General features: G+C 69.0%; 64 protein-coding genes (2 of these 64 cut by a window edge). 8 read left to right on the top strand and 56 right to left on the bottom strand.

Annotated features, from left to right (window positions below):
* The 3 genes from glmS to ABIA32_RS07160 all read right to left on the bottom strand — a co-directional run.
* Nucleotides 1-524: the 5' portion of a glutamine--fructose-6-phosphate transaminase (isomerizing) gene (gene glmS, locus ABIA32_RS07150; protein ID WP_370093013.1), read on the bottom strand. It extends 1,336 nt beyond the left edge of the window; the window shows 524 of its 1,860 coding nt (coding positions 1-524); the start codon lies at nt 522-524; its stop codon lies off the left edge, out of view.
* A 358-nt stretch (nt 525-882) separates the two neighbouring features.
* Nucleotides 883-1,644 carry an SDR family NAD(P)-dependent oxidoreductase gene (locus ABIA32_RS07155; RefSeq protein ID WP_370093014.1) on the bottom strand — a complete coding sequence of 254 codons (762 nt, stop codon included), beginning with the start codon at nt 1,642-1,644 and terminating at the stop codon, nt 883-885.
* Between the two features lie 28 nt (nt 1,645-1,672).
* Nucleotides 1,673-2,830 (bottom strand): acyl-CoA dehydrogenase family protein, encoded by a 1,158-nt coding sequence (locus ABIA32_RS07160; protein ID WP_370093015.1) that lies wholly within the window; start codon nt 2,828-2,830, stop codon nt 1,673-1,675.
* 81 nt (nt 2,831-2,911) lie between these two features.
* Here ABIA32_RS07160 and ABIA32_RS07165 point away from each other — a divergent pair, with 81 nt between their 5' ends.
* Nucleotides 2,912-3,532 (top strand): TetR/AcrR family transcriptional regulator, encoded by a 621-nt coding sequence (locus ABIA32_RS07165; RefSeq protein WP_370093016.1) that lies wholly within the window; start codon nt 2,912-2,914, stop codon nt 3,530-3,532.
* A 227-nt stretch (nt 3,533-3,759) separates the two neighbouring features.
* Here ABIA32_RS07165 and ABIA32_RS07170 read toward each other — a convergent pair whose 3' ends face one another.
* The gene (locus ABIA32_RS07170; RefSeq protein WP_370093017.1) at nt 3,760-4,323 is read right to left on the bottom strand and encodes a TetR/AcrR family transcriptional regulator; all 564 of its coding nucleotides are present in this window, start codon (nt 4,321-4,323) and stop codon (nt 3,760-3,762) included.
* A 70-nt stretch (nt 4,324-4,393) separates the two neighbouring features.
* Here ABIA32_RS07170 and ABIA32_RS07175 point away from each other — a divergent pair, with 70 nt between their 5' ends.
* Nucleotides 4,394-4,906, top strand: coding sequence for an FBP domain-containing protein (locus ABIA32_RS07175; protein WP_370093018.1), 513 nt, complete (start codon nt 4,394-4,396; stop codon nt 4,904-4,906).
* Between the two features lie 49 nt (nt 4,907-4,955).
* Nucleotides 4,956-5,936, top strand: a complete 981-nt coding sequence (gene coaA / locus ABIA32_RS07180; RefSeq protein ID WP_370093019.1) for a type I pantothenate kinase — start codon at nt 4,956-4,958, stop codon at nt 5,934-5,936.
* On the opposite strand, the gene ABIA32_RS07185 is transcribed toward coaA, so the two are convergent.
* From ABIA32_RS07185 to ABIA32_RS07210, 6 genes are all read right to left on the bottom strand, one after another.
* Nucleotides 5,933-6,370, bottom strand: a complete 438-nt coding sequence (locus ABIA32_RS07185; RefSeq protein WP_370093020.1) for a hypothetical protein — start codon at nt 6,368-6,370, stop codon at nt 5,933-5,935. The genes coaA and ABIA32_RS07185 overlap by 4 nt on opposite strands.
* 88 nt (nt 6,371-6,458) lie before the next feature.
* Nucleotides 6,459-7,691, bottom strand: a complete 1,233-nt coding sequence (locus ABIA32_RS07190) for an aminotransferase class I/II-fold pyridoxal phosphate-dependent enzyme (protein ID WP_370093021.1) — start codon at nt 7,689-7,691, stop codon at nt 6,459-6,461.
* 141 nt (nt 7,692-7,832) lie between these two features.
* Nucleotides 7,833-9,191 carry a phosphoglucosamine mutase gene (gene glmM, locus ABIA32_RS07195; protein ID WP_370093022.1) on the bottom strand — a complete coding sequence of 453 codons (1,359 nt, stop codon included), beginning with the start codon at nt 9,189-9,191 and terminating at the stop codon, nt 7,833-7,835.
* A 113-nt stretch (nt 9,192-9,304) separates the two neighbouring features.
* Complete coding sequence (gene rpsI, locus ABIA32_RS07200; protein ID WP_370093023.1) at nt 9,305-9,796, bottom strand: 30S ribosomal protein S9; 492 nt, start codon at nt 9,794-9,796, stop codon at nt 9,305-9,307.
* A gap of 43 nt (nt 9,797-9,839) precedes the next feature.
* Nucleotides 9,840-10,283, bottom strand: coding sequence for a 50S ribosomal protein L13 (gene rplM, locus ABIA32_RS07205; protein WP_370093024.1), 444 nt, complete (start codon nt 10,281-10,283; stop codon nt 9,840-9,842).
* A gap of 269 nt (nt 10,284-10,552) precedes the next feature.
* On the bottom strand, nt 10,553-12,190 hold the full coding sequence (locus ABIA32_RS07210) for an ABC-F family ATP-binding cassette domain-containing protein (RefSeq protein ID WP_370093025.1): 1,638 nt from the start codon (nt 12,188-12,190) through the stop codon (nt 10,553-10,555).
* A 108-nt stretch (nt 12,191-12,298) separates the two neighbouring features.
* Between ABIA32_RS07210 and ABIA32_RS07215 the strand changes: the two genes are divergently transcribed.
* Nucleotides 12,299-13,393, top strand: coding sequence for a hypothetical protein (locus ABIA32_RS07215; RefSeq protein WP_370093026.1), 1,095 nt, complete (start codon nt 12,299-12,301; stop codon nt 13,391-13,393).
* A 7-nt stretch (nt 13,394-13,400) separates the two neighbouring features.
* On the opposite strand, the gene truA is transcribed toward ABIA32_RS07215, so the two are convergent.
* The 10 genes from truA to secY all read right to left on the bottom strand — a co-directional run bounded on the left by truA (nt 13,401) and on the right by secY (nt 20,874).
* Nucleotides 13,401-14,303 carry a tRNA pseudouridine(38-40) synthase TruA gene (gene truA / locus ABIA32_RS07220; RefSeq protein WP_370093027.1) on the bottom strand — a complete coding sequence of 301 codons (903 nt, stop codon included), beginning with the start codon at nt 14,301-14,303 and terminating at the stop codon, nt 13,401-13,403.
* A 166-nt stretch (nt 14,304-14,469) separates the two neighbouring features.
* The gene (gene rplQ / locus ABIA32_RS07225) at nt 14,470-14,907 is read right to left on the bottom strand and encodes a 50S ribosomal protein L17 (protein ID WP_370093028.1); all 438 of its coding nucleotides are present in this window, start codon (nt 14,905-14,907) and stop codon (nt 14,470-14,472) included.
* A gap of 148 nt (nt 14,908-15,055) precedes the next feature.
* On the bottom strand, nt 15,056-16,075 hold the full coding sequence (locus ABIA32_RS07230; RefSeq protein ID WP_370093029.1) for a DNA-directed RNA polymerase subunit alpha: 1,020 nt from the start codon (nt 16,073-16,075) through the stop codon (nt 15,056-15,058).
* A 222-nt stretch (nt 16,076-16,297) separates the two neighbouring features.
* Entirely contained in the window at nt 16,298-16,705 is a 408-nt protein-coding gene (gene rpsK / locus ABIA32_RS07235; protein WP_030251538.1) for a 30S ribosomal protein S11, read from the bottom strand.
* A gap of 75 nt (nt 16,706-16,780) precedes the next feature.
* A complete protein-coding gene (rpsM, locus tag ABIA32_RS07240) occupies nt 16,781-17,161 on the bottom strand; it encodes a 30S ribosomal protein S13 (RefSeq protein ID WP_370093030.1) in 381 nt (126 codons plus the stop codon).
* 192 nt (nt 17,162-17,353) lie between these two features.
* On the bottom strand, nt 17,354-17,467 hold the full coding sequence (gene rpmJ, locus ABIA32_RS07245; RefSeq protein ID WP_009740505.1) for a 50S ribosomal protein L36: 114 nt from the start codon (nt 17,465-17,467) through the stop codon (nt 17,354-17,356).
* Between the two features lie 33 nt (nt 17,468-17,500).
* Nucleotides 17,501-17,722, bottom strand: a complete 222-nt coding sequence (gene infA / locus ABIA32_RS07250; RefSeq protein WP_003956442.1) for a translation initiation factor IF-1 — start codon at nt 17,720-17,722, stop codon at nt 17,501-17,503.
* 243 nt (nt 17,723-17,965) lie between these two features.
* On the bottom strand, nt 17,966-18,799 hold the full coding sequence (gene map / locus ABIA32_RS07255) for a type I methionyl aminopeptidase (RefSeq protein WP_370093031.1): 834 nt from the start codon (nt 18,797-18,799) through the stop codon (nt 17,966-17,968).
* A gap of 105 nt (nt 18,800-18,904) precedes the next feature.
* The gene (locus tag ABIA32_RS07260) at nt 18,905-19,564 is read right to left on the bottom strand and encodes an adenylate kinase (protein ID WP_370093032.1); all 660 of its coding nucleotides are present in this window, start codon (nt 19,562-19,564) and stop codon (nt 18,905-18,907) included.
* The gene (gene secY / locus ABIA32_RS07265; protein WP_370093033.1) at nt 19,564-20,874 is read right to left on the bottom strand and encodes a preprotein translocase subunit SecY; all 1,311 of its coding nucleotides are present in this window, start codon (nt 20,872-20,874) and stop codon (nt 19,564-19,566) included. The genes ABIA32_RS07260 and secY overlap by 1 nt, the downstream gene beginning before the upstream one ends.
* 355 nt (nt 20,875-21,229) lie before the next feature.
* Here secY and ABIA32_RS07270 point away from each other — a divergent pair, with 355 nt between their 5' ends.
* Nucleotides 21,230-22,660, top strand: coding sequence for a glycosyltransferase family 39 protein (locus ABIA32_RS07270; protein ID WP_370093034.1), 1,431 nt, complete (start codon nt 21,230-21,232; stop codon nt 22,658-22,660).
* 103 nt (nt 22,661-22,763) lie between these two features.
* On the opposite strand, the gene rplO is transcribed toward ABIA32_RS07270, so the two are convergent.
* The 21 genes from rplO to rpsJ all read right to left on the bottom strand — a co-directional run bounded on the left by rplO (nt 22,764) and on the right by rpsJ (nt 32,471).
* Nucleotides 22,764-23,219 carry a 50S ribosomal protein L15 gene (rplO, locus tag ABIA32_RS07275; protein WP_370093035.1) on the bottom strand — a complete coding sequence of 152 codons (456 nt, stop codon included), beginning with the start codon at nt 23,217-23,219 and terminating at the stop codon, nt 22,764-22,766.
* 1 nt (nt 23,220) lies between these two features.
* Nucleotides 23,221-23,403 carry a 50S ribosomal protein L30 gene (rpmD, locus tag ABIA32_RS07280; RefSeq protein ID WP_042367653.1) on the bottom strand — a complete coding sequence of 61 codons (183 nt, stop codon included), beginning with the start codon at nt 23,401-23,403 and terminating at the stop codon, nt 23,221-23,223.
* On the bottom strand, nt 23,403-24,029 hold the full coding sequence (rpsE, locus tag ABIA32_RS07285) for a 30S ribosomal protein S5 (RefSeq protein ID WP_042451769.1): 627 nt from the start codon (nt 24,027-24,029) through the stop codon (nt 23,403-23,405). Before rpsE ends, rpmD begins: the two co-directional genes overlap by 1 nt.
* A gap of 46 nt (nt 24,030-24,075) precedes the next feature.
* Nucleotides 24,076-24,459 (bottom strand): 50S ribosomal protein L18, encoded by a 384-nt coding sequence (gene rplR / locus ABIA32_RS07290; protein ID WP_037605700.1) that lies wholly within the window; start codon nt 24,457-24,459, stop codon nt 24,076-24,078.
* Nucleotides 24,460-24,462: 3 nt separating this feature from the next.
* A complete protein-coding gene (rplF, locus tag ABIA32_RS07295; RefSeq protein ID WP_370093036.1) occupies nt 24,463-25,002 on the bottom strand; it encodes a 50S ribosomal protein L6 in 540 nt (179 codons plus the stop codon).
* A 23-nt stretch (nt 25,003-25,025) separates the two neighbouring features.
* Nucleotides 25,026-25,433, bottom strand: coding sequence for a 30S ribosomal protein S8 (rpsH, locus tag ABIA32_RS07300; RefSeq protein WP_370093037.1), 408 nt, complete (start codon nt 25,431-25,433; stop codon nt 25,026-25,028).
* 175 nt (nt 25,434-25,608) lie between these two features.
* Entirely contained in the window at nt 25,609-25,794 is a 186-nt protein-coding gene (locus ABIA32_RS07305) for a type Z 30S ribosomal protein S14 (protein WP_037575347.1), read from the bottom strand.
* 3 nt (nt 25,795-25,797) lie between these two features.
* Entirely contained in the window at nt 25,798-26,367 is a 570-nt protein-coding gene (gene rplE / locus ABIA32_RS07310; RefSeq protein WP_370093038.1) for a 50S ribosomal protein L5, read from the bottom strand.
* A complete protein-coding gene (gene rplX / locus ABIA32_RS07315; protein ID WP_037605708.1) occupies nt 26,367-26,690 on the bottom strand; it encodes a 50S ribosomal protein L24 in 324 nt (107 codons plus the stop codon). Before rplX ends, rplE begins: the two co-directional genes overlap by 1 nt.
* A gap of 15 nt (nt 26,691-26,705) precedes the next feature.
* The gene (gene rplN / locus ABIA32_RS07320; protein WP_042451761.1) at nt 26,706-27,077 is read right to left on the bottom strand and encodes a 50S ribosomal protein L14; all 372 of its coding nucleotides are present in this window, start codon (nt 27,075-27,077) and stop codon (nt 26,706-26,708) included.
* A 115-nt stretch (nt 27,078-27,192) separates the two neighbouring features.
* Nucleotides 27,193-27,465 carry a 30S ribosomal protein S17 gene (rpsQ, locus tag ABIA32_RS07325; protein WP_037605711.1) on the bottom strand — a complete coding sequence of 91 codons (273 nt, stop codon included), beginning with the start codon at nt 27,463-27,465 and terminating at the stop codon, nt 27,193-27,195.
* Entirely contained in the window at nt 27,465-27,689 is a 225-nt protein-coding gene (gene rpmC, locus ABIA32_RS07330; protein WP_370093164.1) for a 50S ribosomal protein L29, read from the bottom strand. Before rpmC ends, rpsQ begins: the two co-directional genes overlap by 1 nt.
* Nucleotides 27,686-28,105, bottom strand: a complete 420-nt coding sequence (rplP, locus tag ABIA32_RS07335; protein ID WP_037605715.1) for a 50S ribosomal protein L16 — start codon at nt 28,103-28,105, stop codon at nt 27,686-27,688. Before rplP ends, rpmC begins: the two co-directional genes overlap by 4 nt.
* A 2-nt stretch (nt 28,106-28,107) precedes the next feature.
* Entirely contained in the window at nt 28,108-28,935 is an 828-nt protein-coding gene (gene rpsC / locus ABIA32_RS07340) for a 30S ribosomal protein S3 (protein WP_370093039.1), read from the bottom strand.
* Nucleotides 28,935-29,282, bottom strand: coding sequence for a 50S ribosomal protein L22 (rplV, locus tag ABIA32_RS07345; protein WP_370068825.1), 348 nt, complete (start codon nt 29,280-29,282; stop codon nt 28,935-28,937). The genes rpsC and rplV overlap by 1 nt, the downstream gene beginning before the upstream one ends.
* A gap of 46 nt (nt 29,283-29,328) precedes the next feature.
* Entirely contained in the window at nt 29,329-29,610 is a 282-nt protein-coding gene (gene rpsS / locus ABIA32_RS07350) for a 30S ribosomal protein S19 (protein ID WP_111504504.1), read from the bottom strand.
* Nucleotides 29,611-29,621: 11 nt separating this feature from the next.
* Nucleotides 29,622-30,458 carry a 50S ribosomal protein L2 gene (rplB, locus tag ABIA32_RS07355; protein ID WP_370093040.1) on the bottom strand — a complete coding sequence of 279 codons (837 nt, stop codon included), beginning with the start codon at nt 30,456-30,458 and terminating at the stop codon, nt 29,622-29,624.
* A gap of 41 nt (nt 30,459-30,499) precedes the next feature.
* Complete coding sequence (gene rplW, locus ABIA32_RS07360) at nt 30,500-30,820, bottom strand: 50S ribosomal protein L23 (RefSeq protein ID WP_370093041.1); 321 nt, start codon at nt 30,818-30,820, stop codon at nt 30,500-30,502.
* Nucleotides 30,820-31,497, bottom strand: a complete 678-nt coding sequence (gene rplD / locus ABIA32_RS07365; protein WP_370093042.1) for a 50S ribosomal protein L4 — start codon at nt 31,495-31,497, stop codon at nt 30,820-30,822. Before rplD ends, rplW begins: the two co-directional genes overlap by 1 nt.
* 4 nt (nt 31,498-31,501) lie before the next feature.
* On the bottom strand, nt 31,502-32,146 hold the full coding sequence (gene rplC, locus ABIA32_RS07370; protein WP_370093043.1) for a 50S ribosomal protein L3: 645 nt from the start codon (nt 32,144-32,146) through the stop codon (nt 31,502-31,504).
* 16 nt (nt 32,147-32,162) lie between these two features.
* On the bottom strand, nt 32,163-32,471 hold the full coding sequence (rpsJ, locus tag ABIA32_RS07375) for a 30S ribosomal protein S10 (RefSeq protein ID WP_020549238.1): 309 nt from the start codon (nt 32,469-32,471) through the stop codon (nt 32,163-32,165).
* A 560-nt stretch (nt 32,472-33,031) separates the two neighbouring features.
* On the opposite strand from rpsJ, the gene ABIA32_RS07380 reads away from it, so the two are divergent.
* A complete protein-coding gene (locus tag ABIA32_RS07380; RefSeq protein WP_370093044.1) occupies nt 33,032-33,640 on the top strand; it encodes a class I SAM-dependent methyltransferase in 609 nt (202 codons plus the stop codon).
* Nucleotides 33,641-33,681: 41 nt separating this feature from the next.
* Here ABIA32_RS07380 and ABIA32_RS07385 read toward each other — a convergent pair whose 3' ends face one another.
* The 6 genes from ABIA32_RS07385 to rfbB are packed head-to-tail and all read right to left on the bottom strand — an operon-like array spanning nt 33,682 to nt 39,020.
* Entirely contained in the window at nt 33,682-34,608 is a 927-nt protein-coding gene (locus ABIA32_RS07385; protein ID WP_370093045.1) for a glycosyltransferase family 2 protein, read from the bottom strand.
* A complete protein-coding gene (locus ABIA32_RS07390) occupies nt 34,605-35,366 on the bottom strand; it encodes a glycosyltransferase family 2 protein (protein ID WP_370093046.1) in 762 nt (253 codons plus the stop codon). Before ABIA32_RS07390 ends, ABIA32_RS07385 begins: the two co-directional genes overlap by 4 nt.
* A complete protein-coding gene (locus ABIA32_RS07395) occupies nt 35,366-35,758 on the bottom strand; it encodes a DUF2304 domain-containing protein (protein WP_370093047.1) in 393 nt (130 codons plus the stop codon). Before ABIA32_RS07395 ends, ABIA32_RS07390 begins: the two co-directional genes overlap by 1 nt.
* Nucleotides 35,759-35,803: 45 nt before the next feature.
* Nucleotides 35,804-37,135 carry a lipopolysaccharide biosynthesis protein gene (locus ABIA32_RS07400; RefSeq protein ID WP_370093048.1) on the bottom strand — a complete coding sequence of 444 codons (1,332 nt, stop codon included), beginning with the start codon at nt 37,133-37,135 and terminating at the stop codon, nt 35,804-35,806.
* The gene (rfbD, locus tag ABIA32_RS07405; protein ID WP_370093049.1) at nt 37,132-38,043 is read right to left on the bottom strand and encodes a dTDP-4-dehydrorhamnose reductase; all 912 of its coding nucleotides are present in this window, start codon (nt 38,041-38,043) and stop codon (nt 37,132-37,134) included. The genes ABIA32_RS07400 and rfbD overlap by 4 nt, the downstream gene beginning before the upstream one ends.
* Nucleotides 38,040-39,020 (bottom strand): dTDP-glucose 4,6-dehydratase, encoded by a 981-nt coding sequence (rfbB, locus tag ABIA32_RS07410; RefSeq protein WP_370093050.1) that lies wholly within the window; start codon nt 39,018-39,020, stop codon nt 38,040-38,042. The genes rfbD and rfbB overlap by 4 nt, the downstream gene beginning before the upstream one ends.
* Before the next feature lie 67 nt (nt 39,021-39,087).
* Here rfbB and rfbA point away from each other — a divergent pair, with 67 nt between their 5' ends.
* Both rfbA and rfbC read left to right on the top strand, forming a co-directional pair.
* Nucleotides 39,088-39,963 carry a glucose-1-phosphate thymidylyltransferase RfbA gene (gene rfbA / locus ABIA32_RS07415; RefSeq protein ID WP_370093051.1) on the top strand — a complete coding sequence of 292 codons (876 nt, stop codon included), beginning with the start codon at nt 39,088-39,090 and terminating at the stop codon, nt 39,961-39,963.
* Nucleotides 39,960-40,556 (top strand): dTDP-4-dehydrorhamnose 3,5-epimerase, encoded by a 597-nt coding sequence (gene rfbC, locus ABIA32_RS07420; RefSeq protein WP_370093052.1) that lies wholly within the window; start codon nt 39,960-39,962, stop codon nt 40,554-40,556. Before rfbA ends, rfbC begins: the two co-directional genes overlap by 4 nt.
* A 65-nt stretch (nt 40,557-40,621) precedes the next feature.
* On the opposite strand, the gene ABIA32_RS07425 is transcribed toward rfbC, so the two are convergent.
* The 9 genes from ABIA32_RS07425 to ABIA32_RS07465 form a co-directional block, all read right to left on the bottom strand.
* Nucleotides 40,622-42,751 carry a hypothetical protein gene (locus ABIA32_RS07425; RefSeq protein WP_370093053.1) on the bottom strand — a complete coding sequence of 710 codons (2,130 nt, stop codon included), beginning with the start codon at nt 42,749-42,751 and terminating at the stop codon, nt 40,622-40,624.
* Between the two features lie 36 nt (nt 42,752-42,787).
* Nucleotides 42,788-44,803 (bottom strand): hypothetical protein, encoded by a 2,016-nt coding sequence (locus tag ABIA32_RS07430; protein ID WP_370093054.1) that lies wholly within the window; start codon nt 44,801-44,803, stop codon nt 42,788-42,790.
* 151 nt (nt 44,804-44,954) lie between these two features.
* Entirely contained in the window at nt 44,955-48,005 is a 3,051-nt protein-coding gene (locus ABIA32_RS07435) for a protease pro-enzyme activation domain-containing protein (protein ID WP_370093055.1), read from the bottom strand.
* 351 nt (nt 48,006-48,356) lie between these two features.
* Nucleotides 48,357-49,550, bottom strand: coding sequence for an elongation factor Tu (gene tuf / locus ABIA32_RS07440; protein WP_370093056.1), 1,194 nt, complete (start codon nt 49,548-49,550; stop codon nt 48,357-48,359).
* A gap of 153 nt (nt 49,551-49,703) precedes the next feature.
* Nucleotides 49,704-51,809: an elongation factor G gene (gene fusA, locus ABIA32_RS07445; RefSeq protein ID WP_370093057.1), complete on the bottom strand. Its 2,106-nt coding sequence runs from the start codon at nt 51,807-51,809 to the stop codon at nt 49,704-49,706.
* A 42-nt stretch (nt 51,810-51,851) separates the two neighbouring features.
* Nucleotides 51,852-52,322 (bottom strand): 30S ribosomal protein S7, encoded by a 471-nt coding sequence (gene rpsG / locus ABIA32_RS07450; protein ID WP_042451736.1) that lies wholly within the window; start codon nt 52,320-52,322, stop codon nt 51,852-51,854.
* Nucleotides 52,323-52,325: 3 nt separating this feature from the next.
* Entirely contained in the window at nt 52,326-52,697 is a 372-nt protein-coding gene (gene rpsL / locus ABIA32_RS07455; protein WP_014144289.1) for a 30S ribosomal protein S12, read from the bottom strand.
* A gap of 316 nt (nt 52,698-53,013) precedes the next feature.
* The gene (locus ABIA32_RS07460) at nt 53,014-53,643 is read right to left on the bottom strand and encodes a DUF1707 and DUF4190 domain-containing protein (RefSeq protein WP_370093165.1); all 630 of its coding nucleotides are present in this window, start codon (nt 53,641-53,643) and stop codon (nt 53,014-53,016) included.
* 142 nt (nt 53,644-53,785) lie between these two features.
* On the bottom strand, nt 53,786-54,601 hold the 3' portion of the coding sequence (locus ABIA32_RS07465; protein ID WP_370093058.1) for a DUF2637 domain-containing protein. 468 nt of this gene lie beyond the right edge of the window; only the last 816 of its 1,284 coding nucleotides appear in the window; its start codon lies off the right edge, out of view; it ends in the stop codon at nt 53,786-53,788.

The following is a 54,601-nucleotide window of genomic DNA, read 5'->3' on the forward strand; positions in this document are numbered from 1 at the left end:
ACGTCCGGCGCGTCCGCGTGCACGGCGACCAGGGTGAACGCGCCGTCCAGCTGACGGCAGACGGCGCGCATGGCCTCGGCGAGGTCCACGGCTCCGCCCTGCGCGTCCACCGCTTCGCCGAGCAGGTGCGCGACGACCTCGGTGTCGGTCTCGGAGGCGAGCACGTGACCGCGCTCGGAGAGCTCCAGCCGCAGCCGGGCGAAGTTCTCGATGATCCCGTTGTGCACGACCGCGACCTTGCCCGCGCCGCCCACGTGGGGGTGCGCGTTGGCATCGGTCGGACCGCCGTGGGTGGCCCAACGGGTGTGACCGATCCCGACTGTGCCCTCAGCCAGGGGGGTCTCGGCCAGCAGCGCCTCGAGGTTGGCGAGCTTGCCTGCCTTCTTCGCGACCGCGAGGTCGCCTTCGGGGGTCTGAACGGCGACACCGGCCGAGTCATATCCCCGGTATTCCAGACGACGCAGCCCGGACAGCACAACGTCCAGGGCGGGCTGCGCGCCCACGTAACCAACAATTCCGCACATCGCCCCAGCTTAGAGCTCCGGCTCGGACACGTGCGCGAGGTGCAACCCTCGTCACACGTTTATAAGGTGCATATGGATCAGACCATATGAAAGAGGGCACAGCCTGAAGGCCGACCTCGTGCTGGCGAAGGTCCGCCACGACCAGTACCTGAAGTTCGTCTGGCCGCTGCTGGCCATCCTCTTCATCCTGATCTGCGCGTTCGTCGGCCTCGGCGCCACGATGAGCTAGTTCTGCGCAGCGGGCGAGTTGCAACACCTCAGGGGCGCGAGGAACTGCGCGACAAGCCACCCTGTGCGGGTGTGTCCCCGAACGCGCAGGGCCATCCGCACAGGGTGGTCTCTCGCGCCCCCAACGGCCCTACCGGGCCGTCATGCGGAGGGCACCGTCCATGCGGATGGTCTCGCCGTTGAGGTAGTCGTGCTCGGTGATCATCGTGACCAGGCGGGCGAACTCCTCCGGCCGGGCCAGCCGCTGCGGGAACGTGACGCTCGCGCCGAGCCCCGCGCGGACCTCGTCGCTGAAGCCCGCCATCATCGGGGTGTCCACGATCCCCGGCGCAACGGTCACCACGCGGATGCCGTACTGCGCCAGGTCCCGCGCGGCCGTGATGGTCATGCCCGCCACACCGGCCTTCGACGCCGCGTAAGCGATCTGCCCGACCTGGGCCTCGAACGCCGCGATGGACGCGGTGTTGACGATCAGTCCGCGCTGGCCGTTCGCGTCCGGCTCGTGCCGGGCGATCGCCTCGGCGGCCAGCCGCATCACGTTGAAGGTGCCGAGCAGGTTGACCTTGAGAACCGTGTGGAAGAGGTCCAGGTCGTGCGGGCCGCCACGGCCGAGCACGCGGGCGGAGGGGGCGATCCCCGCGCAGTTGACGGCCAGCCGCAGCTCCGCGCCGTCGTCGTCGATGCGGGCGAGCGCCTCGCGCACCGGCGCGTCCTCGGTGACGTCGGCGGCGAGCAGGGTGACGCCGTCCGGCTGGACCCCCGCCGCGGCCACGGCCTTGTCCAGGTCCAGGCCGTAGACGGTGGCGCCGCGCGCGGCGAGAGCCGCTGCCGTCGCCGCGCCCAGGCCTGACGCGGCACCGGTGACCAGCGCGGCGGATCCGGCGATGTCCATGGGTCTCCTCGAAGAGTGCTGTCGGATGTCAGTGGGCCAGCTGACGGCTGATCACCAGCCGCTGGATCTGATTGGTCCCCTCGAAGATCTGCATGATCTTCGCCTCGCGCATGTAGCGCTCGACCGGGAAGTCGCGGGTGTAGCCGTAGCCGCCCAGCACCTGAACGGCGTCCGTGGTGACCTTCATCGCGGCGTCCGTGGCGATCAGCTTGGCGACGCTGGCCTGACGGCTGAACGGGCGGCCGAGATCGCGGCGGCGGGCGGCGTCGAGGTAGGTGGCGCGGGCCGAGTCGACCGCGGCCGCCATGTCGGCGAGCAGAAAGCCGAGACCCTGGTGGTCGACGATCTTCCGGCCGAAGGTGGAGCGCTCGTTGGCGTAGGCGACCGCGGCGTCCAGCGCGGCCTGGGCGAGCCCGGTGGCGCAGGCCGCGATGCCCAGTCGGCCGCTGTCGAGGGCGCTGAACGCGATCTGCAGGCCCTGGCCCTCCGTGCCGATCAGGCGGTCCGCGTCGATCACCGCGCCGTCCCACATGGCCGAGGTGGTCGGGACCGCCTGGAGCCCCATCTTCTCCTCCGGCTTGCCGAAGCTCAGGCCCTCGACGGCGCCCGGGGCCAGGAAGCAGGAGATGCCGCGGCTTCCCGGAGCGGTCCGCGCGAAGAGGGCGTAGAAGTCGGCCTTGCCGCCGTGCGTGATCCACGCCTTGTTGCCGGTGATCCGGTAGCCGGTCAGCTCGCCGCCGGCGTCCGTGACCTGCTCCGCCTTGCAGGTCAGGGCCGCGGCGTCGGAGCCTGCCTGCGGCTCGGAGAGGCTGTAGCCGCCGATGAGCTCGCCGCCGAGCATGGCGGGCAGCCAGCGCTCCTTCTGCGCGTCGGTGCCGAAGGCGTTGACCGGGTGGCAGGCGAGGGTGTGCACGCTGGTGGCCACCGCGACGGCGGCCCACCTGCTCGCCAGCTCCTCCAGGACCTGCAGGTAGACCTCGTACGGCTGCTCGCCGCCGCCGAACTCCTCCGCGTAGGGGAGCCCCAGCAGGCCGGCCCGGCCGAGGGTGGCGAAGAGGCCCTCCGGATAGATCTCGCCGCGCTCGTGTTCATCGGCCTTGGGCGCGAGCTCCTTGTCGGCGAGCTCCCGGGTCAGCGCGATCAGGTCCTCCGCCTCCGAGGTGGGCAGCAGACGGTCAACGGGCATCGGGGCTCCCAAAGCGGTACTCAGAGCGGTACGTCAGTACCGAATAGCGTAGCGCCAAAGCCGCCCTGGGATAATGCCCAGGTGATCGAGACTTCCGACAAGGTCGGACCGAAGCAGACCGGCCGTGGCGCCGCCCGCCGGTCCGAGTTGTTCGAGTCCCTGGTGGCCCTGCTCACCCAAGAGGGTTTCGCCCACCTCACCCTCGACGACCTGGCCGCGCGGCTGCACTGCTCCAAGCGCACCCTCTACGGGCTCGCGGGCAGCAAGGAGCAGCTCGTCCGGGCCGTGGTGGTGCACTTCTTCCGGCACGCGACCGTGCGGGTGGAGGCGGCGCTCGCCGCCGAGACCGGCACCGCCGACCGGCTGGCCGCGTATCTGCGCGCCGTCGCGGCGGAGCTCGCCCCACTGTCGCCCCGGTTCTTCGAGGACGTGGCCGGGTTCGAGCCGGCGGCGGAGGTCTACTCGCGCAACACGCGGGCCGCCGCGCACCGGGTCGAGCAGCTGATCGAGGAGGGGGTGGCCGCCGGGGAGTTCCGCGACGTGCACATCGCCTTCGCGGCGGACGTCATCGCCTCGGTGATGGTCCGCATCCAGCAGCGCCAGGTCGCTGCCGCGACGGGCCTCGCCGACGCGGAGGCCTACGCCCACCTGGCGGAACTCCTGCTGCACGGCTTGAGCAGAGGGGAAGTTGCAGCACGCTAGGGGCGCGAGGCTCTGCTCGATTCACTGCGTGCGCGACAAGCCACCCTGCGAGGTAGAGCACCGAACGCGCAGGGCCATCCGCACGCCGGTGGTTTCTCGCGCACGCAGTTGATCGAACAGAGCCCCGCGCCCCTGGATGGTGCAACTGACGGTCCTTCGGAAAACGGCCACGTCGACATCCTCCGCGAACTCGCCGACGGGCACGGGCTCCTGACAGCGCGCGGCCGTCAGCCCCCTGCGGCGGGCCGACCCCAGGAGCGAAGCGCAGCGTCGAGCGCGGAGAGCGCCGCGTGCCAGGAGTCGTCGATCGGGCGCTCCGCGCGGAAGCCCCAGCTTGCCTCGAAGACCGCCCAGCCGTGGAACGTACTGCGCAGCAGCCGCGCCGCGTCGATCGCGGCCGCCTGGTTCAGGTCGTAGCCGCGGAAGAGCGCGGCGCACGCCGCGACGATCCCGGTCGCTCCCTCGGAGGGCACCGGCAACTGCGTGGCCGCGTAGCGGCCCGGGTGGGCGAGGGCGAAGCGCCGGTACGCGTCGCCGAAGGCGAACAGCGCGTCCTTGCCCGCGCGGCCGGCGATCGCGTCCGAGAGCAGCGCGGCGAACTCCCCCGCCGACAGCGCGGCGACCCGCTCGCGCAGCGCGGCCAGGCTGCGGACGTGCGCGTAGAGGCTCGCGTCGGCGACGCCGAAGCTCCGTGCCACCGCCGCGACGGTGATCTTCTCCAGTCCGACCTCGTCCGCGAGGTCCGCAGCCGCCCGTGTCACCCGGTCGGCGGTCAAGCCCGCCCGAGCCATCGCCGCCACCTCCAACCTAGTCTGCTAATTGATTTGCCTAGGGCTCCTAGGAAACCTTAGCGTCAAGCGCATGGAGAAGCTCACCGAAAACGACATCCGCGCCTCGTTCGTCAACTGCACCAAGGGCGAGGCCACGCGCCTCCACATCCCGCACGACCTGGACGAACGCCCCTGGGCCCAGCTCGACTTCCTCGGCTGGCGCGATCCCGGCGCGCCGGACCGCTGCGCGCTGGTCGCCCCGCGCCCGGACGGCGCGCTCGTCGGCATCACGCTGCGCTTCCCGCCGCCGCAGCGCGGCTTTCTGGCCCGCAGCCTCTGCTCGCTCTGCCTGACCACGCACCCGCGCAACGGCGTCTCCCTGCTGACCGCCCGCCGCGCGGGCAGGGCCGGACGCGAGGGCAACACCGTCGGCCTCTACATGTGCACGGACCTGGCCTGCTCGCTCTATGTGCGCGGCCTCAAGAAGGCCGAGCCCGGCGCCCGGCTGGACGAGACGCTCGGCCTGGAGCAGCAGATCGAGCGGCTCGACACCAAGCTGCACGCCTTCCTGGACCTGGTTCTCGACCCGGCCGGCGCCCGCTGAGACGAATCTCTCGCCGCGGATCCCCCGGATCTCGGCAGAGAATAGGACCGTGCCAACCACGCTGGAAGCCCACCGCCGCGCTGACGCGTCCCCCTTCGTCGACCTCGACCGTGCCGACTGGAGCGCGCTCCACGAGCGCACGCCGCTCCCGCTGACCGCCGCCGAGCTGGAGCGGCTGCGCGGTCTGGGCGACGTGATCGACCTCCAGGAGGTCCAGGACGTCTACCTGCCGCTCTCCCGTCTGCTCAACCTCTACGTCACGGCGACGGGCCGGCTGCGCGGGGCGCTGAACGACTTCCTGGACAGCAACGAGCACACCCACACCCAGGCGGGCACGCCCTTCGTCATCGGCGTGGCCGGCTCGGTCGCGGTCGGCAAGTCGACCACCGCCCGCCTGCTCCAGGCCATGCTGGCCCGCTGGCCCGAGCACCCCCGGGTGGAGCTGGTCACCACGGACGGCTTCCTGCTGCCCAACGCGGAGCTGCGCCGCCGCGGCCTGATGTCCCGCAAGGGCTTTCCCGAGTCCTACGACCGCCGGGCGCTGACGCGCTTCGTCGCGGACATCAAGTCGGGCAAGCCCGAGGTCAGCGCGCCGGTCTACTCGCACCTGGTCTACGACATCGTCCCCGACGAGCGGCTGACGGTCCGCCGCCCCGACATCCTGATCGTCGAGGGCCTGAACGTGCTGCAACCCGCCCTGCCGGGGCAGGACGGGCGCACGCGAGTCGCGGTGGCGGACTTCTTCGACTTCTCCATCTACGTCGACGCCCGCGCGGACGACATCGAGAGCTGGTACCTCCAGCGCTTCCGCAAGCTGCGTGAGACGGCGTTCCAGAACCCCGACTCCTACTTCCGCCGCTACGCGGAGGTCTCCGAGCCGGAGGCGCTCGACTACGCCCGCCACCTCTGGCGCACGATCAACCGCCCCAACCTCGTCGAGAACGTCGCTCCCACCCGCGGCCGCGCGGACCTCATCCTCCGCAAGGGCGTCGACCACAAGGTCCAGCGCGTCCGCCTCCGCAAGCTCTAGCCCTGTGCGGGGGCCTGCGGGGCGGGCGCCTGCGGCACGGGCGGGAACTGGTCGTACGGCTGCGCCACCGGCTGCGCGGCGTACGGCGCGTCGGGCTGCGGCATCGGCTGCTGGGGCATGTACGCCTGCGGCGCGGTCAGGCGGGCGGCATCGGTCTGGCGTCGCGAGTTCATCGACTTGAAGAAGTTGGCGATCAGCACGACCGGCAGGATGAACACCTTGAAGATGATCCAGTAGGTGCCGCCAGTGAAGATGAAGCCCAAATAGAAGCCGTAGCCGACGAAGGCCAGGCCGACCAGCACGTTGAAGATCCGCCAGCCGACGCTCTGGCCGCCCGCGTTGATCGCGCTGATGACCAGCATCGCGATTCCGCTGATCAGCAGGAGGACGACGTAGCTGGAGAAGCCTGGCGAGTTGCTGAAGTCGATGTTCACGGCGGGAACCCCCGTATAAAGATCGGATAAGCGTCTCCGGTGAGACGATCGGGGACGCTATCCGATCCCGTTCCCTCGTGTCATCCCTTTACTGCGCGGCCTTCGCCTCTTCCGCCGCCAGGCGCACGCAGAGGGCCACGGCCTCCATCGCCTCACGCAGCTCCGGCAGCGACGGGTAGCTCGGCGCGAGCCGGATGTGGTGGTCGCGCGCGTCGTGCCCGTACGGGAATGCCGCACCGGCCGGAGTCAGCGCGACGCCGGCCTCCTTGGCCAGCCGGACGACCTCCGCCGCGCAGCCGTCCGGCACCTCCAGGGTGATGAAGTACCCGCCCTGCGGCCGCGTCCAGCGGGCGATGCCGCGCCCGCCCAACTCGCGCTCCAGCACGTGCTCGACCGCGGCGAAGCGCGGCGCGAGCAGCGCGCGGTGCTTGGCCATGTGGGTGAGGACGCCGTCGGAGTCACCGAAGAAGCGCACGTGGCGCAGCTGGTTGACCTTGTCCGGCCCGATCGTCTGCTTGGCCATCAGGCCCTTGAGCCACTCGACGTTGGCCGTCGAAGAACCGAAGAAGGCGACGCCCGCACCGGCAAGGGTGATCTTCGAGGTCGACGCGAAGACGAAGGCCCGGTCCGCGTGGCCGGCCATCGTGCAGGCGTCGAGGATCGACGCGAGCTCGACCCGCTCCTCGGTGAGGTCGTGCAGGGCGTAGGCGTTGTCCCAGAAGATCCGGAAGTCCGGCGCGGCCGTCGGCATGGCCGCGAGGCGGCGGACGGTCTCGGCGCTGTAGACCTCGCCGCTAGGGTTGCTGTAGGCCGGGACGCACCAGATGCCCTTGATCCGCGGGTCCTCGGCGACCAGGCGCTCGACCTCGTCCATGTCCGGACCCTCGCCGGTCAGCGCGACGGGCACCATCCGGATGCCGAAACGCTCGCACAGTGCGAAGTGCCGGTCGTAGCCGGGCACGGGACAGAGGAAGACGACCTCCGGCTCCTCCACCCACCGGCGCGGGGCGCCGGGCACGGGCGAGAGCAGCGCGTTGGCGATGACGTCGTGCATGATCTGCAGGCTCGCGTTGCCGAGCGCCAGCAGCGAGCCCTGCGGGATGCCGAGCAGCGGCGAGAAGATCTCGACCAGCTCGGGCAGGCCGGTGAGCCCACCGTAGTTGCGGGTGTCGCTGCCATCGGCGGCGAGATAGTCCCCCGCGCCCGGGAGTTCGAGCAGCGCGGCCGACAGGTCCAACTGCTCGGGCGAGGGCTTGCCCCGCGTCAGATCCAGCTTCAGCCCCCGGGCCTGGAGGGCTGCGTATTCCTCACGAAGCGTCACTTCTCTGCTCTCCCGAATGAGTTGCACTACCTCAGGGGCGCGAGGAACTGCGCGACAAGCCACCCGGCGAGGTAGAGCCCCGAACGCGCAGGGCCATCCGCACAAGGTGGTTGCTCGCGCAGTTCCTCGCGCCCCCCAGCGTCAGCTGAGGCGCTGCCGAACAACTTCCGCCAGACGCTCGCAAACGCTGTGCGCCTGCTCGGTGTCCGCGGCTTCCACCATCACCCTAACGAGCGGCTCCGTCCCCGAGGGACGCAGGAGTACCCGACCGGTGTCGCCCAGTTCCGCCTCGGCCTCGGCCACGGCCTCCAGCAGAACTTCGTCCTGCGCGGCCCGCGCCTTGTCCACGCCCTTGACGTTGATCATCACCTGCGGCAGCCGCGTCATCACCGCGGCCAGCTCCGCCAGCGTCTGCTTGGTCGCGGCGACCCTCGCCGCCAGCATCAGGCCGGTCAGCGTGCCGTCGCCGGTCGTCGCGTGGTCGAGCAGGATCACGTGGCCCGACTGCTCGCCGCCCAGCGTGTAGCCGTGCTCCTTCATCGACTCCAGCACGTAGCGGTCGCCGACCGCCGTCTGGATCAGGTCGATGCCCTCGCGCTGCATCGCCAGCTTGAAGCCCAGGTTGGACATGACGGTCGCCACGACCGTGTCCTTCGCCAGGACGCCCGCCTCGCGCAGCGCCAGCGCCAGAATCGCCAGGATCTGGTCGCCGTCGATCTCGTTGCCCTCGTGGTCCACGGCCAGGCAGCGGTCCGCGTCGCCGTCGTGGGCGAGGCCCAGGTCCGCGCCGTGCTCGACGACCGCCGCGCGCAGCGGGTCGAGGTGGGTGGAGCCGACGCCGTCGTTGATGTTCAGGCCGTCCGGCTCGGCGCCGATCACGTGGACGATCTCCGCGCCCGCACGGCGGAACGCCTCGGGTGAGGCGGTCGACGCCGCACCGTGCGCGGTGTCCAGGACGACCCGCAGCCCGTCCAGCCGGTTCGGCAGCACGCTGACCAGGTGGGCGACGTACTGGTCGAGCCCGGCCTCGTGGTCGCGGACGCGACCCACCGCCGCGCCCGTCGGGCGCGAAGGCTCCTCGCCGCCGAAGCGCTCGTAGTGCGCCTCGATGGCGTCCTCGATCGCGTCGTCGAGCTTGAAGCCGCCCTTGGCCAGGAACTTGATGCCGTTGTCGGGCATGGGGTTGTGACTCGCCGACAGCATGACGCCGAAGTCGACGCCCAGCGCCTCCGTGAGGTACGCGACCGCCGGGGTCGGCAGCACGCCGAGCCGAAGCACGTCGACGCCGGAGCTCGCGAGACCGGCGACGACCGCCGCCTCCAGGAACTCTCCCGAGGCCCGCGGGTCGCGGCCCACCACGGCCACCGGCCGGTGACCCTCGAACGCGCCCAGGTCACCGAGCACGTGCGCGGCGGCGACCGACAGCCCCAGCGCCATTTCGGCGGTCAGATCCACGTTCGCGAGCCCGCGGACGCCGTCGGTGCCAAAGAGTCGTCCCACTGCCAAAACCTCCGGGTGTCCGGGTATGAACGAACCACGCCCCGGGAACACAAGGTGCTCCCAGGGCGTGGTGAATACCAGCTCCCCCATCTGAACGGCGGAGCGGGGTGCGACTAGCGCTTGCTGTACTGCGGCGCCTTGCGGGCCTTCTTGAGACCGGCCTTCTTGCGCTCGACGGCACGGGCGTCACGCGTCAGGAAGCCGGCCTTCTTGAGCGCCGGGCGGTTGGCGTCGATGTCGGCCTCGTTCAGGGCGCGGGCGACACCGAGGCGCAGGGCGTAGGCCTGGCCGGAGATGCCGCCACCGTTGATACGGGCGACGACGTCGTAACGACCGTCCAGCTCAAGGATCTTGAACGGGTCGTTCACGGTCTGCTGGTGCACCTTGTTGGGGAAGTACTCCTCCAGGGTGCGACCGTTGATCTTCCACTGGCCGGTGCCGGGGACGATGCGGACGCGGGCGATCGCCTCCTTGCGGCGACCCAGACCGGCGCCCGGAAGGGCCTCGCCGAAACGGGAGGGAAGGGACTCGCTGGTGTACTCGGTCTCCTCGACCTCAAAGGTCTCCTCGACCTCGAGGGGGAGCTCGGCAGTGGTCTCGGCCACGATTCTCCTCAGCTACTTCTTGTCAGATTCGGGGTGGCCGGTATTACTGCGCGACCTGGGTGATCTCGAACGGCACCGGCTGCTGCGCAGCGTGGGGGTGCTGGTCGCCCGAGTAGACCTTCAGCTTCGAGAGCATCTGACGGCCCAGGGTGTTCTTCGGGAGCATGCCCTTGATGGCCTTCTCGACGGCCTTCTCGGGGTTCTTGTCGAGCAGCTCGTCGTAGCGGACGGACCGCAGACCACCCGGGAAGCCAGAGTGGCGGTAGGCCAGCTTCTGGGTCTTCTTGTTGCCGGAGAGGTGCACCTTGTCGGCGTTGATGATGACGACGAAGTCACCCATGTCGAGGTGCGGCGCGTACACCGGCTTGTGCTTTCCCCGGAGGAGGATGGCGGCCTGAGAGGCCAGACGGCCGAGGACAACGTCCTGGGCGTCGATGACGAGCCACTGACGCTGGACGTCGCCGGGCTTGGGGCTGTACGTACGCACGGTCGTAGCCTTCGCTTTTCAGTGAGTGTGTGCCTGACAGGGCCACCGGACGATCGGAGCAGCCTGAGCACTGGACCCGGACGCAATCGGGTGATCAGTGCCGCTACTCATCGGCCTGGCGGACCGGCGTACCGACCTCTCACGTGAGATAGAGCGAGCCAATACGCACAACGAACTCGCAGAATACCGGCACGGTGGCGGGCGGGTCAAAACGCGCACCACGAACCGTGCTGGTTATCCACAAGCTGTCGACAAGTCTACGTCGCCGTTCAGCGTTCCCGAACCACCCGCGCGACGTCCCACACCGGCTCGGGCGCCTCGTAGACCCGGCCGTCCTCCCCGAAGACCAGGAAGCGGTCGAACGAGCGGGCGAACCAGCGGTCGTGGGTGACCGACAGGACGGTGCCCTCGAAGGCTTCCAGGCCCTCCTGCAGCGCCTCCGCGCTCTCCAGGTCGAGGTTGTCCGTCGGCTCGTCCAGCAGCAGCGCGGTGGCCCCGGAGAGCTCCAGCCGAAGGATCATCAACCGGGCCTGCTGGCCGCCGGAGAGGCTCTCGAAGCGAATGTCCTCCTGGTGATGCAGCTCATACCGGCGCAGCGAGCTCATGGCCGCCTTGCGGTCCAGCGCGTGCTCGGTCTCCAGGATCTCGCGGGTGGTCCGGCCGTAGAGCTCGGGGTGCGCGTGCGTCTGCGCGAAGTGGCCGGGGACGACGCGCGCGCCCAGCTTCCAGACGCCGGTGTGCGCGACGTCCTGCCCCGCGACCAGCCGCAGGAAATGCGACTTGCCCGAGCCGTTCGAGCCCAGCACCGCGACCCGCTCGCCGTAGTAGACCTCCAGGTCGAACGGCTGCATGAGCCCGGTGAGCTCCAGCTTCTCGAAGGCGAAGGAACGCACGCCGGTGCGGCCGCCCTTGAGCCGCATGGTGATCTCCTGCTTGCGGGGCGGCTCCGGCGGCGGGCCGGCCTCCTCGAACTTGCGCAGCCTGGTCGTGGCCGCCTGGTAGCGGGAGGCCATCTCGTGCGAGCGGGCCGCGTACTGGCGCATGTCCAGGACCAGCTTCATCAGCTGCGCGTGCTTCTCGTCCCAGCGGCGGCGCAGCTCCTCGAAGCGCGCGAAGCGCTCCTCACGGGCCGCGTGATAGGTCGCGAAGCCGCTGCCGTGCACCCAGACCTCGCTGCCGTCGATGCCCGGCTCGACGCTGACGATCTTCTCGGCGGCGTTGGCCAGCAGCTCCCGGTCGTGCGAGACGAAGAGCACAGTCTTGCGGGTCTGCCGGATCTGCTCCTCCAGCCAGCGCTTGCCGGGGACGTCCAGGTAGTTGTCCGGCTCGTCCAGCAGCAGCACCTCGTCGGTGCCGCGCAGCAGCGCCTCCAGCACCAGCCGCTTCTGCTCTCCGCCGGAGAGGGTGGCCAGCGAGCGCCACTGCGCCCGCTCGTAGGGAGTGCCCAGCGCGGCGACGGTGCAGACGTCCCACGTGGTCTCGTATTCGTAGCCGCCCGCGTCGGCCCAGTCGGCCAGCGCCTGCGCGTAGGCCAGCTGCGTCTTCTCGTCCTCCTCCGCCATCATCGCCAGCTCGGCGGCGTCGACGGCCAGCGCGGCGGTCTTGACCTTCGGCGGCGCGACGGCGACCAGCAGGTCCCGTACCGAGGCGTCCTCCGCCAGCGGCGACCCCCGGCCCGTCGTCCCGACGAACTGGCGCATCACGCCCAGGCCACCGCTCACCGTCACTGTGCCGCCGTGCGGCTGCAGATCGCCCGCGATCAGGCGCAGCAGCGTCGTCTTGCCGGCTCCGTTGGCCCCGACCAGCGCGACGGCCGCGCCCTCGCCGACCCGGAAGGACGCGTCGTCGAACAGCACCCGCCCGTCCGGCAGGTAGTACTCCAGGTGCGAGATCTCGACATGTCCCATGGTCAGCGATTCTCGCCGCCCGCGGTCGCAGGGCAAAACGGGTTTTCCACAGGCCCCTCACCTCGGCGATGGCGGAACACATGGAATGACCTACTACGATTCCGGCGCATGACGACAGGGTCTGGGCAGGACCGTCAGCAGCCACCCCTCCCCCGGCGCGGCGAACAGCCGCACGGCCAGATCCCGACGCGCTACGCGCCGGGCAGCGGCAGGCTGCGCGCCCGCGCGCGGCACGTGGCCCGCAGCGCGGCCCGCAGCGCCGCCGTCCGGATCAGACCGGGCGCGCCGATCCCGCCGATGCCCGAACCGCAGCAGGGCACGGCACCGTCGAGCGGCGCCGCCCGGACCGCGACCACCTTCGCGATACGCCCCGGCCTGCCGACCGACCCGAAGCCCGAGGGCGCCCCTGCGGCCGCCGACTGGGACGGCCCCTCCGCAGACAACCCCGCCCCGCCGCGCCGCCGACGCGTGCGCCGCCTGGCGCTGGTCCTGGTTCTCCTGGGCGCGGCCGGCACCGCCGTCGCCGTGGCCCTGAGCCCGCACCCGCACGCCACAGCGACCCCGGCACCGGCTCACAGCCCCGCCGCGAGCGCGTCGTCCGCCACACCCTCGGCCCCGCCGTCATCCGCTCCTGCCGCTCCCCCCGCGCAGCCGACGCCGAGCCCGACCCTGCTCGACCCGCTCGCGCTGCTCTCCAGCGCCGCCACCGACAAGGCGCCGCTCAGCGCGGCGACGCTCTTCCCCGGCACACGCATCACTGTCGGCAACCATGTCTACACCCAGGCGCTGACAGCCACATCCAACTGCGCGGCCGCGACCTCCGCGCCGCTGGCCGCGGTGCTGGCGAAGAACGGCTGCCAGGGCGTCTTCCGGGCCACCTACGGCAACGGCGCGGCCGAGGTCACCGTCGGCATCGCCGTCTTCGACTCCGCAGCCCAGGCGACCGCGGTGAAGCAGCAGGCCACGGCGGGGAACCTGCAGTCGCTCTTCGGCGGCGCGGTGAAGCCGTTCTGCCGCGGCGAGGTCTGCCGGCTCTCGGCGAACGCGATCGGCCGCTACGCGTACTTCACGGTCGCCGGCTACCCGACCGGCAAGCCCGTCCCTGCCAACGACAAGGCGGCGCTGGCGGCGAGCAACGACCTCGCCGCCCTGGCCTTCCAGACCCTCGCCGACCGGGGCCGTGCGGAGGCAGGCGTCCACTGAGACGCGCTCACGCGCTTACGCGCGCCCCGAGGACGCGCAGCCGGCGCGCGGCGCGGTTTCGCTCCGCGAGCAGCTCGTCGGCCGGGTAGCCGACCTCCTCCAGGGTCAGCCCGTAGGGCCGTACCACGTTGACGGCGGAGTTCCGCACGCCCCCGGCGAGCACCTGGCCCGGGAAGTCCACCGCCCGCTGCCCGCCACCGACCAGCAGCATGGAGCCGACCAGCGCCCGCACCATGTTGTGGCAGAACGCGTCGGCCCTCACGGTCCCGATCACGAGTCCGGGCACGTCAGGCCCGAGCAGCGAGTCGCCTTCGGCGCGCTCCCAGGAGAACTCCAGCAGCTCGCGGATGGTCGTCGCGCCCTCGCGCTTCTTGCAGTAGGCGGCGAAGTCGTGCTCGCCGATGAGCAGCCGGGCGGCCTCGTTCATCAGCGGGACGTCGAGGGGCCGATCGTGCCAGAGCACGTGGCCGCGCCGCAGGGGATCGACACCGCCCTGGGTGTCACAGATCCGGTAGGCGTACCGCCGCCAGATCGCACTGAACCGCGCGTCGAACCCGTCCGGAGCGACCGACAGCCGCCACACCCGAATGTCCCCGGGCAAGCGCCCGGCGAGGCGACGCATCAGCTTGTCGCCTTCGGCTGCCCATACCGTCCCGGGCAGATCCACGTGCGCGACCTGCCCTCGGGCGTGCACGCCCGCGTCGGTGCGGCCGGCGACGGTCAGCGGGAAGACGGCGGGCTGCCGGGTGACGACCTTGATCGCCTCCTCCAGCTCCTCCTGCACGGTCCGCCGACCGCTCTTCTGCCGCGCCCACCCGGAGAACTCCGCGCCGTCGTAGGCCAGGTCCAGCCGGATGCGGACGTAGCCGCCGGCCGGGCCGTCCCGACGGGGTTCTTCTTCGCAGGTCACAGCGGGATTCTCCATGCACAGGGGACGTTGCGAACACCTAGGGGCGCGAGGAACTGCGCGACAAGCCACCGTGTGTGGTGACTCGCCGAACGAGCAGGGCCATCCGCACTGGGTGGTTGCTCGCGCAGTTCCTCGCGCCCCTGAGGGTGGATCACGCGGGGGAGACTTACTCCGCCGCGGTCTCCTCCGTCTTCGCGGCGACCTTGGTCGCAGCCTCGGCCTCGCCGACGGCCGTCTGGGCCACGGTCAGGGCCTCGACCAGCTCGATGACGGCCATGGGCGCGTTGTCGCCACGGCGCGAGCCGATCTTGGTGATGCGGGTGTAGCCACCGGGACGGTTCGCGTAGCGCGGGCCGATCTCGGTGAACAGGGTGTGCAGCACCGCGACGTCGGTGATGACCTTGCGCGCCTCGCGGCGGTTGTGCAGGTCACCCTTCTTGGCCTTGGTGATCAGCTTCTCCGCGTACGGACGCAGGCGGCGGGCCTTGGCCTCCGTCGTGGTGATGCGGCCGTACTGGAACAGCTCGCGAGCCAGACCAGCGAGCAGCAGACGCTCGTGGGACGGGCCGCCGCCGAGGCGGGCACCCTTGGCGGGACGAGGCATGGTGTCTCCTTCAATATCCGGAGTCGGCCGTATGAGGAACCGAACCGGGCGTACGGACAGATGCGTCCGCACGACTTAGACATACAGCTCACAAGAATACGGGACCGCCGAAGCGGTCCCGTACCCAGGAGAGTCAGAGACCGGAGTCTCAGTACTGCTCGGTCTCCGCGAAGCCCGTGTCGTCGTCGTCGGCGCCGAAGGCGTCCGCCGCGGCGGTCGGGTCGAATCCGGGCGGGCTGTCCTTGAGGGCCAGGCCCATGCCGGCCAGCTTCGCCTTGACCTCGTCGATCGACTTCGCACCAAAGTTGCGAATGTCGAGCAGGTCGGCCTCGGAGCGGGCGACGAGCTCACCCACGGAGTGGATGCCCTCGCGCTTGAGGCAGTTGTAGGAGCGGACCGTGAGCTCGAGCTCCTCGATCGGCAGCGCCAGGTCAGCGGCAAGGGCGGCGTCCGTCGGGGACGGGCCCATGTCGATGCCCTCGGCGTCGATGTTCAGCTCGCGGGCGAGACCGAACAGCTCGACCAGGGTCTTACCGGCCGACGCCATCGCGTCGCGCGGACGCATGGCCGGCTTGGTCTCGACGTCGACGATCAGCTTGTCGAAGTCGGTGCGCTGCTCGACACGCGTGGCCTCGACCTTGTAGGTGACCTTCAGCACGGGGCTGTAGATCGAGTCGACCGGGATACGGCCGATCTCCTGGCCGGACTGCTTGTTCTGCACGGCGGAGACGTAGCCGCGACCGCGCTCGACGGTCAGCTCCATCTCCAGCTTGCCCTTGCCGTTCAGCGTGGCCAGGACGAGCTCGGGGTTGTGGACCTCGACACCGGCCGGGGGCGCGATGTCAGCGGCGGTGACCAGACCCGGGCCCTGCTTGCGCAGGTACATCACGACCGGCTCGTCGTGCTCCGAGGAGACGACCAGCTGCTTGATGTTGAGGATCAGGTCGGTGACGTCCTCCTTGACGCCCGGCACGGTGGTGAACTCGTGCAGCACGCCATCGATCCGGATGCTGGTGACAGCGGCGCCCGGGATCGAGGAGAGGAGGGTACGACGGAGCGAGTTGCCGAGGGTGTAGCCGAAGCCCGGCTCCAGCGGCTCGATGACGAACCGGGAGCGGAACTCGTCGACAACCTCTTCGGTCAGCGACGGACGCTGAGCGATCAGCATGAGGGAAATCCTCCAGTTAGATCTTCGGCACCCACTATTTGATGCCGACGAAAGCAAGGATACGGCCTCCGGGCGAACCCGAGACCGTATCCCAAGGTGCTACGCGTGTCGCGAAGCGCGTGCGTCAGACGCGACGGTTGCTCGCTTCGACGAAGCGAGCAAACGGCGAACCGTCAGACGCGACGGTTGCTCGCTTCGACGAAGCGAGCAAACGGCGAACCGTCAGACGCGACGGCGCTTCGGCGGGCGGCAGCCGTTGTGCGGGGTGGGGGTGACGTCCTGGATGGAGCCGACCTCCAGGCCCGTGGCCTGGATGGAGCGGATCGCGGTCTCACGACCGGAACCCGGGCCCTTGACGAAGACGTCGACCTTGCGCATGCCGTGCTCCTGCGCGCGGCGGGCAGCGGCCTCGGCGGCCATCTGCGCGGCGAACGGAGTCGACTTGCGGGAGCCCTTGAAGCCGACGTGGCCCGAGGACGCCCACGCGATCACGTTGCCGGACGGGTCCGTGATCGAGACGATCGTGTTGTTGAACGTGCTCTTGATGTGGGCGTGCCCGTGAGCGACGTTCTTCTTCTCCTTGCGGCGGATCTTCTTCGCGCCGGCAGCCTGACGGCCCTTGGGAGGCATAAGCTGAAATCTCCTGATGAGGTGGTCGGTCCGCTAGCCCAGCGGGCCGGATGGAAGTCCGGTGTGTGGGGCGGACTACTTCTTGCCGGGCTTCTTCTTGCCGGCAATCGCGCGACGCGGGCCCTTGCGGGTACGCGCGTTGGTGTGGGTGCGCTGACCGCGGACCGGAAGGCCACGGCGGTGACGCAGGCCCTCGTAGCAGCCGATCTCGACCTTGCGGCGGATGTCGGCCGCGACCTCACGGCGGAGGTCACCCTCGACCTTGAAGTTGGCGTCCACGTACTCGCGGAGCTTGATCATGTCGTCTTCGGTGATGTCGCGAACACGGATGTTCGCGTCCACACCGGTCTCGGCCAGGGCCAGCTGGGCCCGGGTGCGGCCGATGCCGTACACGTAGGTGAGGGCGATCTCGATCCGCTTTTCGCGGGGGAGATCAACGCCGGCGAGGCGTGCCATCGATTGGCTCCTGTTGTTTCTTCGGAGGTCTGACGAGACGCCTACTCGTTCAGCTCCCGCTGATCGAGCCCCGGCCTCCGACCGGGGGTGGCAGTCCACCCGTTCCATCAAAGAGAACGAGCGGATCGGGCATCCCGCTTCATGTTGTTTTTCGCGTCGCGCGAAGAGTTACGACCCGTACAGGGGGTGAAATCAGCCCTGGCGCTGCTTGTGGCGCAGGTTCTCGCAGATCACCATGACCCGACCGTGACGGCGGATCACCTTGCACTTGTCGCAGATCTTCTTGACGCTCGGCTTGACCTTCATCTGACTCAGGTTCTCCGGGTCTGGATCTGCTGGTTACTTGTACCGGTAGACGATGCGACCACGGGTCAGGTCGTACGGGCTGAGCTCGACGACGACCCGGTCGTCCGGGAGGATGCGGATGTAGTGCATGCGCATCTTGCCGCTGATGTGCGCGAGAACCTTGTGACCGTTCTGCAGCTCTACCTTGAACATCGCGTTCGGCAGAGACTCGATCACGGTGCCCTCGATCTCGATGGCGCCTTGCTTCTTGGCCATAATCCTGCGGAATTCGCCTTCCGGAATCGACTACCGTAGTCGGCACTCACGCATGAACCCTGACCGGGTTCACCTCGGCCCTGCCGGGCGAGGACGTGCGAAAGCAAGCTACGAGTGAGCCGACACAGCAGTCTACGTCAGTGGGCAAGTGAACGCGAAATCGTCCGGAGGGCAGCACGCCAGGGGCGCGGGGAACTGCGCGACAAGCCACCCCGGGCCTCGCGCCCCTAGAGATCGTGCAACTCACCCAAGCGGGTCAGGTGCGGCAACGATCCCCAGCTCGGCGAGCTTTCCGCGGCCGCCGTCGAACGCCGTCAGCACCAACGGGCCGTCCTCCGTCAGGGCGATCGAGTGCTCCCAGTGGGAGGCCCAGGTCCCGTCGTTGGTCTTGACGGTCCACTCGTCCTCGAGCGTGTGCGTCTTCGGCGTGCCCAGCGAGACCATCGGCTCGATCGCGATGCAGAAGCCCGGCACGAGCTTCATGCCCCGACCCCGCCGACGGTCCACGTAGTTGAGCAGGTGGGGATCCATGTGCATCGCGGTGCCGATGCCGTGGCCGCCGAAGTCCTCGATGATGCCGTACTTGCCCTTGGGCGGCAGCGGCTGACGGCGGATGTACGACTCGATCCCCCGGCTGATGTCGGAGAGCCGGTTGCCCTTCTTGACCGCCGCGATCCCGGCCCACATCGACTCCTCGGTCGTGCGGCTCAGGTCGTGCAGCTCGGGCGCGTGGCCACCGCCGACGAAGACGGTGATCGCGGCGTCGCCGTGCCAGCCGTCGACGATCGCGCCGCAGTCGATGGAGATGATGTCGCCGTCATTCAGCACCCGGTCGCCGGGGATGCCATGGACCACCTCGTCATTGACGGAGGCGCAGATCACACCGGGGAAGCCGTGGTAGCCGAGGAAGTTGGACTTCGCGCCGGCGCCTTCGATGACCTTCTTGGCGACCGCGTCCAGCTCGCCGGTCGTCACGCCGGGCACCACCGCCTCGCGGGCGGCCTTGAGCGCCTCGGCGACGACCAGCCCGGCCTCGCGCATCTTCGCGATCTGCTCGGGGGTCTTGATCTCAACCATGCGCTCTTCTCGCCTCTCCACCAGCAACGTAGGGCCGGACACAGGAAAACGCTCCGGCCGTGACAACCCCTCCAAGGGTGTCACGGCCGGAGCGTGAGTAGGAACTCAGCCGTTCGCGTTGGCCTTCAGCGCGGCGATCGCGCGCTCGGTGACCTCGCTGACCTTGCCGAGCGCCGGGATGGTGGTGACCAGACCCTGCTTCTCGTAGTACTCGATGATCGGCTCGGTCTCCGTGTGGTAGACCTCGAGCCGGGTGCGCACCGTCTCCTCGGTGTCGTCCCCGCGCTGGTACAGCTCGCCGCCGCAGACGTCGCAGACGCCCTCGACCGCCGGAGCGTTGTACAGCACGTGGAAGACGTGCGCGCTGTCGTTGCGGCAGATGCGGCGGCCGGCGATGCGACGCACGACCTCGTCCTCGGGGACCTCCAGGTCCAGCACGCCGTCGAGGGCGATGCCGAAGTCCTTGAGGATCGCGTCCAGTGCCACGGCCTGAGCCGTGTTCCGCGGGAAGCCGTCGAGCAGGAAACCGGGGGCGGCGTCCGACTGCTGGAGCCGGTCCTTCACCATCGCGATGGTGACCTCGTCAGGTACGAGCTTGCCGGTGTCCATGATGCTCTTGGCGAGGAGACCCAGCTCCGTGCCCTGGCTGATATTCGCGCGGAACAGGTCACCGGTGGACACGTGCGGGATGGACAGGGTCTTGGCCAGCAGCGCGGCCTGAGTACCCTTCCCGGCCCCGGGCGGCCCGACGAGGACGATACGCATCAGCGGAGGAACCCTTCGTAGTTGCGCTGCTGGAGCTGGCTCTCGATCTGCTTGACAGTTTCAAGGCCGACACCCACAACGATGAGGATGCTCGTACCGCCGAACGGGAAATTCGAAGACGACTTGAACAGCCCGAGTGCGATCAGGGGTACCAGAGCGATCAGGCCCAGGTAGAGAGAGCCCGGCCAGGTGATCCTGGTCAGCACGTAGTTCAGGTATTCCGCCGTCGGGCGGCCGGCCCGGATGCCCGGGATGAAACCACCATACTTCTTCATGTTGTCGGCCACTTCCTCGGGGTTGAAGGAGATGGCGACGTAGAAGAAGGCAAAGAAGACAATAAGGACGAAGTACAGGACCATGTACAGCCAGTGATCGCTCTTCGTCAGGTTGTTCGTGACCCAAAGACCCCAGCCGGAGTTGGTCTTGCCACTGAGCTGGACCACCAGGGCCGGGATGTAGAGCAGCGAGCTGGCGAAGATGACGGGAATCACACCCGCCTGGTTCACCTTGAGCGGGATATAGGTCGAGGTGCCGCCGTAGGCCCGGCGTCCGATCATGCGCTTCGCGTACTGGACCGGGATCCGGCGCTGCGCCTGCTCGACGAAGACCACCAGGCCGACCATGGCCAGACCCATGAGGATGACGAACCCGAAGGTCAGCCAGCCCTTGCTCGCCTTGATGCTCCACAGCTGCGAGGGGAACTGCGCGGCGACCGAGGTGAAGATCAGGATCGACATGCCGTTGCCGATGCCGCGGTCGGTGACGAGCTCACCCAGCCACATGATCACGGTGGTGCCGGCCGTCATGGTGATGACCATCGTCGCGACGGTGAAGACCGACTGGTCGGGGACCACGGTGGTGCCGGGGCAGGCGTTGCCGAAGAGGGCGCCGGTCTGCGCGGTGGCGGAGATCGCGGTCGCCTGCAGGATCGCCAGGGCGATGGTCAGGTACCGGGTGTACTGCGTGATCTTCGTCTGCCCGGCCTGGCCCTCCTTCTTCAGGGCGTCCAGGCGCGGGATCACCACCGTCAGCAGCTGCAGGATGATGCTCGACGTGATGTAGGGCATGATCCCCAGCGCGAAGATGGTGATCTGCAGCAGCGCACCGCCACTGAACAGGTTCACCAGGCCCAACAGCTGGTTGCCGCCACCCTTGTTCATGGTGGCGAGGCAGGACTGCACGCCCGCGTAGTTCACGCCCGGGACGGGGATGTGCGCACCCATCCGGAACACGACCATGATGGCCAGCGTGAACAGCAGCTTCTTGCGCAGGTCAGGCGTCTTGAACGCCCGGGCGAACGCGGTGAGCACGGGGCCTCCTGCTGCTCCCGGCCGAGGCGGCGGGAGGGACGGTGGATCGGGGGGCTCCGCCTGGGTCGTCTGCCGAGACGGGGGGCCAACCTACAACTGGACTCCACGGACTCTAACAGCCTGTGGCCACACGAATGAAGCAGTGAACCCGGCCGAGCTAAGGCCGGCTTCAGGCTGACGGCCCTTCGGGGAGCATCTGCCCGATTTGGGCAGCCGTCAACGCGCCGCGTCCCCCTGACGGAGTAATCGAGCCGTGAACTGCCCATGAATACCGCCACATGCCGCCCGGCGGCCGTTCCGGGCCTGGTAGACAGGGATTCCGCTGTGGGGACGAATTTCTACGACTGAGGCTCGCTTGCTGCTCCGACGACTGCCCGTGTGGGCTCCGCCCGCACTGCTGGCACTCCTCCTGGGCGCCTGGCAGCTCGGCCGCCCGCTGCTCTGGCGCGACGAGCTCGCCAGCTGGAGCGCCGCGCGCCGCAGTCTCGGCCAGCTCTGGGGGCTGCTGGACCACGTGGACGCGGTCTCCGGCTTCTACTACTTCTTCCTGCACTTCTGGATGCAGCTCTTCGGGGACTCCCCCGTCAGCCTCAGGCTGCCCAGCGTGCTGATGACCGGCGTCACGGCGGGGCTGACCGCCGTCGTCGGCAAGCGGCTGTTCGGGACGCGCGTCGGGATCTGGGCCGGTCTGCTCTTCGCCGTCGTTCCGCTGACCTCCCGGTACGCGCAGGAGGCGCGCGCCTACGCGATGGTCTCGGCCGCGGTGCTGCTCTCCACCTGGCTGCTGCTGCGCATCCTCGACTGCCAGGAGGATCCCGGCCGGCGCCGGACGGTGCTCCGATGGCTCGGCTACGCGGGCTCGGTGGTCCTGGTCGGGATGCTGCACCTGGTCGCCCTGAGCGTGCTGACCGCCCACCTCTGGCTGCTGATCACCCACCGCAGGCGCGCCTGGCGGGGCTTCCTCCCGGCGACGCTGCTGGCGCTGCTGGCGCTGACGCCGCTGCTGGCCATGGGACGCGACCAGGCGGAGCGCCAGATCAGCTGGGTCACCCGGCCGAACCCGTTCGCCTTCCCCGGCCTGCTGCACGAACTGGTCGGCTCCTGGGCGGTGCTGGTCGTGCTGCTGGCCCTCTCCGCCGTGGCCTGCCTGCGACGTCCGGGTCTGCGGTACCTGCCGGTGCCGGTCCTGCCGGTGGTGACGGTCTGGATCGTCTCGCAGGGGTCGAGCTCGTACTGGGTGGAGCGCTACCTGCTCTTCGTCCTTCCGCTCTGGACGATCCTCGCGGCCGTGGGGGTGGACCGGCTGCCGTGGGGGCGCTGGACCGCGCCGGCGGCGCTCGTCCTGGTGGCGGCGCTGGCCGTGCCGGCCCAGTTGCACTCCCGGACGCCCTGGGCGCACACCTCGACGGACTGGCCCAGCGCCGCGAAGATCATCGCCTCCGGCTACGAGCACGGCGACGCCATAGTCCCGGAGCGGGGCGGCGCGGCCCGGTACATGGACGATCTCGGGATCGCCTACTACCTGCCCAGCTCGGTGAAGCCGCACGACCTCTTCGCCGCCGTTCCCGCGGCCGAGAGGGACGACCTGCTGACGCAGGAGTGCGCGGCCCCGGCGACCTGCCTGACCGGCGCCCCGCGGGTCTGGGTGGTGACCTTCGACCGCAGCAGCAACCCGCTGAGCCCCCTCCCCGTGGCGCAGCGCGCCGCGCTGACCAAGGCCTACAAGGTCTCCCAGGTCGACTACGTCAACGGCCTCACCATCGGGCTGCTGACCCTGCGGCGCTGAGGGGCTGGGACGCTGGGACGCGAAACAAGAAGACGCGGCACCATACGACAAGGCCCGGTTCCCCTGAGGGGAACCGGGCCTTGTCTACGCGTCAGCGTCGAGCTCAGATGAGCTCGGTCACCGTGCCGCCGGCGGCGGTGATCTTCTCGGCAGCGGAGCCGGAGACGGCGTCAACCGAAACCTGCAGCGCAACCGCGATCTCACCGGTGCCGAGCACCTTGACGAGCGAGTTCTTGCGAACCGCGCCCTTCGCGACCAGGTCCTCGACCGTGACCTCTCCACCCTGCGGGTAGAGCGCGGCCAGCTTGTCGAGGTTCACGACCTGGAACTCGACACGGAACGGGTTCTTGAAACCCTTCAGCTTCGGCAGGCGCATGTGAAGGGGCATCTGGCCACCCTCGAAGCGCTGCGGAACCTGGTAACGGGCCTTCGTACCCTTGGTACCACGACCAGCGGTCTTACCCTTGGATGCCTCACCACGACCGACACGGGTCTTGGCGGTCTTGGCACCCGGGGCGGGACGCAGGTTGTGGATCTTCAGCGGGTTCTGCTCCGCCATCTCAGTCCACCTCCTCGACCGTGACGAGGTGGCGGACGGTCTGGGCCATCCCGCGAATCTCGGGACGGTCCTCCTTCACGACCACATCGTGCATGCGCTTGAGACCAAGCGAACGCAGGGTGTCACGGTGGTTCTGCTTGCTACCGATGTAGGACTTGACCTGGGTGATCTTCAGGCGAGCCATTACGCAGCCCCCTGCCCAGCGGCCCGGGCGCGCAGCAGCGCGGCCGGAGCGACGTCCTCGAGCGGCAGACCACGACGGGCGGCGATCTCCTCGGGGCGCGAAAGGCCCTTCAGCGCGGCCACGGTCGCGTGGACGATGTTGATCGCGTTGTCGGAGCCCAGGGACTTCGACAGGATGTCGTGCACGCCGGCGCACTCGAGCACGGCACGCACCGGACCACCGGCGATGACGCCGGTACCCGGGGAAGCCGGCTTGAGCAGGACGACGCCCGCGGCCTTCTCGCCCTGGATGGGGTGAGGAATGGTGCCCTGGATACGGGGGACCTTGAAGAAGTGCTTCTTGGCCTCCTCAACACCCTTGGCGATGGCGGCCGGCACCTCCTTGGCCTTGCCGTAACCGACACCCACGGTGCCGTCACCGTCGCCCACCACGACCAGCGCGGTGAAGCTGAAACGACGACCACCCTTGACAACCTTGGCGACACGGTTGATCGCTACGACGCGCTCGACGTAGGCGGTCTTCTCGACGACGGCGTTGCCGTCACGACCATCGCGCTTACGGTCCCGCCGCTCGCCACCGCCGGTGCCGCCGCCGGCGCCGCTACCGCGGCGCTGGGGTCCAGCCATTGGATTTACCTCTCTCGTTTACGTCCGTCAGCCTGTGGCGGGCGGGTCAGAAGTCCAGACCGGCCTCACGGGCAGCGTCCGCGAGAGCCGCAATGCGGCCTGCGTACTGGTTGCCCGCGCGGTCGAACACGACCTGCTCGATGCCGGCAGCCTTGGCGCGCTCAGCGACCAGGGCCCCGACCTTCTTCGCCTGCTCGGTCTTGTCTGCCTCGTTGCCCTTGATGGACACGTCGAGGGTGGACGCCGAAGCCAGCGTGTGGCCCGCGAGGTCGTCGATCACCTGCGCCACGATGTGGCGGTTGGACCGAGAGACCACGAGGCGCGGACGAACCGGAGTTCCGGAGACGCGCTTGCGGACGCGGATGGCGCGGCGCTTACGGGCGGCGGCCTTGTAGCCGTTGCCCTTGCCGATCTTCACACCGACAGTCATGGGTTACTTACCACTCTTTCCGACCTTGCGGCGGATGACCTCGCCCGCGTACTTAACGCCCTTGGCCTTGTACGGGTCAGGCTTACGCAGCTTGCGGATCTTCGCGGCGACCTCGCCGACCTTCTGCTTGTCGATGCCGTCCACGTGGAACTTGGTCGGCGACTCGACCACGAAGGAGATGCCCTCCGGGGCCGGGACCAGGATCGGGTGGCTGTAGCCGAGCTGGAACTCCATGTCGGAGCCCTTCGCCGCGACACGGTAACCAACGCCGCTGATCTCGAGCGACTTGCGGTAGCCCGCGGTCACGCCGGTGATCATGTTCGCCACCAGCGTGCGGGTCAGGCCGTGCAGGGCCTTCGACATACGCTCGTCGTTCGGGCGCGAGACGAGCAGAGTGCCGTCCTCAGCCTTGGCGATGTCGATCGGCGCGGCGACGGTGTGGGCGAGGGAACCCTTGGGGCCCTTCACCGAGACCGTCCGGCCATCGATGGTGACGTCCACGCCGGCGGGAACCGGGATGGGCAGCCGTCCAATGCGAGACATTGCTGTACCTCCGTTTCCCTGAATTACCAGACGTAGGCGAGGACTTCCCCACCCACGCCCTTCTTGGCTGCCTGCTGTCCGGTGAGCAGACCTGCAGACGTGGAGATGATCGCCACGCCCAGGCCGCCGAGCACCTTCGGCATAGCGGTGGACTTGGTGTAGACCCGCAGACCCGGCTTGCTGATGCGCTTGATGCCAGCGATCGAGCGCTCACGGTTCGGGCCGAACTTCAGGTCGATGGTCAGCTTCTTGCCGACCTCGCCCTCCTTCGGCTCCTCAACCTTCCAGCCGGTGATGTAACCCTCCTGCTGGAGGATCTCGGCGATGTGAGTCTTGATCTTGCTGTGCGGCATCGCGACGGTGTCGTGGTAGGCCGAGTTCGCGTTTCGCAGACGCGTCAGCATGTCTGCGATCGGGTCGGTCATGGTCATGATGGCCTGTGGCCTCTCTCACCGCGGTTTCCGCGCGCCTCATTTGCAGAAGGGGCACGGGACCTACGGTGTAGTAAGACGAATTCGGGGCAGCACGGGCCCCGACCTCCCTAGGTTACAGGAGGCCGGGAGCCCGGCTGACGCGAGGTTGCTTACCTTCGAGCTTTCTGGAGGATTACCAGGAGCTCTTGGTCACGCCCGGCAGCTCGCCGCGGTGCGCCATCTCACGAAGGCAGACACGGCAGAGGCCGAACTTGCGGTACACGGAGTGCGGACGGCCGCAGCGCTGGCACCGGGTGTAACCCCGGACGCCGAACTTCGGCTTGCGCTCCGCCTTGGCGATCAGTGCCTTCTTCGCCATGGGTCAGCTCTCCTTGAACGGGAAGCCGAGAGCCCGCAGCAGCGCCCGGCCCTCGTCGTCGGTCTGGGCGGTGGTCACCACGGTGATGTCCATACCACGCTGGCGGTCGACCTTGTCCTGGTCGATCTCGTGGAACATCACCTGCTCGGTCAGACCGAAGGTGTAGTTGCCCTTGCCGTCGAACTGCTTCGGCGACAGGCCGCGGAAGTCGCGGATGCGCGGGAGCGCAAGCGAGACCAGGCGGTCAAGGAACTCCCACATGCGGTCACCACGAAGGGTGACGTGGGCGCCGATCGGCTGACCCTCACGCAGCTTGAACTGCGCGATGCTCTTGCGAGCCTTGGTCACGGTCGGCTTCTGGCCGGTGATCGCGGTGAGGTCCTTGACCGCACCGTCGATCAGCTTCGAGTCGCGAGCGGCCTCGCCCACACCCATGTTGACCACGACCTTGACCAGGCCGGGGATCAGCATGACGTTCTCGTAGCTGAACTGCTCCTGCAGCTGACCCTTGACCTCGGAGCGGTAACGCTCCTTGAGGCGGGGGCTGACCTTCTCAATCGAGGTGTCGGTCATCAGATGTCCTCACCGGTGCGCTTGGCAACACGGATCTTGTTGCCCTCGTCGTCGAAGCGGTAACCGACGCGGGTGACGACCTTCTTGCCGTCCTTCTCCACAACCAGCTGAACATTGCTGACGTGGATCGGGGCCTCGACGGTCACGATGCCGCCGGCCTTGGAGCCGTTGGCGGTGGGCGTGGCCTTGGTGTGCTTCTTGACCCGGTTGACACCCTCGACCAGGACCTTGGACGTCGTCGGGAAGGCCTGAATGACCTTGCCCTGCTTGCCCTTGTCCTTGCCGGTGATGACCTGGACCAGGTCACCCTTCTTGATCTTCATGCTGTTAGCCATCGGTTACAGCACCTCCGGCGCCAGCGAGATGATCTTCATGAACTTCTTCTCGCGCAGCTCACGGCCCACCGGGCCGAAGATGCGGGTACCGCGCGGGTCACCGTCGGTGTTCTTGAGGATGACGGCGGCGTTCTCGTCGAACCGGATGTAGGAACCGTCGGGACGACGGCGCTCCTTCACGGTCCGGACGATGACGGCCTTGACCACGTCGCCCTTCTTCACATTGCCACCGGGGATCGCGTCCTTGACGGTCGCCACGATGACGTCGCCGATGCCCGCGTAGCGCCGGCCGGAGCCACCGAGAACGCGGATGCAAAGGATTTCCTTCGCGCCCGTGTTGTCGGCGACTCGCAGTCGCGACTCCTGCTGGATCACGTCTTTCTCCTGATCGTCAACGATCGGGACCGGGCCCGCCGCTGCTCACCCGAGCATCCCCATCCGCATGCGGACGTGGACCTCAGGCACATACGACGGCGCCCAATCGCGTTCGTTACTTGGCCTTCTCGAGGATCTCGACGACGCGCCAGCGCTTCGTCGCGGACAGCGGACGCGTCTCCATGAGGAGAACGCGGTCGCCGATGCCACAGGCGTTGGCCTCGTCGTGCGCCTTCAGCTTGTTGGTACGGCGGATGACCTTGCCGTACAGCGCGTGCTTGACGCGGTCCTCGACGGCGACGACGACGGTCTTGTCCATCTTGTCGCTGACGACGAGACCCTCACGGGTCTTGCGGAAACCGCGCGTCTCGTTGGTGTTCTCAGTCATCAGGCGTCCTTCACCGTCTCGATGCCCAGCTCGCGCTCGCGCATCAGGGTGTAAATACGCGCGATGTCCTTCTTGACGAGCTTGAGGCGCCCGTGGTTGTCGAGCTGCCCGGTCGCCGCCTGGAAGCGGAGGTTGAACAGCTCCTCCTTGCGCTCACGCAGCTGCGCAACGAGACCCTCGTTGTCCAGCTCGCGCAGCTCAGCAGCCTTCGTGCCGGCCATCAGCTCTCACCTGCCTCGCGCCGGACAATCCGGCACTTCATCGGAAGCTTGTGAGCAGCGCGGGTGAGCGCCTCACGAGCAACCTTCTCGTTCGGGTAGGACAGCTCGAACATGACCCGACCCGGGTGCACGTTCGCGATCCACCACTCCGGCGAACCCTTACCGGAACCCATGCGGGTCTCGGCAGGCTTCTTGGTCAGCGGACGGTCGGGGTAGATGTTGATCCACACCTTGCCACCACGCTTGATGTGACGAGTGATGGAGATACGAGCGGACTCGATCTGCCGGTTCGTCACGTACGCCGGGGTGACGGCCTGCAGGCCGTACTCGCCGAACGTCACCTCGGTACCGCCCTTGGCGGCGCCGCGGCGCTTGGGGTGGTGCTGCTTGCGGTGCTTGACCCTGCGAGGGATCAGCATGGTCAGGCCTCCGTAACAGTGGTCTCAGCCGCAGCCGGAGCCTCCGTCGCGGCAGCAGCCGCGGGAGCCTCGGTGTTCTGCGGACGGCGGCCGCGGCCACCGGCGGGACGCTCGCCACCACGACGGGGGCGCTCGCCCGGACCACCCGCACGAGGCGGACGGTTGCCGGCCTTGGCGGCAGCGTTGTCGGCGCGGACCTCGGCGATGTTCTTGACATCACCCTTGTAGATCCACACCTTGACGCCGATGCGACCGAAGGTGGTCTTGGCCTCGAAGAAGCCGTAGTCCACGTTGGCGCGCAGCGTGTGCAGGGGCACACGGCCCTCGCGGTAGAACTCGCTGCGGGACATCTCAGCGCCGCCCAGACGGCCGGAGCACTGGATCTTGATGCCCTTGGCGCCGGACTTCATCGTGCCCTGCATGCTCTTACGCATGGCGCGACGGAAGGAGACGCGCGAGGACAGCTGCTCCGCGACGCCCTGAGCCACGAGCTGGGCGTCCAGCTCGGGGTTCTTGACCTCGAGGATGTTCAGCTGAACCTGCTTGCCCGTCAGCTTCTCGAGGTCGCCGCGGATGCGGTCGGCCTCGGTGCCGCGACGGCCGATGACGATGCCCGGACGTGCGGTGTGGATGTCCACCCGCACGCGGTCACGGGTGCGCTCGATCTCAACCTTCGAGATACCGGCGCGCTCCATGCCGGACGTCATCATGCGACGGATCGCGACGTCTTCCTTGACGTAGTCCTTGTACAGCTTGTCGGCGTACCACCGGGACTTGAAGTCCGTGGTGATGCCGAGGCGGAACCCGTGCGGGTTAACCTTCTGGCCCATTACCGGGTCCCTTCCTTCGACGCGACGACCACTGTGATGTGGCTCGTCCGCTTGCGGATCCGGTACGCGCGGCCCTGGGCCCGCGGACGGAAACGCTTCAGGGTCGGGCCCTCGTCGACGTAAGCCTCAGAGATGTAGAGGCTCTCGACGTCGTTGTGGTTGTAGTTGTGGTCCGCGTTCGCAATGGCGCTGTTGAGCACCTTGAGAACGGGCACAGACGCGGCCTGCGGAGCGAATCGCAGGACCGCCTGGGCCTCCGTGGCACTCATGCCACGGACAAGGTCCACCACGCGGCGGGCCTTCATGGGCGTTACGCGGATGTACCGCGCCGCTGCCCTGGCTTCCATGGTTGTCCCCTTGATGGTGATTGTCATCGTGTCTTCGCTTCGCAGGTCAGCGACGCTTGGACTTACGGTCGTCCTTGACGTGACCCTTGAACGTGCGGGTCGGCGCGAACTCGCCGAGCTTGTGGCCGACCATCGACTCGGTGACGAACACCGGGATGTGCTTGCGGCCGTCGTGCACCGCGAGGGTGTGCCCCAGCATCGCCGGAACGATCATGGAGCGACGGGACCAGGTCTTGATGACGTTCTGGGTACCGGCCTCGTTCTGGACATCCACCTTCTTCATGAGGTGGTCGTCGACGAAGGGCCCCTTCTTGAGACTGCGCGGCATCGAGACTGCTCCTAGCGCTTCTTGTTCGTCTTGCGGCGGCGGACGATCATCTTGTCGCTGGCCTTCTTAGGCTTGCGAGTACGACCCTCCTTCTGACCCCACGGCGAAACCGGGTGGCGACCACCGGAGGTCTTGCCCTCACCACCACCGTGCGGGTGGTCGATCGGGTTCATGGCGACACCACGCACGGTCGGGCGGACGCCCTTCCAGCGCATACGGCCGGCCTTACCCCAGTTGATGTTGGACTGCTCGGCGTTGCCGACCTCTCCAACAGTCGCGCGGCAGCGCGCGTCCACGAGGCGGACCTCGCCGGACGGCATGCGCAGGTGGGCGTGAGTGCCCTCCTTCGCCAGCAGCTGCACCGAGGAGCCCGCGGAGCGGGCGATCTTCGCGCCGCCACCGGGACGGAGCTCGATGGCGTGGATGACCGTACCGACCGGGATGTTCCGGAGCGGGAGGTTGTTGCCCGGCTTGATGTCGGCCGTGGGGCCGTTCTCAACCCGGTCGCCCTGGCCGAGCTTGGCCGGAGCGATGATGTAGCGCTTCTCGCCGTCTGCGTAGTGCAGCAGCGCGATGCGCGCGGTGCGGTTGGGGTCGTACTCGATGTGAGCGACCTTGGCCGGGACGCCGTCCTTGTCGTGACGACGGAAGTCGATGACACGGTACGCGCGCTTGTGGCCGCCACCCTGGTGGCGAACAGTCACACGACCGGTGTTGTTACGACCGCCCTTGCTGTGCAGCGGGCGGACCAGCGACTTCTCCGGCTCGGACCGCGTGATCTCGACAAAGTCGGCAACGCTGGAGCCGCGACGGCCCGGCGTTGTCGGCTTGTACTTGCGGATGCCCATGGCTTCTTCTGTCCTTAACCGTTACGGGATACCCGCCGCCCTCAGGCGGCCGGGGCGTTCCCGAAGATGTCGATGCGGTTGCCCTCTGCCAGCGTCACGATGGCGCGCTTGGTGTCCTTGCGCTTGCCGAAACCGGTCTTGGACCGCTTGCGCTTGCCCTTGCGGTTGATCGTGTTCACGTCGGCGACCTTGACCGAGAAGACCGCCTCGACGGCCTGCTTGATCTGAGTCTTGTTGGCGTCCGGCGACACGATGAACGTGTACTTGTTCTCGTCGAGGAGCGCGTAGCTCTTCTCCGAGATGACCGGCTTGACCAGGACGTCACGGGGGTCCGTGTACGTCTTGCTGGTGATCTCGCTCATCAGGCGGCGCTCCCATCGAGCTCGCCCTCAGCGGCGACAGCCTTGGCGGACGCGACCGGACCGGCCACGAGACGCTCGAAGGCAGCCTGAGTGAAGACCACGTCGTCGGAGACGAGCACGTCGTAGGTGTTCAGCTGGCCGGCGTCCAGGATGTGCACGGACGGCAGGTTGCGGGCGCTCAGAATCGAGAGCTCGTCGTCACGCTCGACGACCAGCAGCACGTTCTTGCGCTCGCTGATCTTGCCGAGCAGCGTGCGGGCAGCCTTGGTGGACGGCGCCTCGGTCGCGGTCACGCCGGTGACGACGTGGATGCGAGCGTTGCGGGCCCGGTCGGTCAGGGCGCCACGCAGAGCGGCGGCCTTCATCTTCTTGGGGGTCCGCTGCGAGTAGTCACGCGGCACGGGACCGTGCACGACGCCACCACCGGCGAACTGAGGCGCGCGGGTCGAGCCCTGACGGGCGCGGCCGGTGCCCTTCTGGCGGTACGGCTTGCGGCCACCACCACGGACCTCGCCACGGCTCTTCACCTTGTGCGTGCCCTGGCGAGCGGCGGCGAGCTGAGCCACGACGACCTGGTGCAGCAGCGGAACGCTGACGCGCGCGTCGAAGATCTCAGCCGGCAGCTCGACGGTGCCGACGGTCTCACCCGCGGGGGAGAGAACGTTGATGGTGCTCATTGTTTCAGGCCCCCTTCGCCGCAGTGCGGACCAGGATGAGGCCGCCGTTCGGACCGGGGACCGCGCCCTTGATGAGCAGCAGACCCTTCTCCGCGTCAACGGCGTGGATGGTCAGGTTCTGCGTGGTGACACGCTCGTGGCCCATACGACCGGCCATCTTCATACCCTTGAAGACACGACCCGGGGTGGCGCAGCCACCGATCGAGCCGGGAGAGCGGTGCTTGCGCTGCACGCCGTGGCCGGCGCCGAGACCCTTGAAGTTGTGACGCTTCATGACACCGGCGAAGCCCTTGCCCTTGCTGGTACCGGTCACGTCGACCTTGATACCGGCCTCGAACACCTCAGCGGTGATCTCCTGGCCCAGGGTGTACTCGGAGGCGTCGGTCGTGCGCAGCTCGACCAGGTGGCGGCGCGGGGTCACGCCGGCCTTGGCGAAGTGACCCGCGAGGGGCTTGTTCACCTTGCGCGGGTCGATGTCGCCGAAAGCGATCTGCACGGCGTTGTAGCCGGTGCCATCGGCGGTGTGGACCTGGGTGACGACGTTCGGGCCGGCCTTGACGACGGTCACCGGGACGATGCGGTTGTTCTCGTCCCAGACCTGCGTCATGCCGAGCTTCTCGCCCAGGATGCCCTTGATCTGCTTAGCCATCTTCAGCTCACGCCCCTCAGAGCTTGATCTCGATGTCGACACCGGCCGGGAGGTCGAGTCGCATCAGAGAGTCAACGGTCTTGGGCGTCGGGTCGAGGATGTCGATCAGGCGCTTGTGCGTGCGCATCTCGAAGTGCTCGCGCGAGTCCTTGTACTTGTGCGGCGAGCGGATGACGCAGTACACGTTCTTCTCAGTGGGCAGCGGCACCGGGCCCGCGACCTGCGCACCAGTACGCGTCACCGTCTCCACGATCTTCTTCGCGGAGGAGTCGATGACCTCGTGGTCGTAGGCCTTGAGCCGGATGCGGATCTTCTGTCCCGCCATGGCTACTTCGTAGTCCTTCGTTTGTCGACTGCTGCCTCTGCGCCCCAGTAGCTCCGGGTGGAGTCCTGGGTGGTGTTCCGTTTGCTGACTTCGCCGACCCACGCGGTCGGGCGTGTCGCGCCTGCCCTAATGAAAAAGCCTTGGCCGAAACACCGGATCGGCACCTCTGCACACGCTTCCCGAAAGATTCCCGTACTTTCGCGCCGCAGGTTCCGCGCCTCGTCCACGCAGGGTGGATCACAGGCAAACGGCCATCACGGGCACGACGAGTACTGTGGGACTCGCTTTCGGTCCATCCGCCAGCCACCGACCCCAAGGGGCGGAGCGAAGCGGAGGCGCGCAGCATCGGCGCTCAACCGAGCAACTTGGCCAGTGTGCCATACCAGACAGCAACCACGCCAATTCGGGCAGGAGACGCTACCCGGAGGCGTCCCCTCGGCAAACATCCGTGGTCCGTCCGACTCAATCGTGCGAATGGAACAGGTTCCACTGGCCACTCCCAGACGCGCGCCTTAACCTTCAGCGAACTACCGTCACTGCGCGACCGGGAGCTCCACACAATGAGCGAGACGCCGCCCGCACAACCGAGCACCATCGGTGAGGACTACACCGAGAGGCTCGTGACGCTCGAACAGGCAGGTCTGAAGCGCTTCCTGCCGACTCAAGCCCCGTACCACTGGAACCTGCGCCGCCTGCAGCCCGGCAGGGCGCTGGACGTGGGGTGCGGCGTGGGCCGCAACCTCGCGGCGCTCAGCCCCGAAAGCGTGGGAGTCGACCACAACGCGACGTCCATCGAGACCGCGCGGGCCCGGGGGCTGACTGCCTACACCGACACCGAGTTCTTCGAGGAGGACCGGTTCAAGCCCGGCGAGTTCGACTCGATGCTCTGCGCGCACGTCCTCGAGCACCTCGAGGCGGATCTGGCCGGTGAGATCCTCAAGAGCTATCTGCCCTACGTCCGTCCGGGCGGGCTGGTGATCCTGATCTGTCCGCAGGAGGCCGGTTACGCCAGCGACGCCACGCACGTGCGCTTCGTGGACTTCGACGGGCTGCGTGCCCACGCCGAGGCGCTGGGCGTCACCGAGGTGAAGTCCTACTCGTTCCCCTTCTCGCGTGGCCTGGGGAAGAGCTTCAAGTACAACGAGTTCGTCTTCGTCGGCCGCTGCTGACGCAGGCGGCCGACGAATGACGGTCGGTCAAAGGCTCTGGGTCAGGCGCGGCGCGCCGGGCCCAGAGCGAAACCCGCCAGTGTGCGGGCGCCGTCGCGGTGACCGAGGCGGAGCGCGGCCGGAACAAGCGTGAGGGCGTGCAGCCGGGTCGAGAAGTGGTGCCGGGCGGCCTTGGCGGCCTGGGACCAGCCGAGGCCGTCCAGGCGGTCAGCGGTCTCCAGGAAGAAGCGCCTGGCCTCCGCGAAGCGCGCTCCGGTGAAGGCCTTGGCGGAGGACTCGCTCTCCGCGTGCCGCCGGTAGCTGAAGCAGACCTCGGGCTCGAGCGCCAGCTGCTCGCCCGCCACCAGCAGGTCCATCACCAGGGCCAGGTCCTGGATGACACCCAGGTCCGCGCGGAAGCCGATGGGCTTGACCGCGTCACTGCGCCAGCAGATGGAAGGGAAGTAGAGCCAGTTGCCGCGCAGCAGGCTCGCCGCCAGCTCCTCGCCGCCGAGCAGGCTCGGGCCCGGCTCCTTGGGCGCGTAGAGCTTGCGCTTGACCGAGTCGGCGAGCGTGTCGGTCGGCTCGCCGGCGGAGTCGATCACCTTGACGCCCGGCTGGACCATGCCCACGCCGGCGTGGGCGTCGACGGCGCGGCGCACCACGTCGAGGTAGTTCGGGTGCATCAGGTCGTCGCAGCCCATCATCACCAGGTACTCCCCCGTCGCCAGTTCCAGGCAGCGGTTGAAGTTCCCGGTGACGCCCAGGTTGCGCTCGTTCCTGAAGTACCGGACCCGGGGGTCCGCGAGCTCGTCGAACCAGCCGGGCACGGACGGCTCCTGGCCGTCGTCCACGACGGTGAGCCGCCAGTCCTCACCCGACTGGGCGAGGACGCTGTGGACCGCGTCCTTCATCTGGGCGACATCGCCGTAGTAGGGCAGCAGGATGTCGAACCGCGGCGCGGGGCCGGCGGAGTCGGGCCCGGTCATTTCGCGGCCGCACCCGCCAGCCGGGCCGACTGCTGCTCCAGGTCCGGGACCTGGGGCATGCGGCGGATCATCGCGAGCAGCAGCACGAAGCCGGCCCGGACCAGGTAGACGGTGGCCTTCAGCGGCGAGGCGCTCGGCGTCCCGGTGGTCCGCTCCCGCATCGCGACCGGGATCTGCCGGACGACGAAGCCGCAGCGCACCGCGCCGACGAGGGTCTCGATGGTGTCGCCCAGGTACTCGACCGGGTACCAGTTGGCGAAGAAGGCGATCATCTGCCGGTTGCAGGCCTTGAAGCCGGACGTGGTGTCCGTGAGCTTGGTCTTCGCGATCCGCGACAGCACCGTGGAGAGCAGCTTCATCGCCCACGAGCGCGGGCCGCGCACGTGGTAGGAGCCCTCACCGGCGAAACGGGCGCCGATGACCATGTCGGCCGAGTCCAGCGCCTTGACCAGGCTGGGCACGTAGCCGGGGTCGTGCTGGCCGTCGGAGTCGCACTGGATGGCCACGTCGTAGTCGTGCTCGTACGCGTAGCGGTAGCCCAGCCGCATGGCGCCGCCGACGCCCAGGTTGTAGGGCAGGCGGGCCACCGCGGTGGCGCCGGCCGCCGCGGCGACGAGCGAGGTGGCGTCCTCCGAGCCGTCGTCGACGACCAGGGTGTCGACGCCGGGGAGCTTCTCCTGAATCTCCTTGAGTATCGAGGGGAGCCCCTCGGACTCGTTCCAGGCGGGGAGTATGAGCAGAATGCGCTTGTCGTCCATCAGGCCCGGACCTCTCGGCTCTGCTGCTGCGCGTCGCGCAGCTCGGCGATGTCGGCGGCCTGCTGGTCCAGCTGGGTGCGGACCAGCGCGATGTCCTCGGACAGCGTCCGCGTCTCCTCCTCCAGCCTGCTGGCCTCCCAGCTCAGGTGCAGGCAGACCAGCAGCACCAGGATGAAGCCGGCGAACAGCACGAGGCTCGCGCCGCTGGCGACGCCGAGCCGGTGGGCGACGCCGTTCAGGAGCGAAGGGAAGAAGCCGATCGGCATGACCACGATGCCGATCGTGATCCAGATCGCGGCGTACTTCTCCCTCAGCTGCTGACGGCGCAGCAGCTCCAGGATGCACCCGAGCACCAGCACGCTGGTGATCGAGGTGAGGACGGAGAGTTGCACGGCGAGGGCGCCTTTCGAGGAGGTGGCTGGGAAAATCCTAGCGACTCAGAGAGTCGCCCGCGTTGCGGACGGGTTCGGCTCCCCCACCCGTGGTACCGCCTCACCTGTGGCAATCCAGTGACCGGAGACCCGCCACAGGGACACCAGCAGCACCGCCGCGGTGACCGCGGAACCGGCGAAGTAGGCGAACTCCACCCGTGTGGCCGCGGCCCCCGGAATGAAGGTCGCTCCCACGAGTGCGGCGGTTCCCACGATCCAGCCGAGCAGCTGCAGGCGATGCCGGTCCATGGCCATCAACGCCTGGCCGAGGATCAGCGCAAGCATGTAGCACATCGTCCCCGCTGCAAACCAGAAGAAGTCAAGAAAATGGAGAACGTTGGGCGCTTTGAAGAAGACGTGGATCAACCAGCTCCCGAACAGCACCGACGGCACCCCGCCCAGCAGGCCGAGCACGGTGATCACTCCGCAGGTGCGGAGCAGCATCCGGCGGAAGCCGCTGCGGTCCCCCGCCGTCGCAGCGGTGGACAGCCCGGTCATCAGCGTCGGCTGGAGGGAGCCGAAGATGAAGAGCGGGATCCGGCAGAGCACGGCCGCGCTGAGTACGGCATTGGTCAGATCGCTGTCCGAGGGCGCGAGCAGGGCCAGAGCCAGCACCGGGGCGTTGGCCATGCCCTGGGCCAGCACGCACGCGCCCATCAGCAGGGTCATGTTCTGGAACAGCTCGGACCAGGCCATCGGCGGCCCCGCGTGGCAGCCCCGCACGACCGGGCGCAGCGTGAACACGGTGGCCAGCAGCGGGGCCGCGGCCAGGACCAGGGCGTAGGCGATCGCCTCGTGCACGCCGGCCGCGAGCAGGCCCAGCGCGAGCACGATCCGCAGCGCTCCGTCGTAGGCGAGCGACCGGCCGTAGGAGTCGAAGAGGCCGAGTCCCGCGAGGACGCCGCGGCTCAGATAGACCAGGCCCATGCCGACGAGGGTGGCGCCGAAGGCCCAGACCAGCCCGAGGTCGCCCTTGAAGAACTGGTCGGCCACCGGCCTGGCCGCCACGGCGAGCGCCCCGCAGAGCACGGCCAGCAGGCCGACGGTGAGCACCGCCGCGCGGCGCAGCACCGGGGCCACGCCCTCGCCGCGGACCACGCGGGCGGCGACGACCCGGGTCAGCTCCTGCTCGACCGGGAAGAAGAGCCCGAGGCTGACCGTCATCGCCAGCGACCAGAGCTCGGCGACCGCGGCTCGCGGATCCGAGCTGAGGGCGTGACCGGCGGCCGCGATCTGGATGTACGAGGCGGCGCCGAGCACCACCGTCCCGCCGATGACGAGGTGGGTGCCCGGAGGGATCACCCGCATCAACTTGGCGAGCGGACCGCCACTGCTCATCTGCCGTCGCCGCCTGCTGCTCCGCGCGCCGCCGCGGCGGCGGCGAGCTCGGCGAAGGCCGGGCGCTTGAGCGCCTCGGTGAGGCTCTGCTGCCACTCCGGCAGCGGACCGAACCCGGCGGCCGCCCAGCGCTCGTGCCCGAGCACGCTGTACGAGGGCCGCACGGCCGGGCGCGGGAAGGCGTCGGAGGTGGTCGCGCCGACCCGCTCGGGGTCGAGCCCGGCCAGTTCGAAGGTGGCGCGGGCCAGGCCGCGCCAGGTGGTCTGCCCGGACGCGGTCCCGTGGTAGATCCCGGCGGGCGCGGTGCCCGCGAGGGCCGCCCGGCCGAGCTCCACCAGGCGCTCGGCGAGGTCGGCTGTCCAGGTGGGCTGTCCGTGCTGGTCGTCGACGACCGCCAGGCTGTCCCGCTGGGCGGCCAGCTTCAGCATGGTGGCGACGAAGTTCGGGCCGTGCTCGCCGTAGAGCCAGGCGGTGCGGACCACGTAGCCCGTCTCGGGGAGCAGGTCGAGAACGGCCTGCTCGCCGACCAGTTTGCTGCGGCCGTAGGCGTTGACCGGACCGGTCCCGGCGTTCTCGGGGCAGGGCTCGGTGGCGTCTCCGGGGAGGACGTAGTCCGTGGACACCTGTATCAGCCGGGCGCCGGTCGCGGCGCAGGCGGCGGCAAGGTGCCGGACGGCCGTGCCGTTGACCGCGGTGGCCGCCGCCTCGGCGGTCTCCGCGCCGTCCACGTCCGTCCACGCCGCGCAGTTCAGCACCACGTCGTGGTCGGCCACGGCCGCACGGACGGCGTCCGCGTCGGTGACGTCCAGGGTGGCCCGGGTGAGGGCGGTGACCTGCTCACCCGCGAGCGCCGCCAGCACGTCCTGGCCGAGCATGCCGCCGGCGCCGGTGACGAGCCAACGGGTCATAGCGCAGCCTGCGCCTTCAGCGGCTCCCACCAGGCGCGGTTCTCGCGGTACCAGGTGATCGTGTCCGCGAGGCCCTGCTCGAAGGAGACCTGCGGGGTGTAGCCGAGCTCGTTGCTGATCTTGGAGATGTCCAGCGAGTAGCGCAGGTCGTGGCCCTTGCGATCGGCCACGCGCTCGACCATGTCCCAGTCGGCGCCGGCGGCCTGCAGCAGCAGCCCGGTCAGCTCCTTGTTGGTGATCTCGGTGCCGCCGCCGATGTTGTAGACCTCACCCGCGCGGCCCTTGGCCAGCGCCAGCGCGATGCCGCGGCAGTGGTCGGAGACGTGCAGCCAGTCGCGGATGTTGCCGCCCTCGCCGTACAGCGGGACCTTCTTGCCGTCGATGAGGTTGGTGGTGAAGAGCGGGATGACCTTCTCGGGGAACTGGTAGTGCCCGTAGTTGTTGGAGCAGCGGGTCACCACCACGTCCATGCCGTGGGTGCGGTGGTACGCCAGCGCCAGCAGGTCGGAGCCCGCCTTGGAGGCGGAGTACGGGGAGTTCGGCGCGAGCGGCCACTCCTCCGTCCACGAGCCCTCCGAGATCGAGCCGTAGACCTCGTCGGTGGAGACGTGCAGGAACCGGCCGACGCCGTGCTTGCGCGCGGAGTCGAGCAGCACCTGGGTGCCGAGCACGTTGGTGGTCACGAACGGTCCCGCGCCCGCGATGGAGCGGTCCACGTGGGACTCGGCGGCGAAGTGGACCACCGCGTCGTGGCCGGCCATCGCCTGGTCCACGGCCTCGGCGTCGCAGATGTCGCCCTGGACGAAGGAGTAGTCCGGGTGGTCGGCCACGGGATCCAGGTTGGCCAGCACGCCGGAGTAGGTGAGCTTGTCGAACACCGTGACCTTGGCCCCCTGCAACGGCGTGGGGGTCGAGAGCAGCTGGCGGACGAACTCGGAGCCGATGAACCCGGCACCGCCGGTGACAAGAATGCGCATAGTCCGGTCAGCATATCCGGAGGGCACCCGCGCGGCCCAAGCCCGGGGAAGGCCCTAGAGTGGCCGCATGCGCGGCATACTTCTCGCCGGTGGAACGGGCTCCCGTCTCTGGCCTCTGACCAGGGCGGTCTCCAAGCAGCTGCTCCCCGTCTTCGACAAGCCAATGATCTACTACCCGCTCTCCACGCTGATGATGGCGGGCATCACCGAGGTGCTGGTCATCACCACCCCGGACGACCAGGACCAGTTCCAGCGGCTGCTGGGCGACGGCTCCCAGTGGGGCCTGCAGCTCAGCTACGCGGTCCAGGAGCGCCCCGAGGGCATCGCCCAGGCGTTCGTCCTCGGCGCCGACTTCATCGGCGACCAGCCGGTCGCGCTGATCCTCGGCGACAACATCTTCCACGGCAGCGGGCTCGGTACCCGGCTGCGGGAGAACGAGGGCCTGGTCGGCGGCCGCGTCTTCGCGTACCCGGTGGCGGACCCGACCGCGCTCGGCGTCGTCGAGTTCGACGCCGAGGGCCGGGTGATCTCGATCGAGGAGAAGCCCGAGAAGCCCAAGTCCCGCTACGCCGTGCCCGGCCTCTACTTCTACGACGCCGACGTGGTCCGCATCGCCAGGGAGCTGAAGCCCAGCGCCCGCGGCGAGCTGGAGATCACTGCCGTCAACGACGCCTACCTGCAGCGCGGCCGACTGCACGTCACCGTGCTGGACCGGGGCACGGCCTGGCTCGACACCGGCACCTTCGACTCGATGGTGCAGGCGTCCGAGTACGTGCGGGTCATAGAGCAGCGTCAGGGGCTCAAGATCGGCTGCATCGAGGAGATCGCCTGGCGGATGGGCTACATCGACGAGGCCCAGCTGCGCGAGCTGGCCGAACCGCTGGTCAAGAGCGGCTACGGCACCTACCTGCTGAATCTGCTGAACGAGGGGGTCTCCCGATGAAGATCCGCGAGCTCGGCATCGAGGGCGCCTTCGAGATCAGCCCGGTGCAGCACGGCGATCCCCGCGGTCTCTTCATGGAGTGGTACCGCTTCGACCACCTCGCCGAGGCGGTCGGGCATCCGCTCCGGCTCGCCCAGGCCAACCTCTCGGTGTCCGCCGCCGGGGTGGTCCGCGGCATCCACTTCGCCGACGTCCCGCCCGGGCAGGCGAAGTACGTGACCTGCGTGCGCGGCGCGGTCCTGGACGTGATCGTCGACCTTCGGGTGGGCTCGCCCACCTTCGGTCAGTGGGAGGGCGTCCGCCTGGACGACACCGACCGCCGGGCGGTCTACCTGTCCGAGGGTCTGGGCCACGGTTTCTGCGCGCTGTCGGACGACGCCACGCTGTCCTACCTCTGCTCCGAGACCTACAACCCGACCGGCGAGCACGGCATCCACCCGCTCGACCCCGACCTGGGCATCGAGTGGCCCGCCGGGCTCCCGCAGCTGTCGGCCAAGGACGAGGCCGCCCCCACGCTGGCGGAGGCCCGCGCGTCCGGCCTGCTGCCGGTCTACGAGGACTGCCGCAGCTTCACCGAGTCGCTGCGGGTCTGATCCGCAGCGGGCACGCTTGCACACGAGGGCCGGGGTGATCACCCCGGCCCTCACTGCTACCGCCGTTACTTCGCGATCGGGGCGACCTTCCAGGGGGTGCGGGGCAACAGGCGGACGGTCACCGGCACCGTCGGGACGAGCCGGGACAGGTCGCGTTGCAGGCGCGGGACGAGCGTCGGCTCGGCCACCCAGATGGTCGTCGCACGGCCCTGGGCGCGCAGCGCCTTCTCCAGGTTCCAGAGCCCGTCCGCGTACTGCTTCCTGGTCGGCTTCCCCAGACCGATGTTCACGTAGTAGACGTCGAGGGCCCACGGGGTCATCAGGCCCTGCTGCCGCAGCAGCGTGTTGGCCAGGAAGGTGCCCTGCTCGTTGGCCCAGCCGATGTTCTGGTCCAGCACGATCACGGGCTGCCGCGAGGCCATGGCCTCCGGGCTGTAGACGAAGGCGCCGGCCGGCGGCGCGTCCATGGACAGCTCGCCGCGGCCCCAGGCGAGCAGCGGGATCGCCGCCGTGGCGCTGCCGCCGCCCCGGCCGACCGGGACCGCCGAGGAGCGCTGCACCGAGCGGGGGGCCCAGCTGACGTTGGCGGCGAGCAGGAAGACGCCCGCGGCCACGGCGGTGGCCACCACCGCCGTGAGCGCCCCGTCCCACCGGCGCGCCGGCCGGGGCTGCCGGGCCGGTCGCGCGCCCAGCCAGCCGAGGGACCCGGCGAGCACCAGGGCCGCCAGGACGACCCCGGTGGCCATCTTGGCGTAGTAGTAGCTCAGCGCGTGGACGGTCGCCAGCTGCCAGGCCCCGAACGCCGCCAGCATGACGGTGACGCCCAACCCGGTCAGCAGCCCCGCACGGGCCACCGCGGTGCCCTGTCGGACCCCTGCCAGCAGCGCCAGCAGCACGACCGCCAGGACGCCGCCGGTGAAGAGCAGCGACGGCTGGGTGGCGGACCCGATCCCGGCGGTCGCCGCCTGTGAGGTCACGTTGAGCGAGGTGACCATGGAGTAGAGGCTCGGCACGGCCGCCAGGCCGAGCCCGACCAGGACGGCGGGGATCCACCACACCGCCACCTGCCGCAGCCCGCGCCGGTGCACGAGGGTCAGGGCGGCCGCGGCGCAGAGGGCGACGCCGGTGAAGAGGTTGTAGCTGTAGGCGACGGCAGCCAAGCCCGCCACGATCACCGCCGCCCGCTCGGCCCAGCCCATGGCGGGCCGCACGATGACCGCCACCGTCAACGGCACACAGAGCAGACCGAAGATCTCCGAGAAATATCCGGCGGGCACCAGCGTCACCAGGGGACTCACCAGAACCAGCGCGCTCAGACCACCGAGCAGGGCAGCGGAGCGCAGGCCACGCAACCGCGGCCCGGCCACCCACCGGGCGCCCCAGACGACGGCCGCGGGCACCAGCGCCAGCACCACCAGGGTGTCGTGGAAGAACGTGGTGTAGGCGGTGAGCAGGACCGGTTCGGTCCTGCCGTTGTGGACCAGCAGGTCGAACCAGGCCAGGAAGAAGTGCGAACCCTGGGGGTAGGACGTCTGGGTCGGGGCGGGGACGTAGGGCGCCGCCGCCGAGGCGTGCAGGAAGAGATAGCCCTGCAGGTGCTGGATCGTGTCGAAGATCGAGAAGTGCACGTAGGCGTCCGCCGACGTGCCGCCGAAGCGCAGTTGCCGGATGGCGTCCAGCCCGGCGATCGGCCGCCACAGCTGCCACAGCGCGGCCCCGAAGGTCCCGACCACCAACAGGTCACTGCCGCGGACGCGGAGCGGCAGCGACGGCAGCCGTCCGGACACCCACCAGCGCAGCCCGGCCAGCGTCAGCAGGATCGAGCAGGACAGCGGACCGGACAGCCCCCAGGGCCAGACCGACATCAGCAGCCCGAGCAGCAGCACCGCGCCGACGATCAGCAGCGCCGACACCATCAGCCGGTCGAGGAGTCCGCCACCGACCCTGAGCGACGCGCCGACGCCGAGCAGCAGCAGCACGGGCAGCACCGGGCCGAGGTGGAGCGCGGTGAGCGCCCACGGCAGCAGCCAGGCGGCCAGGATCCAGGAGACGGCCACGGTGACGCGTCGGCGGCGGGAGGCGTCGGGCCGCCCGGAGAGGGCGCCGCCGCCCCGCTCACCGTCGACCGGGCGGCCGGGGCCGCCGGTTCCCTGCTCGGCGTCCGTCCCGGGCGGGCGGACAGTCTGCTCGGGCATGCGCGAAACCTCGTCGTCTCGGAAGCGGTGGTCCGGTCAGGTACCGGCGGACCCCGAGGGCAGATAGGCGACGGTGACTTCTGCTCCCTTCACCAGGGGAGGAAGATCATGGGCCAGGCGCTCGGCCAGCTTGCGGTCGCCGACGTAGACCTCGACCGGCTGGTGGCCCTCGGACCTGACGGCGAGCACGAGCGCGTCGAGCGAATGCCGGTAGGCGGCGCCCTTCGGCAGCCAGCTGCCCATATTGATGGCGCTGAGGTCGCTGTTCATGCCCACGACCGAGCCCTGACGGTGGACCAGCGTGTTGGCCAGCAGGGTGTTGCGGCGGTTGGACCAGCCGCGGGAGGTGTCCAGCATGATGATGGTCCCGTTGGCGGAGAGCACCACCGGGTGGGTGACGACGCCCCCGCCGGGGGTCGGCGGCGTCGCGGTGATCCGGCGCTGGCTCCAGGCCATCAGCGGCATCCTGGCGAGGCTCGACGAGAGGATGGACCGCCCCGCGGCGGCCGGCTTGGCGCCCACGTCGACGCCCCAGTCGGCGTTGAGGCCCACCAGCAGAGAGCCGAAGCCGGCGGCCAGGCCCAGTGAGGCGGTGACGAGGCGTCCGGCACGCTTCCCGCCGAAGCGGAGCGCGGGCGCCGACAGGCTGGCCCGCAGGGCCCAGCCGACCGCGCCCAGCAGCACCAGCATCGCGAAGGTCGCGCCGGTGGCCGACTTCTCGAAGTAGTAGGCCAGGTGGTGCAGCGTCTGGTACTGGTAGGCGCCATAGAGGGTGAGCGCCACGGCCGTGCCCGCGGCCAGCAGGAATCCGGCGCGGGCCACTGCGAAGCCGCGGAGCGCCGGCCGCACCAGGGCCGCCAGCACCACGACGGTCAGCGCGAGCTGGAACATCAGCGACTGGGTGCTCGCCCCGGCGCCCTGCTGCATCGACTGGGTGCTGACGTTCAGCGCGGTGGTCACGGATATCAGGGTGGGCAGGGCCGCCGCGGCGAGGCCCAGTGCCACCACCGGCAGCCACCAGCGGATCGCCGCGCCGATCCGGCGCCGCTGCAGCACGACGTGGGCCACCAGCAGGAAGCCGAAGAAGACCAGGAAGAGGTTGTAGCAGTAGGCCGTCGCCACGGCGGTGGCCACCACCACCGCGGCCCGCTCCGCCATCGGCATGGCCGAACGGAGCATCAGCGCGGTACCGAGGACCACGAAGAGCAGACCGACCAGCTCCGAGTAGAAGCCCTGGACGACCAGCAGCACCAGCGGGCTGGTCAGCAGCAGTCCGCCGACGAGGCCGCAGACGGCGCCCGCGCGCCAGCCGCGCAGCCGCGGCCCGCCGACCCATCGGGCGCCCCACACCGTCAGCGCGCACAGCAGGGCGGCGGCGGCCAGCATCGCGTGGAACAGCCAGGTGAAGGAGACCAGCGCGTCGGGCTCGAGCTTGCCGTTGCGCAGCACCAGCTGGACCCAGGCGAACAGGAAGTGCGAACCCTGCGGGTAGGAGCTCTCGGTGGGGGTCATCACGTACTGACGGGCCTCCACCGTGTGGAGGAACAGGAAGCCGGGTATTCGCTGGATCGCGTCGAAGATCGCGAAGTGCACGTAGGCGTCGGGCGCCTCACCGTTGTAGTTCAGCTGCGCGGCCGGGGAGAGCCCGGCCACGGGAGCCATCAGCCGCCAGAAGACGAAGGCTCCGGTGCCCACGACGGCCAGGTCCGAGTAGCGGAAGCGGAGCGGGAGCTGTGGCAGGCGCCCGGCGAACCACCACCACAGGCCTGCCACGAGCAACAGCACCGAGCACGAAAGCGGCACCGACAGGCCCCACGGCCACACCGACATCAGCAGCCCGAGCAGCAGCACCTCACCGCAGAGCAGCAGCAGCGCCACCGCCAGCCGGTCCAGCAGGACGCCGCCGGTCCTGATCGCCGCAGCGGTCCCCAACAGCACCAGAAGCAGCAGCACCGGTCCGAGGCCGACAGCGACCAGGAGCGGCGGCAACGCCAACGAGCACACCAGCCAGACCAGGCCGACCACCGGCCGTGCCATCTGCTTCTTCACCACGATCCCTACTGTCCCCCCGGCTGAACCTTCTGGCGCGCCGGGCACCCTGGACAGGATAGGGCCCCGCTTCGAACACGAAGCGGGGCCCAGGCCCGTTAAGAGTCACTCACACCCAGCGTGCACCTCTGGCACCTCGGGCGTCGCGGGCGTCTCAGGCGAAGTAGCCGAAGACGTCCGCGATGACATGCGTGGTGCTGCTGACGTAGAGATCGACCTTGCCGTCCGCGCCGACCGGGACCATCACCAGGTTGGGGACGGTCTCGCCCGCGACCCAGTTGAGGTTGGAGGCCTGCGGAAGCGCGGTGCCGTCCGCGTAGGCCGTCAGCACGCCGCCGCCGGTGGTGCCGGTGACGGTGACGTTCAGGACGACCGCGGAGACGCCCGCCGGGACTCCGGTGCTGCCGCCGGTGACCTGCAGCACGACCTTCTGGCCACCGGGGATCGGCGTCTTGGTGCCGACGCCCTGCGCGGCGCGGGTGTCCAGGATTCGCCTCGGTCCGGACTTGGTGTACTTCGCGGTACCGCTGGGGTCGAAGTAGCCGAAGACGTCGGCGATCACGTGCGAGGTGCCGGCCACGTGGAGGCTGACCGCGCCGTTGCTGCCGATCGGCACGATGACCAGACCCGGCAGCGTGGTGTTGGAAGCGCCCCAGTTGATGTTGGACGCGTTGGGGAGCGCCGTGCCACCCGGGTAGGCCGAGATGAACCCGCCGCCCACCGTCTCCGTCGCCGTGACGTTCAGCACGACCGCGGTCGCGGTCGCCGGAATCCCGGCCACACCCTGGATCGGCACGTCGACCGAGGCGTTGCTGATCGCCGTGTTGGTGGGGATGCCGATGTGCTGCCGGGTGTCCAGCAGTCGCGTCGGCGCGTGCGGGACGTAGGAAGCGCCCGAGGTGTCGTTGGTGTAGTAGCCCTCGACGTCCGCGATGACATCCGTCGCGGACGAGGCGTAGAAGTCCACCCAGCCGTCACCCGAGAGCGGGACGGTGACCAGGTTGGAGATGATGTTGCCCTTGACCCAGTTCAGGTTGGACGTCTTCGGCCGGCCGGTGCCGTCGCCCCAGGCGGTCAGGACGCCGCCGCCCGCGGTGTGCACCACGGTGACGTTGAGGACCACCGCGGTGACGCCGGTCGCCGGAATGCCGGCGGCCGTGTTGCCCTCGATCTGGGCGGAGGCGATGCCGCCGGCAGCGACCTGCGGGGCGGTGGTGCTCGGGGAGCGGGTGTCCAGCAGACGCGACGGGTTGACCGGGTGGTAGGTGCCCGGGCCCTGGGCCGCAGCCGGGAGCGCGGCGCAGAGGGCGCTGGTGATCGTGGCGGCGTGCGGCTCACCGAGACCGGTGGACAGGTCGTAGCCCGTCCCGGCCGGCATGGCCGTGGCGTCGGCACCGCTCGTCGTCACGTCGGCGAAGGCGCCCGCGTAGTTCTTGGTCGCCGCCCCGTACAGGGTCGGGTTGATGAAGCCCGCCGGGCCGTTGGCCTGGCACGCGCTCTGCGCGTCGGCCTGCGCCACCAGCGACGCCCAGGTGGGCGTCGAACCGCTGGTGCCGCCGACGGGAATCCACTGGCCGCCGATGTAGACGGGGTAGCCGGTGTTGGGGTCGGCGAGGGCCGAGACGTCCGGCACCTGACGGCAGGTGTAGCCGGACTTCGGCGTGCAGGCGCTCGCGTCGTAGCCGGGGCCGGTGAAGCCCTGCTGGTAGTCGTAGCTGTTGTTCAGCGACCAGATGCGCGAGGTGCCGCCGCCGGCGCCGTAGCCGCCGTGCGACCACGAGGTGCGGGTCACCGAGGCGCCCGAGCCGGTGAGGGAGGTGCCGCCTACGGCGGTGACGTAGGGCTGGTCGGCCGGGTCGGAGACGACCTGGCTGTGCTGGTACGACGCACCGTTGTCGCCGATGCAGCTGGTCGCACCGCTGTCACCGGAGGAGTTGAGCACCGTCTGACCCTGGAGAGCGGCCTCGACGAAGGTCCAGTTCTCCGTGTTGATGACGTTGGAGCTGCTGTCCAGCTCGCAGCCGCCGTAGCTGATCGACACGACCTGGGCGTTGTCGTCCGTCACCATGCGGCGCATCGGGTCGAGCCAGTCCGCGTCGGTGAAGTGCGTGTTGGGCGTGCCACCGGCCAGGGTCAGGTCCGGACCCTGGTAGTCCACGATGTTCGCGCCGGGGGCCATGCCGGCCAGGATCTCCAGGTCCAGCAGCGACTCGACGCCGATGTTGTGCGCCGGGTCCGGCGCCACCGTCGCCCCGCCGTCGACCCTGACCACGCTCACCGGCACGTGGGTGCCGTAGCAGGACTGGTAGGCGGCGAGGTCGGCGGCGCTGTACTGCTCCCACTCCAGGACGCCGACGGTGACGCCCTGGGCGGTGGTGGAGCCGTGGTCCATGCCGTAGACGGAGGCCAGGTTCTGGGCGCTGTACCAGCCGTTGCCGTCGGAGCCGAACCGGCTCATGGCGGAGACGCCGGAGGAGCAGAACTGCCCGGTCACGTTGGGCGTGACGGCCTGCGCGCTGCGCTTGACGCCGGTGGTCGTGGCAACAGCGGCGTGCTTCGCGGTGCCGATCACGTGGTCGGTGCGCGGCCGGAAGGTCCCGTCGAGACCGGAGACACCGGTGATCTGCGCGGCCACGTCACCGCGGAACTGCGGCGCGGCGGTGTTCAGGATGCCCGTGCTGCCGTCCTTCAGACGGTAGGAGGCGAAGCCGGTGCCGAATGCCTTGGCGGCGTCGCCGACAGTCGTGGTGACCGGGATGGACAGCCCGTCGACGCCGGCCGCTCCGGGCGTGAGCCCGGCGGCACGCAGCGACGCGTCCACCTCCGCGATGGTCTGCTGGGTGGCCCCGTAGAGCTTCCCGAACTGACCCTTCGACAGGTAGTGGTGGTACAGGGAGTTGCCCTTGGTGGTGACCGCCTTCGCGAGCGCGTTCAGCTCGGCGGGGTCGCGCGGGGCGAGATTGACGCTCAGTCGGAGCACAGTGCTGTCGGCCGGCGCACCGACCTGAACCGCGCCCACGGGAGCGTGCGGAGCCTTGCCGATCCGCTGCGCGCTCGCGGCGGTGGCCCCGGTCTGACCGACCGGCGAGGCGTTCGCGGTGGCGAGAGCGAAAGAACCGCCCACAAGGGCGGTGGCCGCGACTGCGGCGGTGAGCCCGAGACGGCGGGCTCGCCGGTGCTTGGGTGCGTTGACCTTCAAGGCCATGCAGACACTCCTAGGAACTGGGCCGAGGTCGGTCCAGAGAGGAGGTGTGCGGCGCGCGCTCGCGGCTGAACACAGCCGCGCGGTGTGCGGCTGTGCAGGAAACGTTGCCCCCGTACGAGAAGTCGTTCGGGTAAATCCCCCTCCTGGGTGAACGATGCACCTGTTTACCAGTGATGCCTCGCACGCGTGAACGCAGGGTGGGTGATGTGTACGAATTTCGCCGACTCTGCGGGTACCGCTGTGGCGAGGATCACATCCGCCCATACAGAACGGACCCCGCTCCTCCGTCCGCAAGGACGGGAGGAACGGGGTCCGCGTGGTACTGAGTACCGGGTCCCGAAGGATCTGAAATTACTTCAGGATCTTGGTGACCTGGCCGGCGCCCACGGTACGACCACCCTCACGGATGGCGAACTTCAGGCCCTCCTCCATGGCGATCGGCTGGATCAGCGCGACCGTCATGGCGGTGTTGTCGCCCGGCATGACCATCTCGGTGCCCTCGGGGAGGGTCACGACGCCGGTCACGTCCGTGGTACGGAAGTAGAACTGCGGGCGGTAGTTGTTGAAGAACGGGGTGTGGCGGCCACCCTCGTCCTTCGACAGGATGTAGGCCTGGGCCTCGAAGTCGGTGTGCGGCGTGACCGAACCCGGCTTGATGATGACCTGGCCGCGCTCGACGTCCTCGCGCTTGATGCCACGGAGGAGCAGACCGACGTTCTCACCGGCCTGGCCCTCGTCGAGCAGCTTGCGGAACATCTCGATACCGGTGACCGTGGTGGTGGTCTTGGTCTCCTTGATGCCGATGATGTCGACAGTCTCGTTGACCTTGAGGACGCCACGCTCGATGCGGCCGGTGACGACGGTGCCACGACCGGTGATCGTGAAGACGTCCTCGATCGGCATCAGGAACGGCTTGTCGACGTCGCGGTCCGGGGTCGGGATGGCCTCGTCGACGGCGTGCATCAGGCCGAGGAGCTTCTCGCCCCACTCCTTGTCGCCCTCCAGCGCCTTCAGCGCGGAGACGCGGACGACCGGGAGGTCGTCACCCGGGAACTCGTACTCGGAGAGCAGCTCGCGGACCTCGAGCTCGACGAGCTCCAGGATCTCCTCGTCGTCCACCATGTCGGCCTTGTTCAGGGCGACAACGATGTAGGGGACGCCAACCTGGCGGGCCAGGAGGACGTGCTCCTTGGTCTGCGGCATCGGGCCGTCGGTGGCGGCCACGACCAGGATCGCGCCGTCCATCTGGGCGGCACCGGTGATCATGTTCTTGATGTAGTCCGCGTGACCCGGGCAGTCGACGTGGGCGTAGTGACGCGCCTCGGTCTGGTACTCGACGTGCGCGATGGAGATGGTGATACCGCGCTGACGCTCCTCCGGCGCCTTGTCGATCTGGTCGAACGGCGTGAAGGGGTTGATGTCCGGGTACGCGTCGTGCAGCACCTTGGTGATCGCGGCAGTCAGGGTCGTCTTGCCGTGGTCAATGTGACCAATGGTGCCGATGTTGACGTGCGGCTTGACTCGCTCGAACTTGGCCTTAGCCACTTGGGGTCCTCCTGAGGACAGTTTTCTGTACGCCGTTCGACGTCAGGTGGTCTGGGTAGGGGCCGGAGGGACCCGGGGTTCACCGTGTCGGGTGAACCCCAGGACCACCTCTTATCAGCCTAAGGGGTGTTCAGAACCGGATTGCTCCGGTCGTCACTCGCCCTTGGCCTTGGCCACGATCTCTTCCGCCACGTTCCGGGGAACCTCGGCGTACGAGTCGAACTGCATGGAGTAGCTGGCACGGCCCGACGTCTTGCTGCGCAGGTCGCCGACGTAGCCGAACATCTCCGACAGCGGGACGAGGGCCTTGACGACCCGGGCGCCGCTCCGCTCCTCCATGGCCTGGATCTGGCCACGGCGGGAGTTGATGTCGCCGATGACATCGCCCATGTAGTCCTCGGGCGTGGTGACCTCGACGGCCATCATCGGCTCGAGCAGCACGGGGGACGCCTTGCGAGCACCCTCCTTGAACGCCATCGAACCGGCGATCTTGAACGCCAGCTCCGAGGAGTCGACGTCGTGCGAAGCACCGTCGAGGAGGATGACCCGGACGCCCTGCAGCGGGTAACCCGCCAGGATGCCGAACTCCATGGCCTCCTGCGCACCGGCGTCGACCGAGGGGATGTACTCCTTCGGCACGCGGCCACCGGTGACCTTGTTGACGAACTCGTAGCCCTCGCCGGACTCGATCGGCTCGATCGCGATCTGGATCTTCGCGAACTGGCCGGAACCACCGGTCTGCTTCTTGTGCGTGTAGTCGATGCGCTCGACGGCCTTGCGGATCGTCTCGCGGTAGGCGACCTGCGGCTTGCCGACGTTCGCCTCGACCTTGAACTCACGCTTCATACGGTCGACCAGCACCTCGAGGTGCAGCTCGCCCATACCCGCGATGATGGTCTGGCCGGTCTCCTCGTCCGTGTTGACCTGGAAGGAGGGGTCCTCCTCCGCGAGACGCTGGATGGCGACACCCAGCTTCTCCTGGTCACCCTTGGACTTGGGCTCGATCGCGACGCGGATGACCGGGGCCGGGAAGTCCATGGACTCCAGGATGACCGGGTTCTTGTCGTCGCTCAGCGTCTCACCGGTGGTGGTCTGCTTCAGGCCCATGACGGCGACGATGTCGCCGGCGCCGACGGCGTCGATCTCCTCACGCTTGTTCGCGTGCATGCGGTAGATCTTGCCGATGCGCTCCTTGCGGCCCTTCACCGAGTTGAGGACGGCGGTGCCGGCCTCGAGACGCCCGGAGTAGACGCGCACGAAGGTGAGCTTGCCCAGGTGGGGGTCCGACATGATCTTGAACGCGAGCGCCGAGAGCGGCTCCTCGTCCGAGGCCTTGCGGAAGATCTCCACCGACTCGTCGCCCGGCTTGTGGCCCATGACGCCCTCGACGTCCACGGGGGACGGGAGGTACTTCACGACCGCGTCGAGCAGGGGCTGGACGCCCTTGTTCTTGAACGCGGTGCCACAGAAGACCGGGGTGAAGGCGGACGCGATGGTGCCGCGGCGGATGCCGGCGATGAGCTGCTCCTCGGTGGGCTCTTCGCCCTCGAGGAACATCTCCATCAGCTCGTCGTCGCCCTCGGCGGAGGTCTCGAGCAGCTTCGCCCGGTACTCCTCGGCCAGCTCGGCGTGCGAGGCCGGGATGTCGACGACGTCGTACATCTCGCCCTTGGTCGCCTCGGCGGACCAGACCAGAGCCTTCATCTTCACCAGGTCGACGACACCGGTGAAGTCGGCCTCGGCACCGATCGGCAGCTGCATGACCAGCGGCGTGGCACCCAGGCGGTCGACGATCGAGTCGACGCAGCGGAAGAACTCCGCGCCGACGCGGTCGAGCTTGTTGACGAAGCAGATGCGCGGGACGTTGTAGCGGTCAGCCTGACGCCACACCGTCTCGGACTGCGGCTCGACACCGGCGACACCGTCGAAGACCGTGACGGCGCCGTCGAGCACGCGGAGCGAACGCTCCACCTCGACGGTGAAGTCGACGTGACCCGGGGTGTCGATGATGTTGATGGTGTTGTCGACGCCGTCGACCGTCCAGTGGCAGGTCGTCGCGGCCGACGTGATCGTGATGCCGCGCTCCTGCTCCTGCTCCATCCAGTCCATCGTGGCAGCGCCGTCGTGGACCTCACCGATCTTGTACGAGACACCGGTGTAGAACAGGATGCGCTCGGTCGTGGTGGTCTTGCCCGCGTCGATGTGCGCCATGATCCCGATGTTGCGGACCCTGGCAAGGTCAAGGGAGGTTGCAGCCATGGTGGCTCGTCTCTCTCTTTCTTGGTTCTGACGGGGTTCGGACTACCAGCGGTAGTGCGCGAAGGCCTTGTTGGACTCGGCCATCTTGTGGGTGTCCTCGCGACGCTTCACGGAGGCGCCCAGACCGTTGCTGGCGTCCAGGATCTCGTTGAGCAGACGCTCGGTCATGGTCTTCTCGCGACGGGCGCGGGAGTAACCGACCAGCCAGCGCAGGGCCAGCGTGTTGGCGCGACCGGGCTTGACCTCGATCGGCACCTGGTAGGTCGCGCCACCGACGCGGCGGGACTTGACCTCGAGAGTCGGCTTGACGTTCTCCAGGGCGCGCTTGAGCGCGACCACCGGGTCGTTGCCGGTCTTCTCGCGGACGCCCTCGAGGGCGCCGTACACGATGCGCTCAGCGGTGGAGCGCTTGCCGTGCAGGAGGATCTTGTTGACGAGCTGGGTCACCACAGGGGAGCCGTAAACCGGGTCGATGATGACCGGGCGCTTCGGGGCAGGGCCCTTACGAGGCATTTTTTACTTCTCCTTCTTGGCGCCGTAGCGGCTGCGGGCCTGCTTGCGGTTCTTGACACCCTGGGTGTCAAGGGAGCCGCGGATGATCTTGTAACGCACACCCGGCAGGTCCTTCACACGACCGCCACGCACGAGCACGATGGAGTGCTCCTGCAGGTTGTGGCCCTCGCCCGGAATGTAGGCGGTGACCTCGATCCCGCTGGTGAGGCGCACACGGGCGACCTTACGCAGAGCCGAGTTCGGCTTCTTCGGGGTGGTCGTGTACACACGCGTGCAGACGCCGCGACGCTGGGGCGAACCCTTCAGTGCGGGCGTCTTGTTCTTCTCGACCTTGTCCTGCCGGCCCTTTCGGACCAGCTGCTGGATCGTAGGCACCGTTTCTCCGATTCTCTGTGCCAAGGCTGGTGAAACTAACCTGGTGCGTCTCACCGACTCCCGACCCACGCGGTCGGGTGTGTCGGACGCTCTGCACATGTCCCGGGCTGGCGAAGCTCGGATGTGTGGAAGCGCGGTATCCCATGGCGCCGCGGCCAGAATGCACGCACGCGCGAGAGACCCGGGGACACCCCAGGCACAAGGTCAGAGCGTACCTAGCAGGACGGCGCGGGTCAAAACAAATGGATGTGGACCCAAGGCGCGACTGTCAAGCCACTGGGCCGAACGGGTGATCGGACAAGATCGGATCACTGTCTCACGGCCCGGCGTGGCCGGCGATCACGACTCCGAAGAACAAGATGAGCACCCACATGGCCGTGCCCAGACTCCCGAGCACGATACCCGCTGTGGCCATCCCGTGGCCCTCTTCGTCGCGCTCGCGCAGCTGGCGCTTGGCGACGATGCCGCAGATCAGCGCCGGCAGGCCGGTCATACCCCCGGTGAAGATCTGGCCGAGGCCCAGCAGCAGCGAAGCGGTCGCCGCGCCGTTGGTCCGCCGCTTGACCGGCGGCCACGCGGGCGGGGCGTAGTAGTAGGGCTGCGGCGGATAGCCGTAGGGCGCCGGAGGCGGGGACACGGGCGGCGCGAAGAGCTGGGGCGCGGGGGCGTACGCCGGCGTGGGCATCGGGCCGCTCGGCAGGTCCTGCACGAGCGCGGCGAGCTGGCCGTAGGTCTGCGCGCTCTGCGCCGCGACGGCACGGTCCTGGTACTCCTCCAGGCCGAGCCTGCCTTCGGCGAAGGCGGCCTTCAGGACGTCGACGGTGCGCTCGCGGTCGGCCTGGGCCGCCCGCATGGCGGCCTGCGGCAGCGGCGCTCCCGGCGGCGGTGGCACGCCCGGTCCTGCCGCCCGCTGCCACGGGTCCATCGGCTGCATGGGCTGCATCATGGACACTGCGACCTCCCCGCTCGCTCGCGTGCTCCGTTCCATAGTGCAAGACGAACGACGGTCCCGCACGGTGCCCGGTTCCGCGGGCGTCGACTGTCGCGCAGTTGTGACAGTCATTCAGGTCAGGAGCGATCAGAAGCGGTCAGGAGCTGCTCTCGACGCGCTCCGCGTAGCGCTGGCGCAGTTCCAGCCAGTGCCGGTCCAGCAGTGCGGGCGCCACCTGCGTCCCGTAGTTGGCGGCCAGGTACTCGCTCAGCCGCTGCGGGTCGGGCTGGTGACCGAAGTTGTCGAGGTAGGAGCTGAGCGCCTCGAAGTAGAGGTCGAAGGCCTGCTGGTCCGGCTCGGTACGCGGTGCGAACCAGGCCTCCGGGCCGGGATCGGGCTGCGGGGGCTGCTGGTTGGGCAGCCAGCCGATGCCGCGGGTGGACAGATCGGCGGCGGTCTCCTGCTCGACCCCTTCGCCCTCCGTCTCCGGCACGGGGGCGATGTCCGGATCGCTCAGCGGACGGCGGTGCCGACTGCGGGCGAGGGTGTTCAGCACGTTGACGGCGACCTTGGTCGGGTCCGGCGCGGGGCCGACCAGCGGCGGCGGCACCGCGCCCGGCCCGGCGGCCGGCTGCTGCTGCTGCTGCGCGGGCTGCGGACCGGGCTGTGCGGTGGCCGGTGCGTGCGTCTGCGGCTGGGGGTGCGGCTCGTTGTGGGCGAGCGGGGCCTCCAGCGCGGGGGCGGCCAGGGCCGCAGGCTCCGCCATCTGCGGGCGGCGCACCAGGTCGAGGTCGAGCGGGACGCCGTAGCGGGCCAGCTTGAGCGGCAGCAGCATCTCCAGCGGGGCCCGGTAGCGCCAGGCGCGGCCGTACTGCGCGCGCAGGTGCGTCCGGTAGACCAGGCGGGTCTGCTCCAGCCTGATCACCTCGTCGTAGGAGCGCAGCTCCCACAGCTTCATCCGGCGCCAGAGCCG

This window comes from Streptacidiphilus sp. MAP12-20, from assembly GCF_041262525.1.
Classification (GTDB): domain Bacteria; phylum Actinomycetota; class Actinomycetes; order Streptomycetales; family Streptomycetaceae; genus Streptacidiphilus.

Coding starts and splice junctions, on each gene's coding strand:
- ABIA32_RS07155 (WP_370093014.1), bottom strand. CDS start 1,644: ATGGACATCGCCGGATCCGCCGCGCTGGTCACCGGTGCCGCGTCAGGC.
- ABIA32_RS07160 (WP_370093015.1), bottom strand. CDS start 2,830: ATGCCCGTTGACCGTCTGCTGCCCACCTCGGAGGCGGAGGACCTGATC.
- ABIA32_RS07170 (WP_370093017.1), bottom strand. CDS start 4,323: ATGGCTCGGGCGGGCTTGACCGCCGACCGGGTGACACGGGCGGCTGCG.
- ABIA32_RS07175 (WP_370093018.1), top strand. CDS start 4,394: ATGGAGAAGCTCACCGAAAACGACATCCGCGCCTCGTTCGTCAACTGC.
- ABIA32_RS07210 (WP_370093025.1), bottom strand. CDS start 12,190: ATGGGACATGTCGAGATCTCGCACCTGGAGTACTACCTGCCGGACGGG.
- ABIA32_RS07215 (WP_370093026.1), top strand. CDS start 12,299: ATGACGACAGGGTCTGGGCAGGACCGTCAGCAGCCACCCCTCCCCCGG.
- rplQ (WP_370093028.1), bottom strand. CDS start 14,907: ATGCCTCGTCCCGCCAAGGGTGCCCGCCTCGGCGGCGGCCCGTCCCAC.
- ABIA32_RS07230 (WP_370093029.1), bottom strand. CDS start 16,075: ATGCTGATCGCTCAGCGTCCGTCGCTGACCGAAGAGGTTGTCGACGAG.
- rpsK (WP_030251538.1), bottom strand. CDS start 16,705: ATGCCTCCCAAGGGCCGTCAGGCTGCCGGCGCGAAGAAGATCCGCCGC.
- rpsM (WP_370093030.1), bottom strand. CDS start 17,161: ATGGCACGCCTCGCCGGCGTTGATCTCCCCCGCGAAAAGCGGATCGAG.
- rpmJ (WP_009740505.1), bottom strand. CDS start 17,467: ATGAAGGTCAAGCCGAGCGTCAAGAAGATCTGCGACAAGTGCAAGGTG.
- infA (WP_003956442.1), bottom strand. CDS start 17,722: ATGGCCAAGAAGCAAGGCGCCATCGAGATCGAGGGCACCGTGATCGAG.
- map (WP_370093031.1), bottom strand. CDS start 18,799: ATGGTTGAGATCAAGACCCCCGAGCAGATCGCGAAGATGCGCGAGGCC.
- ABIA32_RS07260 (WP_370093032.1), bottom strand. CDS start 19,564: ATGCGTATCGTCCTCGTCGGGCCGCCCGGGGCCGGGAAGGGTACTCAG.
- rplO (WP_370093035.1), bottom strand. CDS start 23,219: ATGGCGGAGCAGAACCCGCTGAAGATCCACAACCTGCGTCCCGCCCCG.
- rpmD (WP_042367653.1), bottom strand. CDS start 23,403: ATGGCTCGCCTGAAGATCACCCAGGTCAAGTCCTACATCGGTAGCAAG.
- rpsE (WP_042451769.1), bottom strand. CDS start 24,029: ATGGCTGGACCCCAGCGCCGCGGTAGCGGCGCCGGCGGCGGCACCGGC.
- rplR (WP_037605700.1), bottom strand. CDS start 24,459: ATGACTGTCGGTGTGAAGATCGGCAAGGGCAACGGCTACAAGGCCGCC.
- rplF (WP_370093036.1), bottom strand. CDS start 25,002: ATGTCTCGCATTGGACGGCTGCCCATCCCGGTTCCCGCCGGCGTGGAC.
- rpsH (WP_370093037.1), bottom strand. CDS start 25,433: ATGACCATGACCGACCCGATCGCAGACATGCTGACGCGTCTGCGAAAC.
- ABIA32_RS07305 (WP_037575347.1), bottom strand. CDS start 25,794: ATGGCGAAGAAGGCACTGATCGCCAAGGCGGAGCGCAAGCCGAAGTTC.
- rplE (WP_370093038.1), bottom strand. CDS start 26,367: ATGACCGACACCTCGATTGAGAAGGTCAGCCCCCGCCTCAAGGAGCGT.
- rplX (WP_037605708.1), bottom strand. CDS start 26,690: ATGAAGATCAAGAAGGGTGACCTGGTCCAGGTCATCACCGGCAAGGAC.
- rpsQ (WP_037605711.1), bottom strand. CDS start 27,465: ATGACTGAGAACACCAACGAGACGCGCGGTTTCCGCAAGACCCGTGAG.
- rplP (WP_037605715.1), bottom strand. CDS start 28,105: ATGCTGATCCCTCGCAGGGTCAAGCACCGCAAGCAGCACCACCCCAAG.
- rpsC (WP_370093039.1), bottom strand. CDS start 28,935: ATGGGCCAGAAGGTTAACCCGCACGGGTTCCGCCTCGGCATCACCACG.
- rplV (WP_370068825.1), bottom strand. CDS start 29,282: ATGGAAGCCAGGGCAGCGGCGCGGTACATCCGCGTAACGCCCATGAAG.
- rpsS (WP_111504504.1), bottom strand. CDS start 29,610: ATGCCGCGCAGTCTCAAGAAGGGGCCCTTCGTCGACGACCACCTCATG.
- rplB (WP_370093040.1), bottom strand. CDS start 30,458: ATGGGCATCCGCAAGTACAAGCCGACAACGCCGGGCCGTCGCGGCTCC.
- rplW (WP_370093041.1), bottom strand. CDS start 30,820: ATGAGCGAGATCACCAGCAAGACGTACACGGACCCCCGTGACGTCCTG.
- rplD (WP_370093042.1), bottom strand. CDS start 31,497: ATGAGCACCATCAACGTTCTCTCCCCCGCGGGTGAGACCGTCGGCACC.
- rplC (WP_370093043.1), bottom strand. CDS start 32,146: ATGGCTAAGCAGATCAAGGGCATCCTGGGCGAGAAGCTCGGCATGACG.
- rpsJ (WP_020549238.1), bottom strand. CDS start 32,471: ATGGCGGGACAGAAGATCCGCATCCGGCTCAAGGCCTACGACCACGAG.
- ABIA32_RS07380 (WP_370093044.1), top strand. CDS start 33,032: ATGAGCGAGACGCCGCCCGCACAACCGAGCACCATCGGTGAGGACTAC.
- ABIA32_RS07385 (WP_370093045.1), bottom strand. CDS start 34,608: ATGACCGGGCCCGACTCCGCCGGCCCCGCGCCGCGGTTCGACATCCTG.
- ABIA32_RS07390 (WP_370093046.1), bottom strand. CDS start 35,366: ATGGACGACAAGCGCATTCTGCTCATACTCCCCGCCTGGAACGAGTCC.
- ABIA32_RS07400 (WP_370093048.1), bottom strand. CDS start 37,135: ATGAGCAGTGGCGGTCCGCTCGCCAAGTTGATGCGGGTGATCCCTCCG.
- rfbD (WP_370093049.1), bottom strand. CDS start 38,043: ATGACCCGTTGGCTCGTCACCGGCGCCGGCGGCATGCTCGGCCAGGAC.
- rfbB (WP_370093050.1), bottom strand. CDS start 39,020: ATGCGCATTCTTGTCACCGGCGGTGCCGGGTTCATCGGCTCCGAGTTC.
- rfbA (WP_370093051.1), top strand. CDS start 39,088: ATGCGCGGCATACTTCTCGCCGGTGGAACGGGCTCCCGTCTCTGGCCT.
- rfbC (WP_370093052.1), top strand. CDS start 39,960: ATGAAGATCCGCGAGCTCGGCATCGAGGGCGCCTTCGAGATCAGCCCG.
- ABIA32_RS07425 (WP_370093053.1), bottom strand. CDS start 42,751: ATGCCCGAGCAGACTGTCCGCCCGCCCGGGACGGACGCCGAGCAGGGA.
- ABIA32_RS07435 (WP_370093055.1), bottom strand. CDS start 48,005: ATGGCCTTGAAGGTCAACGCACCCAAGCACCGGCGAGCCCGCCGTCTC.
- fusA (WP_370093057.1), bottom strand. CDS start 51,809: ATGGCTGCAACCTCCCTTGACCTTGCCAGGGTCCGCAACATCGGGATC.
- rpsG (WP_042451736.1), bottom strand. CDS start 52,322: ATGCCTCGTAAGGGCCCTGCCCCGAAGCGCCCGGTCATCATCGACCCG.
- ABIA32_RS07460 (WP_370093165.1), bottom strand. CDS start 53,643: ATGATGCAGCCCATGCAGCCGATGGACCCGTGGCAGCGGGCGGCAGGA.